Genomic DNA, 57671 nt, shown 5'->3' with positions numbered 1-57671 from the left:
AGGACTTTGCCGCCTAACGACTGGACGGCGTATTCAGCCCAGAAATGTTCGGGTTCGTTTTCGCCAATCATCATGACGGATTCGCCAGCCGACAAGCCCAGGTTCTCCAACCCGAGAGCCAGGGCGCGAACCCTGTCAAGAACATCGGCCCAGGTGAATTCACGCCAGATGCCCAGGCGCTTGTGCCGTTCGGCGAGGTTGGTCGGTGTGGATGTCGCTCGCGCGAGCAAAACCTGCGGCAGGGTTTCGCTATGTGTCACTGCTGGGTCCGAAAAGACCATTGCTGTCCGTTGTTTGACCATGCCGCTACCCCAGATATGCCTTTATGACAGCCGGGTCCTTCTGGATTTCTTCCGGGGTGCCTTCGGCGATGACCCGCCCGAAATCCAGCACCACGATCCGGTCGGCAAGGTCCATCACGACGCCCATGTCGTGCTCCACCAGAACTACCGGAATCTTGCGCGCCTCGCGCACATCGAGAATGAAGCGCGCCAGGTCTTCTTTTTCCTCCGAGTTCATGCCGGCCATCGGTTCATCCATCAGCAGGATCGACGGTTCCTGCGCCAATGCACGGCCCAGATCGACACGCTTGCGCAACCCATACCCCAACGTGCCCACGGGCCGGTTGCGGATTGCCTCGATCTCGAGAAAATCGATGATCTCCTCTGCGGCTTCACGATGTTCCGATTCCTCGCGCATCACGGGACCGAACTGGAAAAAGGCCTGGACTACATTCGATTTCATCAGCATGTGGCGGCCGATCATAATGTTTTCCACCACCGTCTGCCCGGCAAAAAGATGGGTGCCCTGAAACGTCCGCGCCAGACCGCGCCGGGCGATCTGGTCAACACGCAGGCCGGTCACGTCCTGCCCGGACAATTCGACACGGCCCTTCTGCGGACGGTAGAAGCCCGCAGTCACGTTCAGAAGTGATGTTTTTCCGGCACCATTCGGACCGATAATTGCAAGCAATTCATCGTCGGCCACGGAGATGCTCACATCGTCGAGCGCGGTCACACCGCCAAATTTCAAAGTTGCGCCACGCACCGCAAGCGGTGACGATACGTGCCCGTTATTCGTGGTCATGTTACAACCCGTGCTTTTCCCCAACACCTCATGGAGGCACGCATAGCCTGACCGCACGGTTTTCCGTTGGTTACGAGTTTTCCTCGCATCGTTCCTCCTCCCACCTCTTAATTCAGAGGTTTGCCTGGTCTATTTTACCAAGTCTCTCCGCGCAGCCTAACAGATGTTAGAAAAATTGGTCAACAACTGAATCCGCTACCAAAGGAAACCGATCAGACAGCCGCGTACTCTGCGGAAAAGCTTCGAAGACCGTTTTGATCCTGACACCAGACTGTCCCGGAGGTGCCGGTCTCTTCATTGTGCAGTTGCAATTCGCAGGGCAGGGTGAGTGGCGCGAGGCCGCGGAACGAAAACCGGTGGGGCGATGTTTTCAACGCATCCGCCGCCAGATTCAGAAGCAGCGTGGCCTGCAATGGGCCATGCACAACAAGCCCGGAATAGGCTTCGGTTTCGGTGGCGTAGACGTAATCATAGTGAATGCGATGGGCATTGAACGTCAGCGCCGAATAGCGAAACAGAAGAACAGGATCCGGTGTCAGCGTCGATCTAAGCGTGGTGGGGTCACCCGCGTCAGCTGCGCTCTCGCCCGTGCGGGGGGTGGAAATCTCACGATAAACGATCGTTTGCTGCTCCCGGATACAAAGCCGGTTGCCACTCAGATACTCATGTTCGACGGTCACAAACACCAATGGTCCACTACGGCCCTGCTTGGCCACAATATCCCTGATCGAAGAGCGCCGGGTGATGGTTTCGCCGATTTTCAGCGGCGCGATATGTTTAACATCGCCGCCGGCCCACATCCGGGCGGGCAGCGGGACAGGGGGTAGGAATCCACCCCTTGCGGCATGGCCGTCTTCTGACAGGGCGGTCGCTGGCACGGTATCAAGGGAAATGCACCAATGAATTCCCAGCGGGACATCGCCTGATCCGTCCCAAAGATGCGGACCGAGCGTGGCGCGGAATTTGTCGATCAGCCCCTCCGTCAGAACGTCTTCTTTAGTCTCGGTGCGTCCCAGCCAGGGCGCCAGCGCGTCAAGGTCGATCTCACCCATAATCCTGGCCTTCAGAACGATCTTGGCATGCCGAGGATATGTTCTCCGACATATGACAGGATCAGGTTGGTCGAGATCGGGGCGACCTGATAGAGGCGCGCCTCGCGGAACTTGCGCTCGACATCGTATTCCCGTGCGAAACCGAAGCCGCCATGGGTCTGGATGCAGGCATTGGCCGCTTCCCAGCTGGCCTCCGAAGCCAGCAGCTTGGCCATATTCGCCTGTGCTCCGCAATCCAGCCCAGCATCGAACCGCCTGCAGGCTTCAAAGCGCATCAGATTGGCGGCCTCGATGTTCACATAGGACCTGGCGATAGGGAATTGCACGCCCTGGTTCTGGCCGATGGGGCGGTCAAAGACCATGCGGTCGCCGGCATAGGTGCGGGCCTTGTCGACGAACCAGTATCCATCACCGATACATTCCGCCGCAATCAGGGTACGTTCGGCGTTCAGCCCGTCAAGAATATGGTAAAATCCGCGCCCCTCGGTCCCGATCAGGTTCTCGGCGGGGATTTCCAGGTTGTCGAAAAACACTTCATTGGTTTCGTGGCCGGGCATATTGGCGATGGGGCGGACCTCCATGCCGTTGCCGATCGCCTCTTTCAGATCGACCATGAAGATCGACAGGCCCTGCGATTTCTTCTTGACCTCGGCCAGCGGCGTGGTGCGTGCCAGCAGGATCATCAGGTCGGAATGCTGGATACGGCTGATCCAGACCTTCTGGCCATTGATCTCATACCGGTCGCCCTTTTTCACCGCCGTGGTCTTCAGTTTGGTGGTGTCGGTGCCGGTGGTCGGTTCGGTCACGGCCATGGATTGCAGGCGCAATTCGCCGCTGGCGATGCCGGGCAGATATTTCTGTTTCTGCTCCTCCGAACCATGCCGCAGCAGCGTGCCCATATTGTACATCTGCCCGTGGCAATGGCCCGCGTTGCCGCCGCAGCGGTTCACCTCCTCCATGATGATCGAGGCTTCCGTCAGGCCCAGACCCGAGCCGCCGTATTCTTCTGGGATCATCGCGGCGAGCCAGCCCTCGCGGGTCAGCGCATCGACGAATTCCTCGGGGTAGGTTTCATCCTCGCCGAACTTGCGATGATATTCTGGCGGAAACTGCGCGCAAAGTGCGCGCAAGGCGTCGCGCAGATCGGTGTGAGTGTCTGGGGCTGACGTCTGCATCGGTTACTTCGCTCCTGAACCCGACGTTTCAAGAATTTCCTGCTCGGCACGCTGCCAAAGCTCATAGGAAATCGGGTTTTCGCTCTCTTCGAGGATATGACCGACCAGACCGATGGCGCGTGCCATGACGCCAAAGCCCCGCACGATCTTCCAGGGGAAGCCAAATTCACAGCAGATTGCTCCGATCGCCCCGGTGGCGTTAATCGGCAGCATCTTACCCGATTTTTCTTCGGCAACGGCCTGAATTTTCTGGATCAACTCGATGTATTCACCGGACTTGCCGTTCTCGGCAGCGATCTGGAACAGGCGAGGTGTGCGCGGATCGACCGGCTTGTGCACCGGATGTCCGAGCCCCGGCACGATCATCTTGCGGGCGCGGAATTTTTCCACCGTCTCGACGGCCAGCGCATCCAGATCGACACCGGTGCCCAACTTGTCCTGTGGCAGTGCCTCGTAAAGCATTTTCGAGGCACCTTCCATAGAACCGACAAAGACGGTGCCCAGCCCACACAAGCCAGCCGCCACAGCCGCCTGAAGCGATTCCGGCGCCCCCATATAGGTCATCCGCGCCGCCAGGGCCGATGGCGTGATGCCATGTTCGACAAGGGTGATGATGATGGCGTTGAAGACGCGGCTTTCCTCGAGCGTGGCCTTGCGGCCCGTCAATTGCAGAAAGGCCAGATCGCCCAGGTTCATGTGGCCGAGGATTTCGTTCGGCAAGTCGAGCCCGCGCACGCAGATCTTGTCGGGGGTGCTCCAGGCAATGTCGGAGCTGATTTTTTCTTTGCGTTTTCCCATTAGACCGGATCCCACGAAAAGACATCCGCCGAAACTTCGAGCGGTGTGAATTGCGATTTGAGCGCGGGAATGGCGCGCTCGGCGATTTCATCGGCGGTCCAGCCGTCACCGGAGTGGACGGACCGGAGCGGGCGGGGCTGGTTGAACAGGAATATCTCGTTCATCCGCACTGCAAAGATTTGCCCCGACACATCCGCCGCGCGGTCGCTCATCAGGTAACAGGCCATCGGCGCGACCTTGGCGGGGGTCATCTTCTTGACCTTCTCGACCCGCGCCTTCTGTTCCTCCGTGTCGGTCTTGATCGACGATATCATCCGGCTCCAGGCGAAGGGCGCGATGCAGTTTGACCGCACGTTCCAGCGTTTCAGGTCGAGCGCTACCGATTTCGAGAAGGCCGCGATGCCCAGCTTTGCCGCCGAATAATTCGCCTGCGCCAGATTGCCGATCAGCCCCGAGGTCGAGGTCATGTGCACGAGCGCGCCGCTTTCCTGTTCGCGGAAATAGTCGGCGGCCGCGCGGCTGGTATTGAAGGCACCATAAAGATGGACCTTCACCACCGCGTCGAAATCCTCATAGGTCATCTTGTGGAAGTAACCGTCGCGCAGAATGCCGGCGTTGTTTACCACCGCGTCGATGCGACCGAATTCCTTGACCCCGGCTTCGATCATCGCGCGCGCGGCATCGGGATCGGTGACAGAGCCGCCATCGGCAATGGCATCGCCCCCAGCGGCCCTGATCTCTTCGACGACTTTCTGCGCCGCAGTTTCTGTCTGACCGGTGCCTTTCAGGGATGCGCCCAGATCATTGACCACCACGGCGGCGCCTTCGGTAGCTGCCATCAAGGCGATATCACGCCCGATCCCACCGCCGGCCCCGGTGACCAGAACGACCTTTCCGTCAAGTGCTTTTGTCATCTTCTTGCTCCCTCAGCGTGACTTGCGGTATTTGTCCAACCCGCCGGTGTGCATGACCCGGCCCATGAGCGGCACACCGATGATCTCTTCTGCTTTGACCGCCGCTGCGATCAGCTTGTCCAGATCAATGCCGGTTTCGATGCCGAGCTCGTGACACAGGAACACTGCATCCTCGGTGCAGACATTTCCTGCGGCGCGCGCGTGGCCGTGGCCCGCGAAAGGACAGCCGCCAAGACCGGCGACGGAGCTTTCGAACATGTCCACGCCCATCGACAGGGCCGCATAAACGTTGGCGATCCCCAGCCCACGTGTGTCATGGATGTGCATACCGATGCGCGCCTCGGGCGCCAATTCGCGCAGGGCGCCGATCATCCGTTTGACCGCCTCGGGGTTTCCCCAACCCATGGTGTCGGCGACCACGAGGATCGGCACGGGGATGTTCTCTTCTTCGCATAGCTGAAGGATAAAGCGGAAATCGTCCAAGATGCGTTCTTGGGGGATGGGGCCCTCGAGGTTGCAGCCGAAAGCGGTCATCACATAGGCCGCGTCGACGGTATATCCCTCTTCCTTGTAAAGACGGACCCAGTCACGTTGTTTTTCCCGCATCTCGGCCGAGGAACAATTGTTGTTCGATTGGGCGAATGCTTCGGAAGGATAGAACAGCAGACGCGGGTCGATATCGACCTCATGCGCGGTCAGGGCCTTGCGAAACCCTTTGTCGTTCAGCCACAGCGATGTGTAGTTCACGCCCGGTTTGCGCTTGATACGCTGGAACAACTCGCCGGTGTCCGCCATCTGAGGAACGTATTTCGGGCTGACAAAGCTGCCGACCTGAATGCGTTTCAAGCCGGTTTCGCTGAGCATGTCGATCAGTTCGATCCGCTCTTCGATCGGGTAAATCTTCTTTTCGATCTGAAAACCCTCACGCGGGCCTTCTTCACGAAATTCTACGAATTTGGGAAAGTCGCTCATTTCATCACTCCTCGGATGGCAGGATCTCGGCGATGACCTGGCCGCGATCGACCATGTCCCCATTCGAGACGGATATATTGCTGGCGATCCCGGCCGCGGCCGCCCGGATCGAGATTTCGAGTTTCATGGATTCCATGACCGCGACCACGTCGCCTTCGGCCACGCTCTGACCGTCGGAGACCTTGATTTCGACAATCATGCCGGTCAGCGGAGAGGTCACGGCGCGATCCGCCGCGGCATCGCCGCCGGCAAAGGCAAGGGGCGCGGCGGGCCGAAAGACCAGGCGGCCTTCGGGCGTATCCAGTTCGATCACGCCCGCGTGCAGGCGCGCGTCGATCAGATGGACGGTGTCGCCTTCGCCGACACGCCAACGGCCCGGGGTCAGTTCACGTGCCGACAGTATCAGCGCCTCGCCTTTCTCCGAACGGATGGTGTACTTGGCACCCGGTTTGACAGGACTGACGCGCAGTTCTTCGGATACCTCGTCAGAATCGGTAAGCGTCACGCGCTGCCCCGCTTCAATCGCATCGCCGCCCAGTCCAAGCCGCCAGCCGGTAAAGGCATCACGGTTGGTCCAGGGATTGGCGTCTGTGTCGCTGCGCGACTGGGTCACGAAGAGAATGGCAGCGGTCGCCTTCCACAGATCTGGGCGGGTCAGGCCGGGTGCCTGTGTCAGCTCATCCAGCCTGCCGTCGATCCAGCGGGTATGCACCTGCATCCGTTCGAATTCATGGTTTCGCGCCAGCGCCGTCAGAAAGGCGCGATTGGTTTCGACACCTTCGACCGCGACATGATCAAGCGCCGTGGCTAGACGTGCCAATGCGGTTTCCCGGTCGGGCGCGTGCACGATCAGCTTGGCGATCATCGGGTCGTAGTAGGGCGTGACGGCATCGCCTTCTTCGACGCCGCTGTCGATGCGCAGGCCCGATGGCAGGCTGAGCGTGGAGAGCGTGCCCGTCGACGGGGCGAATTGCATCGCCGGATCTTCGGCGTAAAGCCGCGCCTCGACCGCGTGGCCGTTGATCGTCAGATCGTCCTGCACCAGTCCAAGGCCCGCGCCTTCGGCAATCCGCAGGTGAAGCGCGACAAGGTCCAGCCCGGTGATCGCTTCGGTGACGGGATGTTCCACCTGAATGCGCGGGTTCACCTCAAGGAAGAAATACTCGCCACCCGCGACCAGAAATTCGACCGTGCCCAGCCCGCGATAGTCCAGCGTTTCGCCCAAGCGCACCGCGTCGCGTGCGATGTCGTCCAGAAGCGTTCGGGGCAGACCCCAGGCCGGGGCTTCCTCGATGACCTTCTGGTGGCGGCGCTGAAGCGTGCAATCGCGTTCGAACAGATGCACCACATGGCCCTTGCCGTCACCTGCGATCTGCACTTCAACATGGCGCGCCTCGGGCAGGAAACGCTCCAACAGCAGCCCTTCGGAGCCGAAGGTGGATTTTGCTTCGCGCAGCGCGCCTTCGATGTCCTCGACCAGCGTGGTCTCGTCAGTGACGAGCCGTTGTCCGCGCCCACCACCGCCGCCGACCGCCTTGAGCAGCACCGGCAGGCCCATTTGGCGCACCTCCTCGGCAATCTGCTCGGGATCGGACCGCGCACCTTCGGCGCCCGAAATCACCGGGACGCTGGCCGCCACGGCGGCCTCTTTGGCGCTGGCCTTGTCGCCGAAACGTTCAAGCGTTTCCGGCGTCGGCCCCATGAAGATCATGCCGGCGGCTTCGACCGAACGAGCAAAATCGGGGTTTTCGGCCAGAAAGCCATAACCGGGATGGATCGCATCCGCGCCCACTGATTGCGCAGCGGCAATCACCGCGTCGATTTTCAGATAGCTCTGGGATGCAGGTCCGGCGCCGATACAGACAGATTTGCCAATCTCGCGGACATGCAGGGCATTGACGTCGGCCTGCGAATGCACGCCGACGGGAATGATACCGCTTGCCCGCGCAGTGCGCGCGATCCGGCAGGCAATTTCGCCGCGGTTGGCGATCAGAAGCGTCTTGATTTTCACGGTTCGCTCCTCACATCCTGAACACGCCGAAGTTGGTTTCGACCTTGGGTCTGCGCGATGTTACATCCAGCATCAGCGCCATGACGTCACGGGTCTCACAGGGCTCGATCACGCTGTCGATCCAAAGGTTGGAAGCAAAATTATAGGCCCCCTGAAAATCTTCGTATTCCTTGCGGATCGGTGCCTTGAAGGCTTCCTCCTCCTCGGGGGTCCAGCTTTTGCCTTCGCGTTCGTTGATCTGCGCGCGGACCTGAGCCAGCACGCTGGCGGCCTGTTCCGGCCCCATGATTGCCGACCGTCCCGTCGGCCAGGCGAACATTGCGTCCGGCTGGAACGGGCGGCCCAGCATCGCCAGGTATCCCGCGCCGTAAGAGCCACCGGTGATGATTGTGAATTTCGGCACCCGGGCCGAAGACATGGCCGTGATCATTTTAGCACCGGCCTTGGCAATGCCCATCTGCTCGACCTCGCGGCCCACCATGAAGCCGTTCACATCGGCCAGGAACAGCAGCGGAATATCACGCTGGACGCAGAGATTGATGAAATGCGTCGCCTTCAGCGCGGCTTCGACGAAAAGCACGCCTGTATTGGCGATGATCCCGACCTCGTGGCCGTGGATGCGCCCCCAGCCGGTCATGATCGTGTCGCCATAAAGCGGCTTGAATTCGTGAAAATCGCTGTCATCCACCAGCCGGGCGACGATCTCGCGGTTGTCGGTCGGCACCTTGGGGTCGCGGCTGACGAGACCATATATTTCCTCGACCGGATAGGCAGGTTCACGCGGCGTTTCCGGCGTCTTGCGGGGCAGGGGCTTTTCGCCCAGGTGTCGGACGATATCGCGGGTGATGGCCAAAGCATGGGCATCGTCCTCGGCCAGATGGTCGGTCACGCCGGAGACAGAACAATGCATCTTGCCGCCGCCCAATGTTTCGGCATCCACTTTTTCGCCGGTCGCGGCAAAGGTCAGCTCTGGTCCGCCCAGGTACATGAAGCCCTGGCCGCGCACGATGACCACCTCGTCGCAGAGCGCGGGGATATAGGCACCACCCGCGGTGCAGGGCCCCATGACCACGGCGATTTGCGGCACACCGTCACCCGACATGCCGATCTGTTGGTGAAAGATGGACCCGAACTGGCCTTCGTCGGGGAAAAGGTTGGCTTGGTCGGGCAGGAAGGCCCCGCCGGAATCCACGAGCGTGATAACAGGCAGGCGGTTTTTCCAGGCGATCTTTTGTGCCCGGACATGTTTGCGGCAGGTGATCCCGAAATAGGTGCCGCCTTTCACTGTAGCATCGTTGGCGATGATCATGCACTGGCGGCCTTCGATCACTCCGATACCGGTGATGATGCCGGCGCCGGGCGGAACACCCTTGTGCATGTTCAGTCCGGCCAGCTCGCCGAGTTCCAGAAAGGGGGTGCCCGGATCGATCAGCCGTTCGATCCGTTCGCGGGGCAGGATCTTGCCTTTTTCCACATGACGTTCGCGCGCCATTTCGGGGCCGCCGACGCGCTGTGAGAGCCGGAGGGCATGCAGTTCATCGACCTTTTCGCGGTAAGACGCGTCGTTGGCGCGGAAGTCGTCCGACGCAGTGTCGAGAAGGGATTTCATTCTAGTCATGGCAGGTCTGGATATTTCCTGAGAACGAAGGCGACCTTCGCGGCGCCGGGTTTTTCAAAAGTGTCGGCCGCAACCAGGTGAACGTCGGCCTTGAAGACCAAGGAGTCGCGCAGCCGCTGCTCGATTTTCTTTTTGAGGGTGACGTCATCGGCCGGATCGCGATCGGGGCCGCGTTCGACAATCACCGTCAGCGCGCCCTGCGTGGTGTGGCCCTCGAAATCGGCCACGATTCGCATGACGCCGTTGGTGTCCGGCACCATTTCGGTAATGATGCTGTTGATCGCCGACGGGAAGACATTGGCCCCGCGCACGATCAGCATGTCGTCGGTGCGGCCGGTGCAGCGGATCTTCGGTCCGGTGCGGCCGCAGGAGCATTCGGTATCGATCACTTCGATATAATCGCCTGACCGGAACCGCACGAGCGGGCTCGCCTGGCGGCCGAGCGCGGTATAGACCATCTCGCCTTCTGCGCCTTTTTTCCAGGGAATGATCCTGCCGCTCTCCGGGTCGAGCAGCTCGGTCAGGACATAATCCATGTTGACCATGTGCATACCCGACTGGGCGTCGCACTCGGCCCAGTATGTCACGCCCAGATCGGTGCCGCCCAGCATCTCGGTGCATTTCGCACCCCAGGCCTTTTCGATCTTTGCCCGAATTGCGGGAATGCCGCCGCCGGGTTCGCCGCCGACGATCACGCGCTCGATACCCAGTTCGCTGGCCTTGCAGCCAAGCACCTCGGGAGCCTTTTCGGCCAGGTGCAGCACAAAGTTCGGGGCGCCGACCACGCAACGCGGGCGGGTGTCGGCGCAGGCGCGCAGCAGCCGTTCCGCACCGCCATCGGCGCCCACCGGCACATCGATCGTGCCCATGTACTGCAATCCCTGCATCACGGGGATGCCGCCGACAAAGCCCTTGGCGAGCGAAAATGCGTGCAGCACCATATCGCCGGGACGCACACCATTGGCAAAGAAACAGCGCGCTGTCATCTCGTGCCACATTTCGGCGTCGGATTCTGTCAGGGCCACATATGAGGGGCTGCCGGTCGTGCCCGACGAGGCCTGCATCTGGATGATGTCCGACATGGGCGCGGTACGGTGCTTGCCAAAGGGCGGCTCGGCGGCGAGGCTTTCGCGGATCTCGGTCTTGTAGGTATAGGGAAGTTTTTGCAGGTCTTCGATAGTGCGGATATCGTCGAATTCCACACCGGCCTCGGCGAACTTTTCCTGATAGAAGGTCGAGTTTGCCTTGAGATAGGCCATCTGGTCACGCAGCCGCTCTTCCTGAATACGGCGCACCTCGTCGAGCGGCGTGCCCTCGATCGCGTGCCAGAAGCGATCATTTACCTTGTCGGCGGCATCCTCCCGCCGGAAGCGCATTCCAAATTGCATGTCGTTCTCCGTTCCAAGCCGTGGCGATCAATAGGATCGTGGCAGGCCCATGACCTTTTCGCCGATAAAGCTCAGGCACAGTTCGCGGTTCACCGGCGCTGTGCGCAGCAGGCGGACCAGCGGGTACATTTCGTAAAGTCCCGTATCTTCGGTAAAGCCCGATCCACCATGCGCCTGAAGCGCCGCGTCGACCGCTTCGATCCCGGCTTCGGCGGCGGCATATTTCGCCATGTTCGACGACGCACCGGCAGGCAGCTTGTTGTCGAACTCCCATGCCGCGCGCCGGGTCATCAGGCTGGCCATCTCGACCGCTGTGTGCGCCTTGGCCATCGGGTGCTGCACGCCCTGGTGCGCACCGATGGGTTGGCCGAACACATTGCGCTCGGAGGCATAGGCCACGCCCTTGTTCAGGGCGAACCGGCCGATGCCGCAGCACAAGGCGGCCAGGATGATACGCTCGGGGTTGAGGCTGTCGAACAGGATCGAGAACCCTTCGTCCACCTCGCCGACCACATCCTCGGGGCCGAGATCCACATCGTCGAAGAACAGTGTCCACTGCTCCTCGGGCAGGGGGATCGAGATCTTCACCCGCTGCTTGTCGACGCCTTTTTTCTTCAGATCCACGGCGAACAGGGTAAAGCCGTCGGTCTTGCGGCTGACCTCGGTATGCGGTTTGGTCCGCGCCACCACGAGGCAGTAGTCGGCCACTTCGGCCCCGGTGATGAAGGTCTTTTCGCCCGACAGGCTGAACCGGTTGCCTCGACGCTTGGCCAGCGTAGTGGCCTTCATCGTGTTCGACCCGGCCCCCGGTTCAGTGATCGCGAAACAGAACTGGATATCACCGCGGCAGGCAGCCGGCAGCAGTTCTTTCTTGTGGAACTCGCTTCCGTGGCTGGCGATATGGGCCAGCGACATGGTCGGCCCGACCACCATCATCAAAAGCGGAATGCCGTGATTGGCGGTGCCCTCCATGAACAGGGCCATTTCGGTCATACCAAGGCCCGCGCCGCCATATTCCTCGGGCACCATGATGCCGAGGAAGCCGTCATCGGCGATCTGGCGGAACATTTCGTGCGGAAACTCGTGCTTGCGTGCGTGTCTCAGCCAGTAATCGTTGTCGAACTTCTGCGCCAGCTGGCCGCCATAGTCGTAAATCTGGCGTTGTTCGTCGTTCAAAATGAAATCCATGTTTCGTCCTCAAGCCTTGAATTCGGGGGCGCGCCGGTTCTCGAATGCATCGAGGCCCTCCGCCACGTCATCGCTGGGCAGTGCGCGCACGGCGGCATCGCGCTCAAGCCGCATCTGCTGGTCGATACCAAGGTCCGCGCCTTCGCGCGCCAACCGCTTCATCTCGGCGATGCCGGGACGTGAACGGGTGGCGATTTTCTCGCAGTATTCCAGCGCAGACTTGTGCAGGTCCGCATCCGGCACGATGTAGTTGACCAATCCGGCCTCTTTGGCCTCGTCCGACTTGAGCCAGCGGGCCGAGAACATCAGGTCGAGCGCCCTGCGCTGCCCCATCAACCGTGTCAACCGCTGCGAGCCACCCCAACCGGGAATCAGCCCGAATTGCGCGTGCTGATCGCCAAACTGGGCGCTTTCGGCCGCGAAACACACATCGCATGCCAGCATCAGTTCGATCCCGCCGGCCAGACACAACCCCTGCACTGCCACCACGACAGGGAGGGAGGAGGTTTCAAGCGCACGCAGGTTGTTCATGCCAAAGGCGATGAAATGGTCCAGCGCGGCGGGATCGTTCAATTTACCTTTCACTTCCACCAGATCGGCACCGGTGCAAAAGTGCTTGCCCTGCGCCCGGATGAGGATCGCCCGAATAGCGGGGTTCGCCTCGAATTCCGCACGCGCGACAGAAATACGCTCATGCACCTCAAGTGATAGGCAATTGAATTTCTCGGGGCGGGCCAGTTCGATGATGCCGGTGTTGCCCTCGGAAGTGACGAGGATGGGGTCGCTCATTTCGAGGCTCCCTTCGCCTTCTTGTCATACTGCAGCGCCATGCGACCGACCTTCTCGCGGGCGATCACCAGCTTCTGAATCTGCGCGGTGCCGTCGCCGATCTGAAGGCCGAGAACGTCGTTGTAACGCTGGTGGTGGGGCAGGTCGGTGGTGTAGCCGTAATGTCCGTGCAGGATCAGGCACTGGTGCAGGATCTCGCAGGCGGTTTTGGGCAGGTACCATTTGCACATGGCAGCCTGAGAGGTGTGGGGCAGGCCACAGTCGCGCAGGTCCAGCGTGTAATAGCAAAGCTGGCGCATCATGGTCAGTTGGGTCTCGGCCTCGGCCAAGGGAAAGCTGACACCCTGATACTGCACGATCGGGGCTCCGAATGCCTCGCGCTCCTGAACGTAGGCCCAGGTTTCATCCACCGACGCTTGCGCGGCCCCCAGGCACTCCAGCCCGATCAGTGCGCGGGAATAGTCGAAGCCCGCCATGATCGTGCCAAAAGCACGGTCCTGTTCCGCCATCATGTTTTCAGCCGGCACGAAAACATCGTCAAAGAAAACCGAGCCGCGCCCGACAGGCTTGGTGCCGATGTCGTCAAAATGGGTGCGCTTGATGCCTTCCTGGTTCAGATCGACGAAAAAGGCGCTGACCCCGCGTGAGCCGCCGTCAGGATCGCCGGTACGGGCAAAGACGACCGCCGCATCCGCCTGACTGGCAAAACTCATGGATGTCTTTTCACCGTTCAGCCGCCAGCCGTTGCCGGATTTCTCGGCCCTCAGAATCAGGTTCGCCGCATCCGAACCGCCACGCGGCTCTGTCAGGCCCAGACCAATGACGGCATCACCCGAAACAACCTTGGGCACCCATTCCGACGCGATGTTCTTGGAGGCATGTTTGGCAACCATTCCGCCCATGAGAGAGCCCAGAAGCTGCACGTAACTTGCGTTGAAATCGGCATAGGCGATCTCTTCGACGATCAGCCCTGACGTGACAGAGCTTTCGCCGAGTCCCCCGAATTCCTCGGGCAGATCGGCCCCGATCAGCCCCAGTGCGCCCATCTCCTTGATCAGCGCACGGTCGAATGTATGGCCGCTGGCGCGTTCTTGATATGTGGGCGCAAGCCTTTCAGTTGCGAAGCGCTTTGCGGTCTCGCGAAACGCCTTCTGATCGTCTGTAGGCTGGAATTGCATCGGTGCTCCTCCCCATGAGCGAAAATCTTCTTTCCAAAAAAATCTAACAAATGTTAGAATGTAGATCAAGTGCAGTTTTGAGGAGGAGAACCAAAGTGAAAAATAGACCAGATGGAAGCTTTGAAACCATGCTCTCGCCCATCCGCGCAGGCCAGCATACATTGCGAAATCGTGTCATCATGGGGTCGATGCACACGCGGTTGGAAACCGAGCCTGACGGCATAGCCAAACAGATCGCGTTTTACGCCGAGCGTGCGCGGGGGGAGGCGGCGATTCTGATCACCGGCGGGTTTTCGCCCAATGCCGAGGGCATATTCGATCCAGAAGGTCCGCGAATCGATGATCCGGAAGAAGCGCTTAGCCTGCGCCCGATCTGCGAGGCGGTGCAGGCCGAAGGCAGCCTGATCTGCGCGCAACTCCTCCACGCCGGGCGCTATGCCAAGATCGAAGGGTGTGTGGCCCCGTCACCGATCCGCGCCCCGATCAACCGTTTCATCCCGCGTGAAATGACCGACGCCGACATTCTCCGTACCATCGAGGATTTTGCCGTGGCGGCCGCCAATGCGCAGGCCGCAGGCTTTGATGGCGTCGAGATCATGGGGTCCGAGGGATACCTGATCAACGAATTCACCGTCACCCATACCAACAAGCGCCAAGACGACTGGGGCGGCAGCGCCGCGAACCGCCACCGATTCCCGGTCGAGATCGTGCGCGCGGTGCGCGAACGTTGCGGCCCCGAGTTTCTGGTCATCTACCGGATTTCGGCGGCCGATCTGGTCGAGGGCGGCGCGCCCGCCGATGAAATTGCCGCACTGGCCCGCAAGATCGAGGCTGCGGGTGCGGATATCCTGAACACCGGCATCGGCTGGCATGAGGCCCGCGTGCCGACGATCGCCTACCCGGTGCCGCGCGGTGCCTGGCGCAAGGCGGCAGCCAACGTCAAAGCGGCGGTGTCGATCCCGGTAGTCGCCTCGAACCGGATCAACACACCCCAGCTTGCAGAAGACATACTTGCCTCTGGCGATGCGGACATGATCTCGATGGCGCGCCCGTTTCTGGCCGATCCGCATTTCGTGAAAAAGACGCGCGAGGGCCGCGCAGACGAGATCAACACCTGCATTGCCTGCAACCAGGCCTGCCTGGATTTCATTTTTTCGGACCGGCCGGTCGGATGTCTGGTCAATCCAAGGGCCGGGCGTGAAACGGAATTCCGGGATACGCCAACCGACACGCCAAAGAAAGTGGCCGTCGTTGGCGGTGGTGCCGCGGGCATGGCCACAGCCGCCGAGGCGGCGCGGCTGGGCCACGATGTCACCCTGTTCGAAGCGCAGGACAAATTGGGCGGTCAGCTGAATCTGGCCCGCGCCGCACCAGGCAAGGACGAATTCGACGAAACCCTGCGGTATTATGCCGGTCAGATGCAGAAACACGGGGTCACGCAGCGTCTGGGACAGCGGGCAGAGGCGAGCGATCTTGAGGGATTTGACCATGTGGTCATCGCCACCGGGGTCACGCCGCGCATTCCCGACCTGCCGGGTATCGACCATCCCAGCGTCGCGACCTACGCCGAAATTCTGTCCGGTGACCGCGAGGCGGGCGACCGTGTCGTGGTGATGGGGGCGGGGGGCATCGGTCATGATGTGGCCGAGTTCCTAGTGACCAAACCCGCCGAGACCGCGAATTCCGACGTCTTTTGCGAAACCTGGGGTGTGGACCCCGAATTTGTCTCCTCGGGTGCCCTGGCGGGCGACCCTCTGGCACCGAAGCCGTCGCGCCGCAAGGTCGTCATGCTGCAGCGCAAGACCGCTAAACCGGGCGCGGGGCTTGGTGTTTCGACAGGGTGGATCCTGCGCAACGCGCTGCGCAAACATGGGGTCGAGGCAATGGGCGGGGTGACCTATGAACATATCGACGATGCGGGGCTGCACATCGTCGCGGACGGAAACCCGACGGTCATCGCAGCCGATACAATTGTGCTGTGCACCGGTCAGGAACCGGAACGAGCCCTGGCCAAAGAGGTTGTAGCGCGCGGCGTCCCGGTTACGATGATCGGCGGGGCAAAGGAGGCCGCCGAACTGGATGCGCTGCGCGCCATTGATGAGGGCGTGCGCCTGGCGCAGGATCTCTGAACCGAGGCTCGGGCAAGGGGGAAACTATGCTGACCGACGTCATCCGCGCGGGGCGCGCTGATCTGTATTCGATCTTTCGAACCCGCGCACATGACTGCGCCCGCGCCCTCGCCATCGAGGACGGCAGCAGGAAACTGACCTATGCAGAACTGCTGGAGCGGGTCGATCGTCTGGCGGCTGTCTTTCTGGCACGAGGCGTGGCGCCCGGAGACAGGATCGCGATCCTGTCGCATAACCGCTCAGAATACCTGGAGGTCGAACTTGCAGCAGCGGGAATCGGCGCGATCGTCGCCTGTCTGAACTGGCGGCTTGCCCCCGATGAACTGCGGCACTGCATCGATCTGGTCGAGCCGGTTCTCGCGGTTGTCGAACCGGAACTTTCAGAAGCTTACCGCGCCGTCGCGTCGACACCCTGTCTAACCGTCGGGCCAGACCTGGAAACGGCCATTGCCGGGGTCGAGCCGGACCCGCGCACCGGAACCATGGTTGACGACCCCGAGGCCGGTCTGACGATCCTCTATACCTCGGGGACCACGGGCCTGCCCAAGGGGGCGCATATCAGCCACCGCGCGCATATCGCCCGATCCATGGTTTTTGCGGCCCAGCTGGCGCTGGATCCCGGCGACGGGTTCATCGCCTGGGCGCCGATGTTCCACATGGCCTCCACCGATCATGCGCTGGCAACGATCCTGCGGGGCGGGACCGTGGTGATGGTGGACGGGCTGCAGCCCGCCGTCATCAACGAGGCGCTGTCACGCCACAGGATCGGCTGGTTCGTGATGATGCCCGGGGCACTGGAGGCTTTTATTAACGAACGGCACGCCAACCCTTTGCCGCTGAAGGGGATCAAGGTTTGCGGCGCAATGGCTGATCTGGTGCCGCCGCATCAGATCGCGGAACTGACCGGTCTTCTGGACACGCCCTATCTGAATTCCTTCGGGGCGACCGAAACCGGCCTGCCGCCGGGAACCGCCGATCTGATCGCGCCGGGTGTGACCCCGGACCGGCTGTCCAAGCGCATCAGCGCCTTTTGCGAGGTGCGGCTGGTCGATCCCGACGACCGCGAAGTCCCCGATGGAACGCCGGGCGAAATGGCGCTTCGGGGTTCGACGCTGTTTTCCGGGTACTGGAACGCCGACGACACCAATGCCCGTGACTTTCGCAACGGCTTTTTCCACATGGGCGATCTGTTCCGGCGCAATGCGGACGGCACCGTCGACTTTGTGGATCGGGCGAAATACCTGATCAAGACCGGAGGTGAAAACGTCTATCCGGCGGAAATCGAACGTGTGCTTCTTTCCCATCCCGATGTGATCGATGCTGCCGTGGTCAGGGCCTTCGACGCGAAATGGGGGGAAAGCCCGGTGGCCTTTGTCGCCTGTGACGATGACGGGCCGGATGCCGAGGCGCTGCTGAACTTGTGCCGCGAAAGCCTGGCTGGCTATAAGCGACCGCGCGAAATTCGCTTCATCGCGTTCGAGGACTTTCCCAGATCGACCAGCGGAAAGGTCCAGCGGCATATCCTCGAAGCCCGGCTCGCAGATTAATTTTCGCTCTGACCCGATCGTCACCCCGCCACGCCCGTTCGCCCCACTAGCGATATAAGCGTTCCTTTCATCGTTGCGATGAGCTTCTCATCCCCGCCCTTTGGAGTAGCCCCCTGAAAGAGGTCCACCAACTGGGATAGATTGACCCGCGATTGATGTGCTGCCCTCTGTCGGACCACAGGGCTGCGGGTATTCCGGGGGATTGAGCTCAGGAGGATTCTTCGATCCCTAAGCCATTAATCAGCGCGATCGGTGGTTTGTTCCAGGTTGCGCTGTGGGAGCAGCAGGTAACCCGGCGCTTCGCACGGACGGGCATGGAATGCCGGCAAGTGCCGGTTGACGCTGCTGCGGGCCTTCAAGGGAAAGTCGGCGACTATCCGATGTGCGGGACAAAGCGGACATTCGCCAAGCGACCTCAAACGTCCGGTTCTGTACTGCGGCCCGACAAAACGATATCAAGTGATCAGCGGTCAGCCGATCGCACCTGTGTAACTGTCTTCTTCGGCCCTCCTGTCTGCATGATCTGGGACAGGTAAGAATTGCGCCGTCTGATGAAGTCACGCAGAAGGGTCGGGTAATCTTCACTGACGGCATTCTTCACAGAAACCCGACGCTCCAGTTCATGTCGCCAGGCCCTTACACGGGCAAGCCCTGTGAAGACGCCAAACTCTCCGATGGTGTCAAAAACGTCGAAATAGCGGAAGACCGGGCCGAATACGACATCGACGAGGCTGAACCGGTGGCCATCGAACCATGGTCCCTCCCCAAGCTCCGCGTCCAGCCGAAGGAACTTTGAGCGGAGCGCCGCCACTTTTTCTTCCAACGCTTTCTCGTTCGGCGCCGAGTAGAACCCCGCAATGTCGTTCAAGACAGCAGATCCAAATTCAATCCAGGCACGGTGGCGGGCGCGATCGAGAGCGTCGTGCGGATGGAGCGCGTGGGGTTGTGTATCCTCAAGATATTCGAGGATAACCGCAGATTCGAAAATCGGCGTCCCGTCCACAACCAGGACAGGCGTCTTGCCCAGCGGAGATATGGCAAGAAACCAGTCGGGCTTGTTCGAAAGATCGATGTCAGTTCTCTCGAACGTGACACCTTTCTCAGTGAGCGAGATCGCCGCGCGCTGCACATATGGGCAGAGCGCATGGCTAATGAGGTGGAGGCTCATGTTGTCTCTCCCGCCATCTGCACGTTACCGGGCGCGAAGGAAGGGCTGAGGGCGAAACGGCCGTCGCCCAGAAGCCCTTGCACGATGGCAAGCAGCGTCAGATAGGCCGGGTATTCCCACCCGCCGTTCTCGTATCCGAACATCCAGCCGTTTCCGGAGTGAGCCCAGGTCGCACCGGCCAGGATGGGCACGGTCGCCGATGCGACCCACCGAGCCTGTACGCCGAGGACCAAAAGGGCACCGGCAATCGCCTCGACTGCAAAGACCATATAAGCAAACCAGCCGGGCAGCCCGATCGAAATGAAGAACTGCGCCGTTCCGGGAAGTGTGAAAATGAAGAGCTTGAGAAACAGGCTGTGCGCCAGGAACATGATCCCGAGTGCTATACGGAGCAGGAATATCCCAAATTCTGTGAGGTGCGATTGTGACATGATATGATCCCATATGTCGATGCATTGGCATCTATATATGCCGCGTCATATGCCGCGTCAAGGTTGATGCACTTACATGTACATGATAGGTGCTGGGTATGAACGAGATTGACCATGCTACTGAGGCCGCCTGGACAGCCCTCATGACTAAAAGCCGCGTTTTGCTTGAGGCTGTCGAAACGTCTCTGAAATCGGCAGGATACCCGCCACTTGCATGGTATGACGCGCTTCTGGAACTCGAGAAGGCAGGCCCAGACGGACTCCGGCCATTCGAACTCAAAGACCGGATTTTGTTACCCCAATACGGTACATCGCGGTTGCTGAACCGTATGGTGAAAGCAGGGCTGGTGGACCGACAGGACTGCTTGGAAGATGGGCGAGGTCAAAACATTTCTATCTCTGAAAAGGGTAAATCTGTCAGGAGGGCGATGTGGCCGATCTATGAACGGGTTCTGTCGGAAAGGATCGGCGCAAAGCTGAAACCCAAAGACGCCGCTCAATTGGCCACGCTACTCTCAAGGCTCTGAAGTCTCGGTCGACTGACGCGAAACCTGTCTGTGACTTTCCACGCTAAGTGGCCCTGAATTTTTTTTCACGTTAATTGGCCGACAGTTGCCTATGTCGGTGTGCGAAGGGTGTTTCGGGCTGTTTCGACGTCCTTTCGCATCCAACAGACTTCTGCGTGATCGTTGATAAATCCCATGGCCTGCATGAATGCATATACGGTGGTCGGTCCCACGAATTTGAAGCCAAGCTTTCGTAGGTCTTTGGAAAGGGTCTCGGACGCTGGTGATTTGGACCGCATTTGTGGCAGTGCGTCGTCCTTGGCAGGTTCATATAGCCAGATGAATGGGTCACGTCCCTTGGAGAGGTGTAACTCTGGGTCGCGCCCTTGATGGCGTCCGCGTTCCGCATGAGGCGCTGTAGGACGGCATCAAGGGCGCGGTGGTCATCGGAAAATTTTCGGTAGGGTCGGGTTGCTGAACCAACCTGAACCGAAGGAAGACCCCGATGACCAAACCCATGATGGACCTGCGAGAGCTTGTGGAGAAGAGCGCAGACGCCGATCTTCTTCGAGATATGATCGGTTTTGCCGCCGAGCGGCTGATGGAACTCGAGGTTGGCGCGAAGACAGGCGCCGACTATGGCGAGAAGAATCCGGCACGGCTTGTGCAGCGGAACGGTTACCGAGATCGGGACTGGCAGACGCGGGCCGGGAACGTGGAGTTGCGCATCCCAAAGCTGCGCAGCGGCAGCTATTTCCCGTCCTTTCTCGAGCCGCGCCGGGCCACCGAGAAGGCCCTGACGGCGGTCATTCAGGAGGCCTATGTCCACGGCGTCTCGACCCGATCCATGGACGATCTGGTCCAGGCGATGGGCGGGACCGGCATCTCGAAGAGCCAGGTCAGCCGCCTGTGCGAGGAAATCGACGAACGCGTCGATACTTTTCTCACCCGCCCGATCGAGGGCGAATGGCCCTACCTCTGGATCGACGCCACCTATCTCAAGGTCCGACAGGGCGGTCGTATCGTCTCCGTCGCCGTGACCATTGCCGTCGGCGTCAACACGGACGGGCGCCGCGAGGTGCTGGGCATGTCCATCGGGCCGTCCGAGGCCGAGACGTTCTGGACCGATTTCCTGCGCGACCTGGTGCGCCGCGGACTGAACGGGGTGAAGCTGGTGATCAGCGACGCACACGAGGGGATCAAGGCTGCCACGGCGCGTGTCCTGTCCACCACCTGGCAGCGCTGCCGCGTGCATTTCCAGCGAAATGCGCTCGCCCATGCCGGCAAGAGCAGCCGTCGCGTCATATCAGCCTTCATCGCCACCGCCTTCGCCCAGCCGGACCATGCGGCGGCCAAGACCCAATGGCGAAACGTCGCCGACCAGATGCGGGGCAAGCTGCCCAAGCTCGCGACCCTCATGGATGGCGCCGAGGAGGACGTGCTGGCCTACATGACCTTCCCCCAGCAACACCGGGCGAAGTTACACTCGACCAATCCGATCGAACGTCTGAACGGCGAGATCAAGCGGCGCACCGATGTCGTCGGGATCTTTCCCAATGAAGCCTCGATCCGGCGTCTCGTCGGCGCGATCCTGATGGAGCAGACTGAGGAATGGGCCGTCCAGCGCTCTCGCTACATGACACTGGAAACCTTGGGCCCGTCTGCGATGATCCCATCGTCAGCCTGCCTGCCGCGCAGACGGACTGACCAGCTCGGCGCGCCGAAAACCAGCTGGCCAGCCTTGAGCTACACCACCAATTGGGACGTGATCGATGAATGCGGCGAAGGAGCCTTCCTCTTGGACGACCTCGAAAGTACGGCGAGCGTTGTTGATCACGGCTTCGATCTTGCCTCGATAGCGAACAATTCCTTCATCGGCAAGTAGGCGCTCAATGTCGTTGTCGTCAAAGTTCGCAACTCCCCGAAAGTCGAACCCGGCGAAGGCAGCACGAAAGTTCTCGCGCTTGGCCAGAATGGTGCGCCAGCTCAGCCCTGACTGGAAACTCCGGCGTGACGGCAGCCCATCGGCACCGTGGGCGTCCATCCGTTCCAATTACGGTTGCAGCATCAGGCCGCTGCCGCATAAACTTGAACAGAAACCGAACCAGATCCTCCGTTACGATACAGTCTCAGCTCTCCGAAAAACCCTGACGACGGACAATCGGCGACCGCACTGCTAAAAGCTAACATTACCGCTTGACAGGTCTGAACCTGCTGGCGGCGATCTGGATACCGCGCGCGCCTACGGGAAACGGTTGGCCGAGGTCGCGAGCCGCTGGAACAGCTGATCCAGCTGTCTGAATAATCGGCCCGACCGCCCGGATCGGATGTGCTGCGGCCGGGTTGCGCTCAGTCCGCGACCCCCGCCCGCCCGATCAGCGCCATGAGCGTTCCGGTCATCGTTGCGACGAGCTTTTCATCCTGGCCCTTCACGGCATAGGCACGCGCCTCGCATATGGTCAGCGTCCTGCCTGGTTTCACCACGTCAGCGACGAAGCGAAACCGTTCGCCGTCCGCCGGGTTGAGTAGGTTGATCTTGAATTCGGCCGTCAACACTGCCGCGTCCGCTGGCATCAGCGAAAAGGCCGCGTATCCGCAGGCGCTGTCCAGCGCTGTCGACACGATTCCGGCATGCAAAAACCCATGCTGCTGGGTCAGTGCAACCTGATGTGCCATTTCCAGAACGATGCGGCCGGGTAACAACTCGGCAATGCTGATCCCCAACGTGTTCATCACCTTCTGGCGATCGAAACTGTTGCGCACGCGTGCGTCATAGTCGGGGTTTTTCGGTTTGAATTGTGTCATGGCGGGTCTTCCTCTTCGATTTCATTCGTCAATGACCAATCTTAGGCGGTCTTTGAGGCGCGTATCTTGTAGCGAAAGGTCAAAACGACGCGGAATAGACAGAGCGCGCAACGCGCCGGGCGGTTTGCCGGCGAAGATCCGGCAAGCGGCGGACAAGTGAGATTGATCGTAATATCCGGCGTCCAGCGCCAGATCGCTCAGCGGCAGGGTCTTTGACGCAAGCTGCCCGAGAGCCCGGCGAAAGCGTCGCAAGGTCGCAAGCCGCCGCCGCGACACGCCGGTTTCCGCCCGCACCTTTCGACGTTTGGTCCGGTCGCTGTAAGCTCCGGTTGGTGCGGCAAAGCTCAGGTCTCTCGCAAGGCCGTCAAGCACCGCGATGAGCGCAGGCAGGTCATCGTCCCCGGTCTGAATCCGGGCCAGTTCTGAGGCCAGCATGTCCAGCCCTTTGGAGTCGGGAAATCGCTGCGGTCGTGACGACAGTCGCAGCCCGGCCACGACACCCTGGAATGGCCTTGGGCGGGGCGAAAAATAGGGGCGCGGTTCTGCCAGCGATACGCGCCCGCCGCCGCTGTCGTCGCGCGTTACCGAAAGGGTAAAGAGGTCGGTTGCGAACCGCCCGCGTCCACCACCGCTCAGCACACCGGTATCGCGGAACACGAACAAATGGTCGATCTGTTTGGCCGCTTCCTCAGGCGGCGCCAGTTCGAGATAAAGCGGCGCCGCCATCAGGTTACTTGACGAAAGCATCCCGGTTCTCGGCGACGAAATCGGCAAATCGGCGCGCCGGGCGTCCCATCACATCGCTGACCGTGGTCTCGATGCCGGCAAGGTAGCCCTTGGGCGCGATGGAAGCCAATTCGACCATGGCTCTGGCGACCTCGTCCTGCATTCCGCCAGCCACCATGCCCGCCTTGGCATTTTCGGCCGACAGGGGTGCGCAGGTGACAGTGCGCCCGGTCACCCTGGACAGGAGGGCGGCGATATCTTCTCCGGTAAGAGCTTCGGGCCCGGTCAGACCAAGAGCCTTGCCTTCGTAACCCGGAGCGGTCAGCGCCTCGGCGGCGACATCCGCGATGTCGCGGGCGTCGATCCAGGCCACGGGGCCGCCCAGATCGTCATAGTACACGGCGTCCTTTGCAATGTTACCGGCCTGCCACAGCAGGTTCTGCATGAAATAGGTCGGCTGGACAAAGGTCCAGTCAAGGCCGCTTTGCTTCAGCAGCTCCTGGGTTTCGGAATGCCACTTTCCAAAGGTCAGCCCCGCCTTGGGCGACGCGCCAAGCCCCGTGGCCACAACGATATGGCGCACGCCCGCGGCCTTGGCCGCCTCGATCACGTTCGCCTTCCACTGGCGCATGTTCAGATGGGCAGGCGTGACCAGGTATATCTTTTCTGCCCCGTCACAGGCCCGCGCCAGCGCGGCAGGGTCCGTGAAATCCGCGACGACCGCCTCGCATCCTTTGGCCTTTAGCGCGTCTAACTTTGAGAGGTCGCTGGTGACAGCGCGCACGGTCGCGCCTTTTGCCAGAAGCGTGTCGACGAGGGGCGCACCAGTCGTGCCCGTGGCTCCGAAAACAGTGATCATGACTTTTCCTTTTGCAGGTCTGCGATGGGCTGAATGGTTTCCGGGTTGCTGATCGACGACAGATCGCCTGGATCTTCACCGAGAAAGGCGGCGCGCACGACACGGCGCATGGTTTTCATGCTGCGGGTCTTGGGCAGCGCTTCGACAAAGTGGATCTCGCGCGGGCGGAAGGGTTTCGAGACGATCTCCCCGACACGATCCTTGAGCCGGTTCACGAGCTCCGCGTCCGGCGACACATTTGGTGCCGCCACGCAGACGCAGACGACAGCCACGCCCTTGATGTCATCAGGTGCCGCGATGGCCGCGGCGTCCACCACCTCTCCGGTTTCGGTCAGGGCCGCCTCGATCTCGGGCGGGCCGATGCGTTTGCCGGCGATGTTCAGCGTGTCGTCCGACCGGCCCAGGATATACCATGTCCCGTCCGGATCGCAGCGCACCCAGTCGCCGTGCCGCCAGAGGCCGGGGAAGGTGGACCAGTAGGTGTCAAGGTAGCGATCGCGGTCCCCCCTGATGGCCGGGGTCAGACCCAGAGGCGGCTGGGTCACGACCAGTTCGCCGACCTCGCCCGGTGCGGCTTCGCTGCCGTCCTGGCGCAGAACCTTGGCCCCGACACCCAGGGCCTGGGCCGAAAATCCGCCGGGCTTGAGCTCGTGCAGCACGGTCGAGGTCAGGATCGCGCCAAAAAGCTCGGTCCCGCCCGAGATGTTCAGCGGCACGGCGCGGCGGCGACAGATATGATCGAGCTGCCAGAGCCAGGCATCCTCGGTCCAGGGCTCGCCGGTCGAGGCGACGATGCGCAGGGACGACAAGTCGTAGCCCGACAAAGATTCAGTATCCTGCGTCATGAACTGCCGTACCAGGGTCGGGGCCACGCCGAGATGCGTGACCTCCATCTCGGACGCAAGACGCAGCAGCCTGAAGGGATCGCCGGGCATTGATGGTGCGCCCTCGGCCAGCACCAGAGTCGAACCGGACAAGAGCACCGATAAAAGGGTGAGCGGTCCCATGACCCACCCCATGTCGGTCATCCAGAGGTGCCGGTCATCCCGTTTCATGTCGAGGCAAAGCAGGAAATCGGCCGTGGCCTTGGCCTGCACGCCCAAATGGGTATGCACGACACCCTTGGGCCGCCCGGTGGTGCCCGATGTATAGGCGATGAGAAAGGTGTCATCGGCACTGACGGGAACGGCGGCAAACTCCGGACTGGCGCGGCCCACTGTTTCGGTCCAGTCCAGATCGCGGGCCGGATCGGCCACCGCATCGCCGAACCGTCGCAGGCTGATCACGGTATGAACCGATGGTACGTCGGTCAAAGCCTGGGCAAGGGTCGCTTCCATCCAGACCGGCTTGCCTCGCCGGGGTGTGGCATCCGCCGTCAACACCGCCACGGCATCCGCGTCGTTCAGGCGCGATACGATGGCATGGGGCGCAAAACCGGAAAACAGCGGCACCGCAACCGCGCCCAGCCGGGCAATACCCAGAAGCGCGGCCTCGATTTCGGGGATCATCGGCATATAGATGCCCACCGCCTGACCGGGCCTTACACCGCGCGTGGCAAGGGCCGAGGCGACGCGGGAGGCTTCGGCGGTAAGGTCGGAATAGGTCCAGCGGCGGCGGCTTCCGTCTTCGCCGACCCAGTCGATTGCGACCTTGTCGCCCAAGCCATCGGCAATTCGGGCGTCAAGACAGGTTTCCGTCAGATTCAAAGTACTCCCGACGGCCCACCGGATCGATTCGGGCCCTTCGGAGATATCTCGCAACCGGCTGTAGGGCCGCGCGAACCGTATCCCGGCATGGTCAATGATCTGGCCCCAGAACCAGTCTGGGTCTTCATTCGAACGGCGGACGAGTTCCTCGTAACTGTCAATGCCGCAGCCCTTCAGAAATGAGGTCAGCGTGCTTGTCCGCTGGATGTCAGAGCCTGGCTGAAACATTCGCAACCTTTCTAGAATGAAAAAGGGCCGCACATAAGGCGCGGCCAGTCGGGGAGGTAACTCTTGGCACGGTATGGCAGCAGCGCCTTGAGTCCGGCGCTGCTGCCAGCGTTTTAACCGTGCATGGACAGGCCGCCCGAAACCGAAATCACCTGGCCGGTAATGAACCCTGCGTCGTCCGACGACAGGAAGCAGATGATGCCAGGGTAATCCGTCGGCTGCGCAAGACGCTTCATCGGAATCGCCCGCTTGAGACCTTCGGCGATCTTTTGACCGGCCTCGCCCTCGGCAACCTGAGCGAACAGCGGCGTATCGGTCGGGCCGGGGGCGACCGCATTCAATTGAATACCTTTACGCGCCAGTTCGCGCGCTACGGTTTTGGTGAACGAGATGATGCCACCCTTGCAGGCCGAATACACGGCTTCGCCGGATGATCCGACGCGTCCGGCGTCGGACGCGATGTTGACCACACGGCCGCCGCCGTTCTTGACCATGCCCGGAAGCACCGCGTGATGCATATTCAGCGGACCGTAAAGATTTATGTCGATGACCTTTTTCCAAAGGTCGGGATCGGTGTCGAGGAACGGTTTGATCACGTCCCAGCCGGCATTGTTCACCAGCACATCGACCGGACCCCCGGCCTCGAACTCGGCTACAGCCTTGTCGACCTGGGCACGGTCGGTGATGTCCACCTTGAAGGCCTGCGCCTTGCCGCCGGCCTCGGTGATCAGGCGAACCGTTTCCTTCGCCCCGTCTTCGCTCATGTCAAAGATCGCAATCTCGGCACCTTCTTCGCCGAACCGTTCGCACACCGCGCGCCCGATGCCGCTGCCGCCGCCGGTCACGATCACGCGTTTTCCACTCAACCCTCGCATATGGAGGTCCTCCTCTTCCGCTATCATCTTGGCAAAGAACTTGATTCGGAACGTTCCTTGCGTTATTCTAACATTTGTTAGATTTAATGCAATGGACAGTCTCGTGTCCCGCAAGTATCGAAATGGAATGGTACACAAGACTGACCCACCCAGGACACTGAGCGAAGACTTGAGCAAGTCTGAGAGGACACGTGAGGGTATCCTTTCGGCGGCTGCGCGACTTTTTCGGTATGAAGGCTATCACGCAACGACTATGCGCGACATCGCGCAGGAAGCTGGCATTGAGGCCGGCAGCATTTATTATCATTTTCAATCCAAAGACCAGATTCTGAGCGAAGTTCTCGATCTTGGCGTCCGTCAACTATATCAGGCGGTCAGTGAAATCGTTCGGTCGGCACCGACAAGTTCGGAGGGTTTTCGCAAGACCTTCGAATTGCTGATTGAAACACATCTGAACTATCTCTTGACCGACAGCGACTTCACGTCAGCCAATATTCGGAACTATCCGATGTTGTCGGACGAAACACGCGCCCCGCATCGCGAATTGCGTGCATCATATGCAGGGGCCTGGGGCAAATTCCTGAATGACGCCAAACGCGCCGGCCACCTTCGAAGCGACATATCCACTGCTGTGATCCGCCAGTTCATCCTGAGTGCCATGAACTGGACCGTAGAATGGTACGATGTCGACAAGTATCCGGTGCGCATCCTCGCGGTACGAATGAGTAAGCTGATACTTGACGGAATGTGTCCACATCGCAAGGCGGGTACCGAAGGCTTGAAGCTGTGCCCCGCCACTCCCGCCAAGATCCCGGATCCCGACGGCAAGGCGGCTAAGACCCGTGCAGAAATTCTAAAGGCCGCAGCGCGCGTTCTGAGGGACAATGGCTACAAGGCGACCACGCTGAGAAAGATCGCGGAAGAAGCGGACATGAAAGCGGGAAGCGTCTATTACCATTTCAACTCCAAGGAAGCGATCGTTGACGAAGTTCTAAACGCCGGACTGAGGGACTTGCTAGCAGGTGTCGAAGCCGCCGTTCGGAAATTCGATGCCCCGTACGATCATTACGCCAGGATAGCGACTGCAATCTGGGCGCACCTGGATTTCCTCTTCAAGGCAAGCGAATTCACCTCGGCGAATATCAGAAGCTATGGAATGCTCCCCAATCATTTCAGGGAGAGGCACAGGGGTATTCGCCGTGAGTATGGAAAACTCTGGGATCGGATACTCCGTGAAGCTCAGGACGACGGTGCCATACGGTCGGATATCAAGATCGTCCCCTTGCGCCAGGTGATGTTGGGTGCCTTAAACTGGACGGTGGAATGGTTCGACCCGAACAAGGCAGGAGTGGAAGGATATCTATCACTGCCTGAATTCTCCAGCATGCTCATCAATCTGTTATTGGAAGGCATTTGTAACCGGGAAGCGACCCCGTCCACAGGACAAGGTAGCCCTGAAAGCGGTTGCCCCGGTCAGACCAGAAGGAAGTGATACAGCCCTTCGGCAACCGCCTTTTCCCGATCCGTCTGCCAGCTGAGCACGCTGACGCTTGCCATCCGTTTGCCTTTGCGCGTGACGTTAGCGCGCGCAAAAAGCGGTCCCTTCACACCGGGTCTGAGGTAATCGACGGTCAGGTTGATCGGCTTGGCCGGAACGTCGGCGAAATCGGGCTGTACCGCGATGGCGGCAGTGGCCTCCATAAAACTCGCGATTATGCCGCCATGGTAGTACTCCATGATCGGGTTACCGACATGGCGGTCATCAAAGGTCATTTCCGCCTCAGCATGGAGACTGTCTAGACTTCTGACCTCAAAGTTGAGAAATCGGAAGAACGGCACCCGGGATACATTGGCATTGACAGTTTGCACGTCCATCACGAAGTTTTTCCTTTTGTCATTGCGTCAAACAGGCTGGTTTCGCCGCGCGTCAATGCAAACGAGGCGGTTCCCCTGGCTATTTCAGCATCCTCATGGCCCGCGAACCAGACGCTGCCGGAATTGAAGGCGATGTGGCGGGTCTTGCGAAAACAATGCGCTTGAACGATGACATCCGCGCGTGAACGGGCCGGGCGCAGGTAATCAACTCTGAGGTCAAGAGTGGCCATGGTACTGACGCCTTCGATGGCAACAAAGTTCGCCAGTCCAAAGACACTGTCCAGAAGTGCCGTCAGGATACCACCGTGGAGCAGCGATTGTTCCGCATCGACGCAAAAGTCCGGATTGAACGGCATCCGAACCCGAACACCTTCCGTCGAGACCTCTTCGATCTCAAGCGCCATATGCGTTATCAGACCCTTGCCGCGCGCATTCCACATCTGCGCGATTTGCTCCATCTTCTTTTGGGTGATGTCTGACATGCGATCTTTCCTTTAACGCCCCGTGAAATTGGGTTTTCGTTTTTCGACGAACGCAGCAACCGCCTCGTGGTGGTCTTCGGTCTGATGCATGAGCGCCTGATAGGCCGCCGCGGAATTCAGGAAATCCGGCAGGTCCATCCGTTCGGCATTGCGCATCAGACGCTTGGCGACCCGCACCGCACGCGGCGGTTTCGCGGCGATGACAGCGGCCCGTTCGCGGGCACGTTCCATCAATTTTTCATGAGGCACAAGTTCAAGCACCATACCAAGCTCCAGCGCTTCCTTGGCCTCGACCATGCGCCCTGAGAAGGTCAGATCGGCGGCCTTCTGGTGGCCCAGACGACGCAACAGGAACCAGCTGCCCGCATCGCCCGGAATGATTCCGAGATTCAGAAACACCTCGCCGAACCTTGCTTTTTCCGACGCGATGCGCATGTCGCACATCATGGTCAGGTCGCACCCCGCGCCCACCGCCGGGCCGTTGACTGCGGCGATGGTCGGAATATCCATGTTGTAGAGCGCAAGCGGCAGCCGCTGCACCCCATCAACATAGCTCTGCGCCGCCGCCAGCGGCTCCTTGCGGAACACGCTGTCGGGATCGTTCATTTCCTTGATGTCGCCGCCGGCACAAAAGGCCGGGTCGGCGCCGGTCAGGATCATCACGCTGACCTGAGGATCGGCCTGCACCTTGGCGAAGGTCTTCAGAAGGGCAGCGATCATGTCGTTTCCGGTGACCGGGTTGCGCCGCTCGGGATCGTTCAGCGTAACCGTGGCGATCCTGTCGGAAATCTCCAGAAGGACGGGCTGTTTATTCATTCTTGCCATCTCCCCGTTCGCGTTTTTCGAACATCGCGGGGTTGATCATGTCCCGCGCGTCATGACCCATATGCAAGGTCTCACCGCCGTCTACATAAATGTCTTCTCCGGTGATGAAACCGCCAAGTTTCGAGGCCAGGAAAATGATCGTGCCTGCGATGTCCTCGGCCGCCCCCATCCGGTTTAGCACCGAGCGGTTCAGCTTTTTCCACTGTTCCGGCGGAATCGGATAGCGGCCAAGCGCATCGGTCTTGATCGTGCCCGGCGCGACACAGTTCAGCCGGATGCCGTACTCGCCCCATTCGGCGGCCAGCGTTTTCATCATGCCCGTCACACCGGCGCGGGCGGCGACGGTGTGTGTAAAGCCGGTAAGCGCGGTGCGCGCAGAGATGGCGGTGACAAACACAACCGATCCACCATTGTCGTACATGAAGTGATCCGCCGCTGCCCGGGTCATCTGCCAAGATCCGATCAGGTTGTTGCGGATCACGGCTTCGAAGCCCTTGTTGGTGATATCGCGGGCGGCCGCGATATACTGGCCGCCGGCATTGTTCACCAAGACATCCAACTGCCCATAGTGGTCCTTGATCCGCCCCATCGCAGTTTCAATACTGTCTTCGTCGCGGGTGTCTCCGGGCACGACGAAGGCCTCGCCCCCCGCCGCGCGGATCATTTCGGCGGTCTCTTCCAGCGGCTCTTCCCGGCGCGCGAACAGCGCAAGCCTGGCTCCGCAAGCGGCCATTTCGATCGCCGTCGCCCGGCCCATTCCAGATCCAGACCCCGTGACCAGGGCAACCTGGCCCGCCATGAGATCCGACGCGTAACGCCTTGATTTCGCTTCGCTCATGTTCCGCCCCCTTAGTTCTTCAGCAATTCGCCGGAGATGATGAGTTTGCGAACCTCCTGGGTGCCCGCGCCGACCTCAAGCACGCGACCGGTCCGGTACAGCCGGTTCACTTCGGTATCACGCATGTAGCCTGAGCCGCCGTGAATCTGGACAGCTTTGTCCAGCACGAAGGATGTCGCCTCAGCGGCCTTGTAGATCGCCGCAGCGGTGAGCTTGTGGATTTCGCCGCGCCCGCCTTCGCCCTCTTCGAGGCCTTCACACATGGCAGCGGTGCGCAAGGACAGGCTGCGCGCGGCCTCGATCTGCGTATACATGTCGGCCAGCATCGCCTGAACCATCTGGAAACTGGCGATCGGTTTGCCGAATTGCTGGCGTGTCTTGGCGTAATCGATGGAAATATCCAGCGCCCGCTGCGCAATGCCCAGAGCGTTGAAACAGACGATGGCACGTTCCAGATCAAGTCCGGACATGGTAACGGCAACCCCGCCATCCAGCTTGCCGACCATGTTTCTGGCCGGAACACGGCAATCTTCGAATACCAGTTCGCCCGTCGGCGAGCCGCGGAATCCCATCTTGTTGAGCTTCTGCGCCACCTTGAAACCGGGCGTGTCGGTTTCCACGATAAAGGCGGAAATGCCCTTGGCCCCTTTTTCGGGCGATGTCTTGGCATAGACCAGCACCAGATCGGCAATCGGCCCATTGGTGATGTAGATCTTGGCGCCGTTCAGGATGTAGTCGTCGCCATCCTTTTTGGCCGTGGTCCGCATCGAGCCAAGCGCATCGGACCCCGCGCCGGGTTCGGTCAGGCCCAGAGCACCCACCAGCGTGCCGTTGCACAGGCCCGGCAGGTATTTTCGGCGCAACTCGTCATTGGCGTTGCGATAGATGTTGTTGACGCACAAATTGTCATGGGCCACATGGGTCAGTCCGATGGCCGCCGAGGCCCTAGACATTTCCTCGGTGATGATACAGGCCGAGGTAAAGTCGAGCCCGGCCCCGCCGAATTCCGGCGGCACGTTCAGGCCGAGATATCCCATCTCGCCCAGCTTGGGGAAAACCGAAGGCGGCAGGTCATCAGTATCGTCCATTTCCGCGTTCAGATGGTGGAATTCGGACATGAAGAACTTGCCGGCCTGATCGGCCAGGGCCTGCTGTTCGTCCGTCATGAAATGTGTTGGCAGAGCGGTGTCGTTGCGCAGTTGCTTGTTCATTGTCTCGTCCCCCTCAGGCGCGCAAAAGTTCTTCGGCAATGATGATCTTGCGGACTTCGCTTGTACCCGCGCCGATTTCCAGCAGCTTGTTGGCGCGGAACAGCCGGTTGATCTCGGTGTCCTGCATGTAGCCAGAGCCACCATGAATATGGCAGGCTTCGGTCACCGCCTTGTTGAATGCCTCGCCGGCGTAAAGACAGGCCGCCGCCGTCAGTTTGTGGATTTCGCCGCGGCCCCCGGCCCCTTTCGGCAACCCGGTACAGGCGGCCAGCGCGCGATAACCGAAGGCGCGCGCGGTTTCGACCTCGGTGTAGATCTCGGCCAGTTTCGACTGCATCATCTGGAAACTTGCAATCGGCTTGCCGAACTGTTCGCGAATCTTGGCGTATTCCAGCCCCAGTTCCAGGGCGCGTTCGGCCATGCCAACGCAGACTGAGGCAACCATAGCACGCTCCAGATCCAACCCGCTCATTACCACCGAAACGCCGGTGTTTTCCGGTCCAACCATGGCGGATGCGGGTACGCGGCAATCCTCAAACACCAGTTCTCCGGTTGGCGAGCCGCGAAAGCCCATTTTGTCAAGCTTTTGCGCCACCTTGAAACCGGGATTGTCCGTCTCGATGATGAAAGCAGAAATGCCCTTGGCGCCCTTCGACTTGTCGGTTTTGGCATAAAGCAGGATCACATCGGCAATGGGGCCGTTGGTGATGTAAATCTTCGAGCCGTTGATGACATAATCATCACCGTCGCGGCGGGCAGTTGTGGCCATGGATCCGAGCGCATCGGATCCCGCACCCGGTTCGGTCAGGCCCAAAGCACCAACCAGCTCGCCCGAGCAAAGGCCCGGCACGTATTTCTTCACATGCTCTTCGGATCCATTGCGCAGCAGGTTATTCAGGCACAGGTTGTCATGCGCCCCGTGTGAGAGGCCCACAGCCGGATTCCACTTCGAAATCACCTCGGACACCAGCGCCTGGGTGAACTCGTTCTGTCCCGATCCGCCAAGCTCTTCGGGTGCGGTAATCCCCAGCAGGCCCAGCTCGCCCATCTGCTTGAACAGATCATCGGGCCACCATTCCTCGTCATCCATACGCGCTTGCAGTGGGTGTAGCACCTCGCGCGACACCCGATCCACGTGATCGACGATCTGCCGTTGCTCATCAGTCAAAGAATAGTTCGCCCTGATGGCTTCCAGATCAGCCGAGATGGCCTCACTTTGAGCGGTCATATCGTCCTCCCGAAAAATGTTGTTTGCGTTGTTGACCAAAATCAAACACATGTTAGAAAATAGATCAAGCCAAGCTTTTGACGACCTGACGTAAGAAAGCGCGGCGTCCTGAATGCAGGGGGGAACTTCGGAAATGACTGAGAGCGTTGTTCAATCGCAGGTGCTCGGCAAAGAAGTGCGTATCACGATTCGACGTCCTGATAATCGAAATGCCCTCAACCGTGAGGTCGCAGACGGGATCATGGCCGCCATATGTGCTGCCGAGAGGGACAGCGATTGCCGCGTGATCGTTCTGACCGGCGAGGGCGAGCGCGCCTTCTGTGCCGGGGGCGACATCAAGGCGGGGGCGGATGGCGGCCCGTTTGTTCAGGATCCGGCGGACCCGGATCATTTTGCCGGAAGGTTGTTCGAGACGATACAGGCGTGCCGAAAGCCAACGATCGCGCGCATCAATGGCGTCGCGATGGGGGCGGGAGCGGGCATCATCTGTGCCTGCGATCTGGCTGTGATGGCGGATCATGCCCGCGTCGGAACGCCGGAAGTGAAGGTGGGTCTGTTTCCCATGACGATCGTGCCACCCATGATGCGCGTGCTGCCCCGGCGGAGGCTGATGGAGATGTTCATCACCGGCGTTCCTCTGACGGCCGAGGAAGCCCTGCAGTTCAATCTGGTCAACTATGTGACCGATGCCGCGGGGCTGGACGACAAGGTTGCAGAACTGGTTGCCCAGATCGCCGCGCAGTCGCCGAGCGCGATCCGGCTGGGAAAATACGCCTGTCACGCGATGGAGGATATGACCTATCCGCAGCAGATGCGGTTTGCAGAAACACTTTTACCGCGTGTGGCGCAGACCGAAGACGCGCGCGAAGGCTTTGATGCCTTCATCTCGAAGCGCAAACCTGAATGGACGGGCCGCTGATCAAACGGGGAGGAGAGGAATATGTCGGAACGCAAGCTGCGCATCGGATGCGCGTCGGGCTTCTGGGGCGATACGCCGGAAGCGATCGGTCAACTGGTCTCAAAGGGCGAGATCGACTATCTGGTGTTTGACTATCTGGCAGAGGTGACAATGTCGCTGATGGCGCGGGCCCGCGCCAAAGCGCCCGAGACGGGCTATGCGCCGGACTTCGTCAAGGCGCTGGCACCCTGGTTGCCGGATATCAAGGCAAAAGGGATCAAGGTCGTTGCCAATGCAGGGGGCGTGAACCCGCGTGGCTGCAGCGATGCGCTTGCCAAAGCCGCCGCCCAGGCCGGGATCGATCTGTCCATCGGAGTCGTGCTAGGCGATGACCTGTTGCCCAGGGCCGATGAAATTCGCAAAAACGGTCAGACGGAAATGTTCTCGGGTGTCGCATTTCCAGATGATATCTGGAGCATGAATGCCTATCTGGGTGCCCGCCCCATCGCTGCCGCGCTGGATGCCGGGGCCGACATCGTGATCACCGGACGCTGCGCCGACAGCGCGGTCGCGCTTGGTCCCCTGATGCATGAATACGGCTGGGGCGACGATGACTGGGACAAGCTCAGCCAGGGATCGCTGGCCGGCCACCTGATCGAATGCGGCCCCCAGGGAACCGGCGGCAACTTCACCGACTGGCAGGACGTGCCGGGTTGGGACAATATGGGCATGCCCATCGTCGAGGCGTCCGAAGACGGCAGTTTCATCATGACCAAGACGCCTGACACCGGCGGGCTGGTCGTGCCCGGGTCAGTCGGAGAGCAGATGCTCTATGAAATCGGGGATCCGCGCGCCTACCTGTTGCCCGACGTGATCTGCGACTGGTCCGGGGTCACCCTGGAGCAGGTCGGACCCGATCAGGTGCTGGTCAAGGGCGGCAGGGGGCTTGGGCGCACCGACAGCTACAAGGTGTCGGCGACCCATGCCGATGGCTGGCGCGCGGTCTCTACCCTGACACTGGCCGCGATTGATGCACCCGCCAAGGCCGAACGTGTGGCCGAGGCGATCCTGACCCGCTGTCGCCGGATTTTCCGCGACCGCAACATGGGCGATTTTCGGCAGGTCAGCGTCGAGGTGCTGGGGGCCGAGGCGGCCTATGGCGCAAATGCGCGCGCCCGAACCCGCGAGGTGGTGCTCAAGATCGGCGCGGTCCATGACGATCGCGCCGCGCTGAACATCTTTGCCGGCGAAATAGCACCGATGGCGATTTCGACCGCGCAGGGTCTGACCGGGTTCTTCGCCGGACGGCCCAAGGTGCAACCGGTGGTCCGCCTGTTCTCCTTCCTTCAGAGCAAGGCCGAGACCCCCGTCGCGGTCGAGGTCGACGGCAAGGATGTGCCCGTGAGCGTGGCCACTACGCCAGTCCACCTTGATCCACCTGCCGCACCGCCCGCAGATAGCCGCGAGCCCGGCCCGGACGCTGTCAAGGTCCGCCTCGTCGATCTGGCCTGGGGCCGCTCGGGCGACAAGGGGGACATCGCCAATATCGGCATCCTCGCGCGCAAGCCGGACTACCTGCCATATATCCGCTCGGCTCTCAGCGAAGAGGTGGTGAAGGACTATTTCGCCCATGTCTGCGACGGCAGGGTAGAACGGTTCGACTTGCCTGGAAGCCATTCGCTGAATTTCCTGTTGCATGAATCGCTTGGCGGTGGCGGCATCGCCTCGGTTCGCATAGACCCGCAGGGCAAAGGGTTCGCGCAGATGCTGCTTGATATCGAAATTCCCGTGCCAGCCGATCTGGCTGCACGTGACGGACTGAATGCCGCGGCCCGGAACTAAGAGGACGACACCATGACCATTTCGAAACTCCTGGTCGCCAATCGGGGCGAGATCGCGGCGCGCGTGTTGCGCACCGCCAAGGCCCGCGGGCTTGCGACGGCCGTGTTGCGTCATGTCGCCGAGCAAGAGGGGCCGGCGCATCTGATCGCAGATGAGGTCGTGATGATCGACGGCCCGACGCCCGTGGCCGCCTATCTCGATATTCCGCAGATCGTCGCGGCGGCAACAAAGATCGGCGCGGATGCGGTGCATCCCGGCTATGGCTTTCTGTCAGAGAATGCCGGTTTTGTCGCGGCGCTGGAAAAAGCCGGAGTGACCTTTGTCGGCCCGACGTCCGAGGTCATCGACCTGATGGGGGACAAGGTCCGCGCCCGCGCCTTTGTCGAGGAACACGGGTTTCCCGTCGCCCCCTCGGCGATCGAGGATGATGATCCGGCGAGCTTTGTCGAACGCGCCCGCGCCGTGGGCTATCCGCTGCTGATCAAACCCTCGGCCGGCGGTGGCGGCAAGGGCATGCGCGTTGTGCGCGAGGACAGCACGCTGGAAACCGAAATCGAAACCGCGCGCCGCGAAGGCGAACGATATTTCGGCGACGGGCGGCTTTTCGTCGAACGCTATATCGAACGCCCGCGCCATATCGAGGTGCAGGTGATGGGCGACGGACAGGGCAACGTGGTCCATTTCTGGGAACGTGAATGTTCGATCCAGCGCCGGTTCCAGAAGATTATCGAGGAAACGCCGTCACCGGCGCTGACCCCCGAGCAACGGGATGAGATCTGCGAGACCGCTGCCGGAATTGCCCGTGCCGTCAAATACCGCGGGGCAGGGACCGTTGAATTCATCTATGCGCAGGACGGGGCCTTTTATTTCCTGGAAATGAACACCCGCCTTCAGGTCGAACATCCGGTGACCGAACTGGTGACCGGCTTCGATCTGGTTGCCGAGCAGCTGCGTGTCGCGGCGGGCGACGGGCTGAGCGCCGTGCAGGCGGATATTCCCCAAACCGGACACTCGATCGAACTGCGCATCTGCGCCGAGGACGCGACGGCCGATTTCCGGCCCGCGATCGGCGATATCCTGCTGCTGGACGAACCCCAGGGCGAGGGGATCCGCGTGGACAGCGGCATTCTGGATGGCGGCAAGGTGACAACCGACTTCGACCCGATGTTGTCCAAGCTGATCGTACATGGCCCGGATCGCGCGCAGGCCATCGCCCGTGCCCGGAGCGCGGTGCAAAGCTATGTGATTCTCGGGGTAACGACCAACACTGGTTACCTGGATGCAATCCTTGCACATCCGGATTTCGCCTCTGGTGACGTTTCAACTGGCTTCCTGGCTGAACAATCCGAAACGCTGACCGCGCCGGGCGAAGATGTCTCTGACTTGCTGATAGCGGCGGCGGCCCTATCGGACGAGCGCCTGGTGAGTGACGTAATGCAGATACCGGAAATGTACCGCAAGATGGGCGGGTGGAGAAACTGATGCAACGGATTTTTCAGATCGACGGAGAAGAGACTGATTGCTGGTTGGGTCATGATGGCAGCCGGTTCGTGCTCAATACCCCCACTGGCGCTGTTACCTGCCAATTGGACCCGACGGGTCTGCCGGGCGGTTACAAGCTGCGGGCCAAGGGTGTTGTGCGCGAATTGCGACTGGCCGTGGGGCCGGAAGCAACTTTTGTGCACATGGACGGGCGAACCTACGAAGTCGGGCGGGTTGATCCCGCCGAACGCCTGGCCGGAAGCGACGGTGGCGCGAGCGACGACCGATTGGTGGCGCCCATGCCGGGTGTCGTGGTGTCGGTTGCGGTTAAACCCGGCGATGCGGTTGAAGAAGGCCAGCCGCTTCTGGTGATCGAAAGCATGAAGTTGGAAACCACACTGACGGCGCCGCGCGGCGGGGTCGTTGCCGAAATGCCATTCGCCGAAGGCGACAGTTTTGGTCTGAAAGACATCCTGGCCCAATTGGCCCCGGAGGAGGAGTGACAATGCGCAGGATTGAAAGTCAGATCGACACCAATGCCGCCGACTACAAGGCAAATTTCGCCGCCATGTCTGAACGGCTGAAGGAATTCCACGCCCGCCAGCACGCGGCGCGTTTCGAACGTCCGCAACGCGATATCGACCGCCTTGCCCGCCAGAACAAACTGGGCGTGCGCGAGCGGTTGAAACTGCTGCTGGACCCCGGCACTCCGTTTTTGGAGTTTTCCACACTTGCCGCCTGTCGCGAATACGATGGCACCGTGCCTGGCGCCGCTGTGGTGACGGGCATCGGTATTGTGCAGGGTCGCGAGGTCGCCATCCACGCCAACGACGCTAGCGTCAAGGGCGGGGCTTGGTATCCACATACGGTCAAAAAGGTCGTGCGTCTTCTGGATGTCGCGCTGGAAAACCGCCTGCCGGTCATCCATATCTGCGACAGCGCGGGCGGTTTCCTGCCGCTGCAGCACGGGGTGTTTCCCGACCGGTATCTGGGCGGGCGGGTGTTCCGCAACCAGGTCAAGCTGAGCCAGGCCAATATCCCGCAGATTGCCGTGGTCGGCGGACACTGCACGGCTGGCGGTGCCTATGTGCCGACGCTGAGCGACTACAACATCATCATCGAAGGCACAGGCGCGATTTTCCTTGGCGGTCCCCCGCTGGTCAAGGCGGCCACCGGCGAAGAGGTCGGTGTTCAGGAACTTGGTGGGGCGGTTATGCATACCTCGGTTTCGGGAACCGGCGACTACCGAGCCGCCACTGAACAGCACGCCTTTTCACTGGCGCGCGAGATTGTCAGCCAATGGAAGCGCACCCCGAAAACGATCATCGAAACCGCCGCTTTTGAAGAGCCATACTACGACCCCAAGGAGCTTTATGGGATCATCCCCAAGGACCGGAAAACCCAGTTTGATATGCGCGAGGTTCTGGCGCGGATCGTCGATGGCTCGCGCTTTCACGAATACCAGCCCGACTATGGCACCACGATGGTTTGCGGCTTTGCCCATATCTGGGGTTACAAGGTTGGCATCCTTGCCAACAACGGGGTGTTGTTCAACGACAGCTCGCTGAAGGCGGCGCATTTCATGCAGCTTTGCAATCAGAACCGCACACCTCTGGTCTTCTTTCAGAACATCACTGGCTATATGGTGGGCCGCGAATACGAAGAACGCGGCATCGCCAAGGACGGTGCCAAGATGCTGATGGCGCAGGGCGGTTCGGTCGTGCCGAAGTTCACAGTGATCGCCAATGCCTCGTACGGGGCAGGCAATTACGGCATGTGCGGGCGGGCCTGGGATGCGCGCACGCTGTTTATGTGGCCGCAAGCCGAGATCGGCGTGATGGGGGCGGATCAGGCCGCTAATACCATGGCGGACGTCAAGATTCGGCAGCTTCAGCGCGAAGGCAAAGAGCTGACCGAAGAAGAAATCGCCGCGATCCGCGAACCGGTGCTGGAAAAATACAAGCGCGATGTCGAAGCCTATACCTCCACCTCGGAACTGTGGGATGACGGCATCCTCGATCCGGCGGACACACGCAACGCGCTTGGCATGTCGATTTCTGCCTCGCTCAATGCACCGATCGACGATCCGCACTACGGGATCTTCCGTCTGTAAAGGCTTGAGGGACGGCACACCGGGTCGGGGAGTGCCGTTCCGCGTCAAGGCGCTTCCATCTGGCGCTTTCGGAATCTGAAGTAGTCCTGACCGGTCCGGTTCCCGGACAGGTCAGGACGATGTCCGCCGCGCCTCCTGAATGGAGACGACGTCAGAGGCCGCCATGCCGGGCCGGTCTGCCTCGACCGCCTTCAGCGGTTCGACCGGCGTCAATCCGGCCAGACAGTCGCGCGCAAGTTGCTGGTATTCCGCGGTGCCGCGCGTTTTCCACGCGACTTCTTTCTCGCTGACCTCGCGGATCACCTTTGCCGGCGATCCCACCACCATCGAACGCGGCGGAATCACGGTTTCGCCACGCACAAACGCCTGCGCGCCGACAATCGATTCCGCCCCAAGCTCTACACCATCCATAATGACGGAATTCATTCCGACCAGAGCGTTCCGGCCCACTGTGCAACCGTGCAGGATCGCGCCATGGCCGATGTGGCCGTCGCTTTCCACCACGGCGTCGCGGCCGGGAAAGGAATGGATGATGCAATTGTCCTGAACATTGGCTCCATCCCCGATCACGATCCTGCCGAAATCGCCCCGCAAGCTTGCTCCGGGGCCGATGTAGCATCCATGACCCAAGATGACATTTCCGATCAGAACGGCCTGGGGGTGGACATATGTATCCTCGGGCACGACGGGTATAAAACCCTTGAACTCATAACAGTATGCCATTCCGACCACCTTTCGTAAGCTGAGTGCTAAACGCTTGTCAGCGGTTGCGCCGGGACCAGAATCCCTCAATTGTGCCGCCGATCAGGGCGTGTGGCCCGAAAACAAACACAAGTTAGAAAATAGCGCAAGCTCCCTACGTCACAGCTTGGCAATATTGACACTTCCCAAGGTTGGGATTTAAAATCTAACAAATGGTAGAAAATAGGCTGGCGGACCGATTAGGGTGGCCTGACCGAACTTGGGAGAGAGAGAAATGACAGACAAAGCCTATGTTGCAGGCGTTGGGATGGTCCCGTTCCAGAAGCCGGGAAAATCCGAAAGCTACGATGTGATGGCGACCGCTGCGACCCGGTCCGCTCTGGCAGACGCAGGGTTGGATTATGATAAAGTCCAACAGGCCTATGTTGGCTATGTCTATGGCGACAGCACCTGCGGTCAGCGCGCCCTGTACCATGTCGGAATGACAGGCATCCCGGTTCTGAATGTGAACAACAACTGCTCGACCGGATCGTCCGCCCTGTTCCTGGCCAGGCAGGCAGTTGAAAGCGGCGCGGTCGAATGTGCTCTGGCACTTGGGTTCGAACAGATGCAGCCCGGCGCAATCGGTGCGATGTTCCATGACCGGGTCAGCCCGTTTGCGGCATTCGACAGAGAAACCGACGAACTGGTTGGCAGTGCCGAGATCCCGCTGGCGCTGCGGTACTTCGGCGGTGCGGGCAAGGCGCATATGGACGAGTTCGGCACCCCCCTGGAAACCTTCGCAAAAATCCGCGCCAAGGCCAGCCGACATGCTGCGAAGAATCCGGTTGCCCTGTTCCGGCAGGAGGTGACGGCGGAAGACGTCATGGCCGCCCAGGTCGTCTGGCCCGGCGTCATGACCAAGCTCATGGCCTGTCCGCCAACCTGTGGCGCGGCCGCCGCGATCATTTGTTCCAAGGAATTCGCCGACAAGCACGGACTGGACAGTTCGGTTCGGATCGCGGCGCAGGCCATGACGACGGACGGCCCGGAAACTTTCGAAGCCCATGACATGCGCGAAGTGGTCGGCTTTTCGATGGCCAAGCGCGCCGCCGATCAGGTTTACGAGGACGCGGGCATCGGGCCCGAGGACGTGGATGTGGTCGAACTGCACGACTGTTTCGCCCACAACGAGCTTATCACCTATGAGGCGCTTGGCCTTTGCAGTCGCGGCGAAGCGGCGAAATTCGTTGATGATGGCGACAACACCTACGGCGGAAAATACGTGACCAACCCGTCGGGCGGTCTTTTGTCCAAAGGCCATCCGCTTGGGGCGACCGGCCTAGCGCAATGTACCGAGCTCGTTCAGCAGCTTCGCGGCCAGGCAGATGCGCGCCAGGTTGATGGCGCACGTCTGGCGCTTCAGCACAATCTGGGCCTCGGCGGGGCCTGCGTCACCACGCTTTATGAAAAAGCCTGATAGCGCCTTTCGGGAGGAATCAATATGACTGGAAAACTCGACGGGCGCGTGGCGCTGGTCTCGGGCTCGGGCCGGGGCATTGGCCGCGAAATCGCTCTCAAACTGGCCTCGGAAGGGGCCCGGCTGGTGATCAACGATCTGGACGCCGATCCGGCCAATGAAACCGCCGAGGCGGTGCGCGCAATGGGTGCTGAGGCCGTGGTCTGTGCCGGCAGCGTTACCGAAGACGGTTTTGCCGAACGGTTCATCAAGACCGGCGTGGACAGCTTTGGCGGGTTAGACATCATCGTGAACAACGCAGGCTACACTTGGGATAGCGTCGTTCAGAAGATGTCCGACGAACAGTGGCAGGCGATCATCGACGTCCACCTGACGGCACCTTTCAAGATCCTGCGCGCTGCCCAGCCGGTGATCAGCGCCAAGGCCAAGGAAGAGGCCGCCGCCGGGCAAGAGGTGTTCCGCAAGGTAGTCAACATCTCGTCCATCGCAGGGACCGGCGGCAATGCTGGCCAGATCAACTATTCCGCCGCCAAGGCCGGTATCCTAGGGGTCACCCGGACGATGGCCAAGGAATGGGGCCGCTACAAGGTCAACGTCAACGCCGTCGCCTTCGGCCCGATCCGCACCCGCCTGACCGAAGGCAGCGCGGATGGCGACAGCACGATCAAGGTCGAAGAAAAAGAGATCAAGGTCGGCGTGAACCCCGATCTCCTGTCCCAGATGGAGCGCATGATCCCGCTGGGCCGGGTCGGCACTCCGGAAGAAGCTGCCGGTGCCGTCTATCTGTTCTGTGCGCCGGAATCGAACTTCATTTCAGGCCAGCACGTCATCTGCGGTGGCGGTTTCGTGATCTAAGGCATTTGCCCGGACCCGATGACGGGGTCCGGGCAAGCACATTAATGTCTGGACGGCCTCTTGGCGGTCGCCAATGCGGAATTTTCCGCAAACTCTAGTCTGGCACGATCACGACGATTGACTCACTTGCGTTGTTAACCTAACAGGCGTTAGTTAGGCGTTGGAGCGATACGAAGGTCTATGGCACAGAACACGGCAATCAAAGCCAACGAGACATCGCGCAGCGCGGTTGGACGGGACGGGGTGCTGGACATTGCCGCGCGGCTTTTCCGCGAACAAGGCTACGGGTCCGTTTCGCTCCGAAAAATTGCCGAGGCCGCCGGGATCAAGGCGGGTAGCATATACTATCATTTCGGTTCCAAGGACGAGATCGTCGCGGCCGTTCTTGATGCAGGGATTCGAGTCGTTCACGCGAGCATGAGAGACGCCATCACCGACCTGCGGGCCGATACCGACGGCGAAACGGTACTGCGCGCCGCGATCCGGGCGCATCTGCGCGCGCTTCTTGATGTGAGCGATTATACATCGGCGAATGTGCGTATTTTCGGGCAGGTGCCGCAATCCGTCCGGGATGCCAACTTGCCCACGCGAAGGGCCTATGAGGCAGAGTGGGACAGTCTTCTGTCCCAGCTTAAGAAAGATGGCACGCTGAAGCAAGACGTCGATATCCGTCGCCTGCGCCTGATGCTGATCGGTACATTGAACGCCACGCTCGATTGGTTCGACCCGGACCGCGGTAGCGCCGATGCGTTGTCACGCACCTATGCCGATGTGTTCCTCAACGGGATACTCCAAAGACAGGATACCTGACTACATGGCACGTCTTGAAACAGCGGTGCTGACCGCATCAGAGACCTACACCCGCAACCACGCCGCACAAAGCGAGCGCGTCGAAACGCTGCGTGCGCGGATCGCCGAAGCAACGGCTGGCGGCCGCCCCGACATGGTCGCGCGGCATCGCAAGCGCGGCAAGCTGCTGGTCCGCGAACGGATCGACCTGCTGGTGGATCCGGGCACTGCATTTCTTGAGTTGTCGTCGCTTGCCGCCTACGGTCAATATGGAGGCGAGGTGCCCGGTGCGGGGATCGTGACCGGTATCGGGATCGTCCACGGGCTGCCCTGCGTTGTGATCGCCAACGATGCGACAGTGAAGGGTGGTTCCTTCTATCACGAAACCGTGCAGAAACACATCCGCGCCCAGGAAATCGCAGCCGAGAACCGGCTGCCCTGCCTCTATCTGGTGGATTGCGGCGGTGCCTATCTGCCAGAGCAGGACAGGGTCTTCCCCGATGCCCGGCATTTCGGCAATTCCTTTTATCGCCAGACCAACATGTCGGCGAGCGGTCTGCCGCAGATCTCGGCGGTCTTTGGAGGCTGCACGGCCGGTGGGGCCTATATCCCGGCCCTGTCGGACGAGGTCATCATGGTGCGCGGCAACGCGCGCATCCATCTGGGCGGGCCGTCGATCGTCAAGGTGGCGATCAACGAAGAGGTCGATGGCGAAACGCTGGGCGGGGCCGAGATGCATTCGCGTGTTTCGGGGGTGTCCGACCATCTGGCCGAGGACGAGTACCACGCATTGGCACTCATGCGCGACATCGTGGCCGAGCTGGGCCAGTCGCGCGCGATGCAGCCCGACAAGGTACCACAGCCGCCCGCGCATGATCCCCAGGAACTGCTTGGCGTCATCAGCGCCGATCGCAAACAGCCCTATGACATGCGCGAGGTTCTGCTGCGCATGATCGACGCCGGCGAATTCCGCGAATTCAAGCCCGGATGGGGTGAGACGCTGGTCTGTGGCACAGCGTGCATCCATGGATACCGGGTTGGCATTCTGGCCAACAACGGTGCGCTTTTGTCCGCAAGTTCGCTGAAGGGCGCGCAATTCGTGTCGATGTGCGATCAACGCAACATCCCGCTTTTGTTCCTGCACAACATCTCGGGCTTCATGGTTGGCACCGACGCTGAACGCGGCGGCATAGCCAAGGACAGCGCCAAGCTGGTCTATGCCATGTCGGTGGCCAAGGTGCCGCGCCTGTCGGTGCTGCTGGGTGGCTCTTACGGGGCGGGCAACTACGGCATGTGCGGACGTGGCTTCGCCCCGAATTTTCTCTTTGCCTGGCCCACTGCGGAACTGGCCACCATGTCTGCCGACATCGCCACAAATGTGATGCTGGAACTGCGCCGCCAGAAAGGGGGCGACCCGGGCAAGATGGAGGCCGACATGAAGCTGATCGAGGAGCAGGTTCGGGCCCAGTACGGTGAACAGTCCGATCCCTATTATGCCACCTCGCGGCTTTGGGATGACGGGCTGATCGAACCCGCGCAAACCCGCGATATCCTTGGCCTGTGCCTGGCCATCGTGACATCGGTGCCCGAAGCCGGTCGCCATACGCCTGTATTCAGAATGTGAGGCTTCAAGTTGACCAATACCTACAACACGATCCTTGTCGAAACCGATGCGCGCGGCGTCGCCACGCTGACGCTCAACCGCCCCGACAAACACAATGCGCTGAATGGCGAATTGATCGCAGAGCTATACGATGCCGCCGAAAAGCTGGCTGCAGATGACGATGTGCGTATTGTGGTCCTGACCGGCGCGGGCAAGAGCTTCTGCGCGGGCGGCGATTTCAACTGGTTCGCCTCTAATGTCGAGAAAACCCGTAGTGAAAGGGTCGCACAAAGCGCCACGCTGGCGCGGCTGTTGCGCCGTCTTGACACGCTGCCCAAACCCTTGATCGGGAGGATCAACGGCCCGGCTTACGGTGGCGGTGTCGGCATGATCTCCGTCTGCGACTACACCATCGGCGCCGAAGGCGCGCGCTTCGGTCTGACCGAGGTCAAACTGGGCCTTCTGCCCGCGAATATATCGCCTTACGTGGTGGCCCGCATCGGCAAGGTGCATTCGCGTGAGACCATGCTGTCGGGGGCGTTGTTCGACACCGCCCGCGCCGAGCGGATCGGTCTGTTGACCGAGGTTGTCGCGCCGGGCGACCTGGACGCCACGGTGAACCGGGTGGTGCATGATCACCTTCAGGCCGCGCCGGGTGCGGTGGCCGATACCAAGGCGCTGATCGCCTATGTCGCGTCCCACGATCTGGAGACCAACATGATCTACACCGCCGACCGGCTGGCCGATGCGTGGGAGACGGAGGAAGGTATCGAAGGCATCAACAGTTTCATCAACAAGGGCGTTCCGTCATGGCGGGTGAAATGAGCTTCACCCGCGTTCTGATCGCCAACCGGGGCGAGATTGCCCGGCGCATCCAGCGCGGGTGCCGCAAACTGGGGCTGGAAAGCGTAGCGGTGTTTTCGGACGCGGACCGCGACGCGCCCTTCGTGGCCGAGGCCGATCATGCCGTCTGCATCGGCGGGGCCGCCCCGTCGGACAGCTATTTGAACGTCGCGGCCATCCTTGAGGCCGCGCGGGCGACGGGCGCGGATGCGGTACACCCGGGCTATGGTTTTCTGTCTGAGAATGCCGGTTTCGCGGCGGCGGTCGAGGCGGCGGGCCTTGTGTTCATCGGGCCGGAACCCGACGCTATCGCGCGGATGGGCTCCAAGATCGAGGCCAAGGCTGCCGCCGAAGCCGCAGGCGTGCCCGTCCTGCCCGGCTATCGCGGCGAGGATCAGTCCGACGCGCGCCTGCTGCAAGAGGCCGAGGCGCTTGGCACCCCCTTTCTGGTCAAGGCCAGCGCCGGCGGCGGCGGACGCGGGATGCGGCTGGTCTCCGATCTGGGCGACGCACCCGACGCGATTGCATCTGCCCGGGCCGAAGCGCAGAGCGCCTTCGACGATCCGGCGGTGTTCCTCGAACGCTATGCACCCCGTGCCCGCCACGTCGAAGTGCAGGTTCTGGGCGACACTCACGGCACCGTGCTGCATCTGGGCGACCGCGATTGTTCGCTGCAACGCAACCACCAAAAGCTGATCGAAGAAGCCCCCGCCGCCGATCTTCCCGAGGCTGTGCGCGACCGCATGCGTGCGGCAGCGGTGCGGTTGGCGCAGGCGATCGGCTATCGCTCCGCCGGGACGGTGGAATACCTCTATGACCCCGGGCGCGGTGAATACTACTTTCTGGAAATGAATACCCGGTTGCAGGTGGAACACCCCGTGACCGAGGCGATCACCGGCATCGATCTGGTCGAATGGCAGTTGCGCATCGCGCGGGGCGAGCCGCTGGCGCTGACGCAAGGCGATGTGCAGTTTGACGGGCACGCCATTGAAATCCGCATCGCCGCCGAAAACCCGGCCGAGAATTTCCGCCCCGAAACGGGCGAGATCAGCCTTTGGGCTCCGCCCGCCGGCGTGCGGCTCGATACCGGGGTCGAGGCAGGCTCGGTCGTCAGCCACCATTACGATTCGATGATTGCCAAGCTGATCGTCCACGCGCCGGACCGGGCCGGTGCGATCCGTCAGGCGGTTGTCGCAATGGATGCCTTTGCAGTCGGTGGCGTCGGTCTGAACCTGGCCTATCAGCGCGCGTTGCTGACACACCCGGATTTTGCGGCGTTCCGGCACCATACCTCGGGCCTGCCCGAGATGTTCCCAGGCGGCTGGAGTGAACCGTCCGCTGATCCCCGGGACATGGCCCTTGCCGCGATGGCGCTGTATCTGCATCTCGCCCCGGCGGGCGCGTCGCCCTGGGAAAGCCTGGGGTCATGGCGGCTCACGGCACCTGCGGGGTGGCCCGGTGCAGCATCCTATTGGGAGACGACCAAAGACGACCCGATCCGCGTAAACGGCTCCGGGTCTGTGTTGACAGCCGTACAGCCGGACGGCCAGACCATCACGGTCGAGAGTGCCGCTTTAACCGAATGCCGTCTGAGCGGACGCATCGACGGGGTTCCGTTTTCGCGCATCACTTACGTCGTGCGCGCGCCGGGTCACTGGCGAGTGCACCTGCAAACCCCTGCCGGAATGACCGCGACAGACCTGCGCACGCTGGAAGACCAGCATCTGCAACGTGCCACCGGTGGATCTGGCGGCGCTGACCTGTTGTCCGCACCCATGCCCGGCGCCGTTGCCGAGGTGCGCGTCGCACTCGGCGACCGCGTCAAAGCCGGTGACACGCTGGTGGTGCTTGAGGCCATGAAGCTGTTGCAAAGCCTGCCCGCGCCGGTCGCGGGCGTGGTGACGGAAATCTATTGTGCACCGGCCGACACGGTTGCCGGGCACGCCCCACTTATCAAACTCGATCCAGAGGAAAACACATGACCAAACAAGACAACATCACCGCGGCCTCCGGCCTGTTCAACGAAGACCTCCAGATGATCCGCAACCAGCTGCGCCGGTTCATCGAAACCGAGGTGACCGCCAAGGCCGAGCCCTGGGAAGAGGAGGGCAAGGTACCCCGCGACGTGCTGCGCCGGATGGGTGATCTCGGCGTGCTGGGGATGCGCTATGACGAACAGTATGGCGGCGCGGGGCTGGACGTGATGTCCAGCGTGGTTTTGGCCGAAGAGGTCGGGCGATCCACTTTCGGCGGGTTCTCGGCCACGGTTCTGGTCCACACCGACATGGCCTCGCCGCATCTGGAAAACGCCGGCACGCCCGAACAGAAGGCGCGCTGGATGCCGTCGATCGTCTCGGGCGAAATGATCACCGCCGTTGCTGTGACCGAACCGGGCGCGGGCTCGGACGTGGCGGGCATGCGCTCCCGCGCGGTGCGGGACGGGTCGGATTGGGTGCTGAACGGCACCAAGATGTTCATCACCAACGGCGTGCATGGCGATCTCTACATTGTCGGTGCCAAGACCGATCCCGATGCCAAGGGGTCGCGCGGGATCACCATATTTGCGGTCGAAAAAGGCACGCCGGGCTTTTCGGTCGGACGGGCGTTGAACAAGACCGGCTGGCTGTGCTCGGACACTGCCGAACTGATCTTCGAAGATGTCCGCATCCCGGCCGAAAACGTCTTGGGCGAGGTCAACCGCGGTTTCTATTCGGTAATGAAGAACTTCCAGAACGAACGCATTGTGCTGGGTGCGATGGCCTGTGCCGAAGCGCAAACCGCGCTGGACATGACCGTGGATTATGTCAAGCAGCGCAGGGCCTTTGGCGGCGTTCTGTGGGACAAGCAGGCCGTGCGCCAACGGCTGGCCGACTGTCAGACGCGGATCGCTGCAGGACGTCAGCTGGTCTATCACGCCGCCGGTCTGGATGCCGCGGGCGGTGACTGCGTTAAAGAGGTCTCGATGGTCAAAGCCTATTGCGGCGAACTGGTGAACAGCGTGCTTTATGACTGCGTCCAGTTTCACGGCGGCATGGGTTATATGCGCGAAACACCGGTGGAACGCATGTCACGCGATGCCCGTGTGCAGGCCATCGGCGGCGGGGCGAGCGAAGTCATGTTGGAAGAAGTCGCCAAGCGCATGTGAGCTTACTATCCCAAAAAGTAACAATCTACAGAAACAAGGACGAAAAAGATGAATCTGGAAACCAGTCAAAGCCAAACACTCGCAAAACTTATCCAAGAGATCTCGATAATACTCGTCGGCACAATTCTTCTGACACTATCCGCCAAAATCGTGGTGCCGTTCTACCCCGTACCTATGTCTACACAGACCCTGGTTGTCTTGGGTCTGGGTCTTTTCCTGGGGCCGGTGCGTAGTAGTCTTGTTGTTGTGACATACCTTTTCGAAGGTCTGCTTGGCCTGCCGGTCTTCGCAGGCACGCCTCCGGCGCCGGCCGGACTGGCGTATATTGCGGGTCCCACAGGCGGATACCTGGTAGGCTTCGCACTTGCAGCGGCGGCTGCTGGATGGATTGTTCAAGCACTGGAAGGACTTCGGCCTGCCTTCAGGGCATCTGTCGCGGTCCTTTTTGGGTCGATACTGATGTATTGCGCCGGGCTAGTCTGGTTGGGTAGCTTTATCGGCTATGGCGAAAATTTGCTGAGCGCAGGACTTTACCCGTTCCTTCTTGGGGATCTGACAAAAGCGGCGATCGCTGTGGCTCTGTATACAGGCTTCCAAAATTGGGGCCGTGATTGACTGCCGGGCTTCTCTGCATTGTTCCAGCGCCGGTGAAACACGGCGCTGGACGCCAGACCCAGCCTTTTATCGCTATACAAAAGCAAAAGACGGCGTCGCGTCTTCCGGGTTTTGCACTGTCAAAAGGTTTTTGAATTCAATGACACAAAAGCATGTTTTTCACAGAGCCGGAACCGCCTCGCGCGCAATGTATACAGGTGGCAGAGGGCATCCAGAGGATTGTCGCGAACAATCCGGTAGTGTCCGCGCACGTGGTGTAATTTCAGCGCCGTCGACGGTGTAATCCCGGGTGGTCACCGAGGTGTATGATCGAGGTGGAGTTTGGCGACTTCAACCACGGTTCACACGGAGACCCCGATGACCAAGACCAACATGGACATGTCCGAGCTTCTGGCCAAGCATGACCAGGGCGATTTCCTTCGCACCATCGCCGAGGCGGTGCTGCAACTGATCATGGAGGCCGATGTTGACGGCCCGATCGGCGCAGGGCGACACGAACGCAGCGGTGAACGCACGACATGGAGAAACGGGTATCGAGAGCGCGCGCTCGATACCCGTTTGGGCACACTGAACTTGCGGGTGCCGAAGCTGCGGCAGGGCAGCTATTTCCCGGGCTTCCTCGAGGCCCGCAAGACCTCGGAGCAAGCGCTGGTGGCCGTCATCCAAGAGGCGTGGATCGGGGGCGTCTCGACCCGCCGCGTGGACGAGCTGGTGCAGGCCATGGGCCTCTCCGGCATCTCGAAGAGCACGGTGTCGAAGCTCTGCAAGGACATCGACGAGCGCGTTGGCGAGTTACTGAACCGGCCGCTCGCCGGCGACTGGCCCTACGTCTGGCTCGACGCGACTTACCTGAAGGTCCGCCAAGGCGGGCGCATCGTGCCGGTCGCGGCCATAATCTCCGTCGCCGCGAACACTGAAGGCCGCCGCGAGATCATCGGCCTGGGTATCGGTCCCTCTGAGGCCGAGACCTTCTGGACCGAGTTCCTGAGGTCCCTGAAGGCCCGGGGCCTCGGCGGAGTCAGGCTGGTGATCAGCGATGCGCACACTGGCTTGAGGACTGCGATCTCGCGGGTGTTCGAAGCCACCTGGCAGAGGTACCGCGTTCACTGGATGCGCAATGCTCTCGCCCATGTGTCGAAGGGTCAGCATACCGTCGTCGCCGCCGTGATCCGCCAGGCATTCGATCAACCCGACCGCACCCATGCTGGCGAGATCTGGCACAAGGTCGCGGAACAGCTGCGCACCCGCTGGCCCAAGCTCGCCGACCTCATGGACGCCAGCGAGCATGACGTGCTCGCCTACATGTCCTTCCCCCGGCAGCATCGGACGAAGCTTCACAGCACGAACCCGATCGAGCGCCTGAACAAGGAAGTGAAGCGCCGTGCCGATGTCGTCGGGATCTTTCCGAACGAGGCCTCCATCATGCGCCTGATCGGAGCCGTCCTGTTCGAAGCCAACGACGACTGGCAGACCTCGAGCCGCTACATGATGGTCGAGGCTTTCGCCCAAATCGACAAGGAGGAGATGGACCCCATTCTCAGCATAACCACGAAAGCCGCCTGATCATGCCCTCAGGCCATCCGGGAAATTACACCATTTAGCGTAATCGCCAGACCGGTCTACCTCATATCGTATCGAGAGAAACACCGGACGCTTTGGCAGCTGCTGAAGCCAGGAAACGGAGGATTTGGAATGGGTGTATTTGCAGCGTTGGATGTGTCGCAGGACGAGACAGCGATTTGCGTGGTTGACGGGGACGGCATGATCCTGGGCGAAGCGAAGGTGCCGACGTGCCCCGACGCCATCGTCCGTTGGCTGCGTGACCGGTTCGACAACCTTGAACGGATCGGGATGGAAACCGGTCCGCTTGCTGTCTGGCTCTGGAACGCCTTGACTGAACGGGACCTCCCGATCGTTTGCCTGGATGCACGGCGTGCTGAAGATGATGCCGAACAAGACGGACCGGCATGATGCCCGAGGGCTTGCCCAGATTGTACGAACGGGCTGGTTCAAGGCCGTGCAGATCAAGAGCCACGATGCCTATGTCAACCGGGCCATGTTAACGGCGCGCGAAGCGCTCGTCGGCATGCGCGTTCGGCTGGAGAACGAGATTCGCGGGCTCCTGAGGACGTTCGGCGTGATGTTCGGCAAACGGGTGGGCGGGTTCAAGCGTCGCGCCGAGGAAATTCTCGACAAGGAATTGTCGGTCGCGCCCGAACTCGTTCCTGTCTTCGCGGCCCTCATGCAGGCAAGGCGAGACATCATTGCCCAGATCGCGGCTTTGGACAGCCGCATCCGGGCCGTTGCCAAGACCCACGAGACCGTTCGTCTCTTGATGACGGCTCCGGGTGTCGGGGCCATCACGGCAATGGCGGTGGTCGCGGCCTTCGATGATGCCTCACGCTTCCGAAAATCCTCTAGCGTAGGGGCCTATCTGGGACTGACACCGAGGCGATACGAATCCGGTGAAATCAGCCGGAACGGCTGCGTTTCGAAGTGGGGAGACACATTTACGCGAAAATGCCTGTACGAGGCAGCAAACGCGATCTTCTGCCGTGCCATAGGAGGCCACCGTCTCCGTGACTGGGCCAAGGCGATTGCCGGGAGAACTGGCCCGCGGAAAGCCAAGGTGGCGCTCGCGAGGAAGCTCGCAGTCATCCTGCATGTCATGTGGACCACCAACACGCCCTACCAGGAGGCAATACCCTCGTGACAGAGCCGCTGAAACCGGCGCTGTTCCATCGCGTGTAGACATGCGTCCAGCCGGGACGCGCGGCGAGGAAGAGATCGCTCCATCAACTGCGGTGCCGACCGCGCACACCATTTCGATCCTTCCAACCCTGAACGCAAATATGCGGCCCCACGCGGTGACCGCGGAGAGAATCTCAGAGCCCGGCGCGCAGGACTAAACGCAGACCGATCAGCACTTGACCAAGGCGATTAGAGAAACTTGACGGACGTGACCAACAATCCCGGAGAGATGACCTATCATGGTACGAATACCTATATCGTCGATACATCCGAGGGCCGGTTCATTATCGACTCCGGTCGGGTGGAAGACAGCCTTCATCTCGACGCGATTATCGACAGTTTGGGACCCAATCCAGCCGGTATTCTCGTCACTCATCACCATTCTGATCACTTCGGCGCAGCCCCGATATTGCGCGAGCGAACCGGTCTGCCCGTTTATGTGTCGCAGGCATTTCCGGACGACGCCTTTCAACCTGACGCGTTCCTAGAGGACGGCGAGGTAATCGCTGGTCTTACCGTCCTGCACACACCGGGCCATGTCAGCGATCACCTTTGCTTTGCGCGACCGGACAGGGTTTTGTTTACAGGCGATCATATCATGAGTTGGAACAGCTCAATCGTGAGCCCGCCCGACGGCAACATGCATGATTACTGTGCTCACCTTAAGCGTCTGATAGAACGTGATGACAAGATTTGCCTGCCGGGACACGGTCCGGTTCTCCCGCATCCGCAACCCTATGCAAAAAAGCTGCTCGCCAACCGGATGCGTCGGGAAGCGGAGATCCTTGAACACCTGGCGGACACCCCTGATACAGTCAAAAACACTGCCGCTTTGTTTACAAGAAATCCGATCCGCATATTGCGATGGCCGCCGAACGAAATGTTGCGGCACATCTTGAAAAGCTTCTCTCAGAATCGCGAGTGGCACAGGATGGAAATATCTTGAAAGTTACTTAACATAACTACTATTACCGGATGAATGTGTTTAGCCGCAAAGCTAAAATGTAACCCATGAGCAATTCAGGAATGTCACTCTCCGTTCATATACTGAGGGAGAATGGGCATGGGATGGGTGATGATGAGCGAGCGCGAGTTGAACCGCGTTGAGGTTTTGGCACAGGTCGATGACTGTCGGTTGAGCGTCGACAATGCGGCGAACATGCTGGCACTGACGCGTCGGCAGATCTTCCGGCTGTTGAAGCTGTATCGTCAGGATGGCGCGGCGGCGATCCGTCACAAGGCACGTGGCAAACCCCCGAACAATCGCATCCACAAAGCCAAACGGGATTACGCGCTGTCGCTGATCAAAGAGAACTATCCCGACTTTGGGCCGACCCTGGCAGCGGAGATGCTGGCCGAGCATCATGGGTTCAAGGTGTCGCGCGAGACGGTTCGCAAGTGGATGCAGGAAGACGGTCTTTGGCTTTCGCGCAAACAGCGTCGTACATTTCATCAGCCGAGATTGCGCAGAGAATGCTTTGGCGAGCTCATACAAATTGACGGCTCCGATCACCGCTGGTTCGAGGATCGGGGCGGTCCCTGCACCCTGCTCGTGTTCATCGACGATGCCACCAGCACGTTGATGGACCTGCGGTTTGTCAAATCCGAGAGCACCTTCAGTTACTTCGAAGCGCTTGAGAGCTACCTGCATACCCATGGGAGGCCGGTTGCATTTTACAGTGGCAAGCACACGGTGTTTCGCGTGGCCAAGGAAGACGCCAAGGGCGGCGCGCGGATCACCCAGTTCGGGCGCGCTTTGAGTGAGCTGAACATTGAGATTTTGTGCGCCAACTCAAGCCAGGCGAAGGGCCGCGTGGAACGCGCCAACCGCACGCTTCAGGACCGGCTTGTCAAAGAGCTGAGACTGGCAGGTGTTTCGAATATGGAGGCCGGAAACGCCTTTCGGGAAGGCTTCAAGGCCCGCTTCAACGCCAAGTTTGCCAAGGCCCCGGCCAAACCGGACAACCTGCACCGGGCGCTGAATGTGGAACCGGATCGTTTGGCGGAAGTGCTGTGCTGGCGTGAGAACCGATACGTCGGAAAGCAGCTTACATTTTCCTATGACCGCAAGCGGATCATGCTCGAGGAAAGCGAGATCACACGCGGCCTGGTCGGCAAGTATGTAGACACCTACGCCTTCGTGGATGGCCGGTTTGAGGTGCGCTGGAAAGGCCGTTCCCTGCCCTACAAAATCTTCGACATGGATCAGCGCGTGACCCATGCGGCTATCACCAGCAACAAACGCCTGAGCGCTGTCCTCGAACACATCAAAGAGATGCAGGAGGCCGCCCCACCCAAGCCCAAGGTGCGGACCAATTCAGAGAAGATGGGTTATAAACCGAATGGCCGGAGACCAGGTCGACCGTCAGGGTCGCGGGCCAAGAAGAAGATTGTGCACGTGGCTGAATAGGCCCAAGAATGCAGGCATGACTGCCGACGACGATCCAGAAATCATCTTCTCCGATTACACGCAATCCGTCGTCATCGACGGGCATCATTTCGATGTTGAGATCTACCGGACCAGCATCGATCCCGGCTGGATCCTGTCCGTGGAGAACCAGTTCGGCACGTTGACGGTTTCCGATAACCCGCCCTTTTTCGGTGATGGCCTCGCCTGGCGCGCCTTTGAAGAGATCCTGCGCGAAGACGGCATCAAAGCATTCTACAATAAGAAAGAGCGGCGAAAGCTCGGTTTATGACCTGAGCCCCGCAAGGCTTTTCTGCCCTCCGATATTTGGGGTCTACGGGCTGCTAAGCCTTGCTTACGTCACGCCTCTTGGTGACGTTTCTGTTTTGCGCAGCCGGTGACATTTCTGGATGGTTGCAACAAGCTCTGTGTAGCGGGGCACATTCTAAACTGGGTTGCGAAATTTCCCCTATCTTGCTGGAAAGCAAGGAGAATGAAAGATGGTCCATACAGAGCTAAACCTGCGTGAACGGCGCACGATTGAAGATATGTTGAATGCTAAGATACCTGTACGAGAGATAGCAGCGCAGATCGGCAGGCATGTTTCGACGATTCATCGTGACATCAAGCGCAACGGCTATGCCGACGAAGACCTGCCGGAATTGAACGGATACTATGGTGTTGTTGCTCAACGCGCTGCGGTTCAAAGGCGTGCGCGCCGTCGCAAATTGGTGCGCCTTGTCGGCCTGCGAAAGGCTGTGATCAAACAGCTCAAAGGTAACCACCTGATTGACACCGTCTGCCTGACGGCGGGGTTCTGAGCTAAGACACGTGCATAACGACGTCCTTAACGACGTGTCTTATTCGGAGGAGCCATGCTGGGCGAGGTTCTGGGCGTTGAGCGGCGCCGGCGGTGGAGCGAAGACGAGAAGCTCGAGATCCTGTCGGAGGTCGGCGTCGGCGGTGCGTCGGTGACGCAGATCGCGCAGCGCCACGAGATCACGCGCTCCCAGATCTACGGCTGGCGGCGCGATATGAAGAAGAAGGGCCTATGGTCGCGGGATCGCGGGGCCGTTTTCTTGCCGGTGGATTTCAGCGGGGCTCAGGCGCCGGGAAGCGCATCCGCGCCGTCACGGTCTGGCCCTGTCGAACTGCGGCTGAGCAACGGCCGCTGCCTGAGGTTCGACAGCGGCATGGATGGAGAGGTGCTGACCCGATTGATCCGGGCGGTGGAAGCGGCATGATCGGACCGGGAACGGGGGTTCGGGTCTACTTGGCCTGCGCGCCCACCGACATGCGCAAGGGGATCGCCGGTTTGGCCGCGCTCGCCCAGGACGTTCTGCGCCAAAACCCGGCGAGCGGCGCGGTCTTCGCGTTCCGTGGGCGCCGGGGAGACCGGCTGAAGCTTCTCTACTGGGATGGTCAGGGGTTCTGCCTCTACTACAAGGTCCTGGAGCGAGGCCGCTTCCCGTGGCCCGCCGCCGGAGACGGCGCCGTGAGGCTGACCTCGGCGCAGCTGGCGATGCTCTGGGAAGGCATCGACTGGCGCCGTCCGGACTGGGGTGCGCCTCCGGCCCGGGTGAGCTGATACTTCTCTCAACCCCCTTGTTTTACTGGTTATGGACCGCACGGGATGGTAAGGTCCCGCATGTCCGAAGCCGCCTCCCTTCCGCCTGACGATCCTGCCAAGTTGCGCGCAATGATCGCCGCGCTCGAGGCCGAGAACGCGGCCATGCGGGCGGAGACGACACGGCTTACGGCCGTCCTGAAGGCGCACGAAGCCCTCGTCCAGGCGCTCCAGATCCGGATCGCCAAGCTCCAGCGCCAGAAGTTCGGTGCAAGCTCGGAGAAGATCGAACGCGAGATCGAACAACTCGAGCTGGCCCTCGAGGCGCTGGAGGTCGCGGCTTCCGCCGCCCGGGAGCCCGAGGAGGAGCCGAAGGCAGAGCCCGCAGTCGCGGAACCTTCTTCCATGCGGCGAAAACCGAAGGTCTCGGAGGCAACGCCCCGCGAGCGCATCGTGCTCGACCCCGGTGATGCCTGCCCCGACTGCGGGGGCGAACTGCGGCTCGTCGGTGAAGACATGAGCGAGATCCTCGAGCTGATCAGCGCGCGGCTGAAGGTGATCGAGACGGCGCGCCCGAAGAAGTCCTGCCGACGATGCGAGAAGATCACCCAGACCCCGGCGCCTTCGCGGCCGATCCCGCGCAGCATGGCGGGACCCGGTCTACTGGCGCACATCCTCGTCTCCAAGTTCGACGACCATCTGCCCCTGTATCGACAGAACGAGATCTTCGCTCGCATGGGGGCGGAGATCCCGGCCTCGACGCTCGTCGACTGGTGCGGCCAGGGCGTGCGGGTGCTCGATCGGGCCAGGCGGCTCGAAGGCCTGGGCAAGGGCGTGAAGGAGGGCCGGATCTGGACCTACCTCCGGGATGACCGGCCCTGGGGCGGGACTGCGCCGCCCGGCATCGCCTACTTCGTCGCCCCTGAACATCACGCAGCTGCGGCTCTGATGCCGCATTTCGGCCGCGGTAGAGCGATGATCGCACCGATCGC

Annotated in this window: 54 protein-coding genes and 4 pseudogenes (1 of these 58 running past the window's edge); 29 read left to right on the top strand and 29 right to left on the bottom strand. The window is 60.9% G+C overall.

Annotated elements, in window-relative coordinates; genetic code table 11:
- The 13 genes from MF270_RS17275 to MF270_RS17215 form a co-directional block, all read right to left on the bottom strand.
- On the bottom strand, positions 1-302 hold the beginning of the coding sequence (locus MF270_RS17275) for an AMP-binding protein (protein WP_223228100.1). 1696 nt of this gene lie to the left of the window's left edge; only the first 302 of its 1998 coding nucleotides appear in the window; the start codon lies at positions 300-302; its stop codon lies beyond the left edge, outside the window.
- 4 nt (positions 303-306) lie between these two features.
- Positions 307-1086, bottom strand: coding sequence for an ABC transporter ATP-binding protein (locus tag MF270_RS17270; protein WP_028288584.1), 780 nt, complete (start codon positions 1084-1086; stop codon positions 307-309).
- Positions 1087-1298: 212 nt separating this feature from the next.
- The gene (locus tag MF270_RS17265; RefSeq protein WP_027264394.1) at positions 1299-2138 is read right to left on the bottom strand and encodes an HTD2 family dehydratase; all 840 of its coding nucleotides are present in this window, start codon (positions 2136-2138) and stop codon (positions 1299-1301) included.
- Positions 2139-2149: 11 nt separating this feature from the next.
- Positions 2150-3313, bottom strand: a complete 1164-nt coding sequence (locus tag MF270_RS17260; protein ID WP_027264395.1) for an acyl-CoA dehydrogenase family protein — start codon at positions 3311-3313, stop codon at positions 2150-2152.
- Positions 3314-3316: 3 nt separating this feature from the next.
- Positions 3317-4111 carry a citryl-CoA lyase gene (locus tag MF270_RS17255; protein ID WP_027264396.1) on the bottom strand — a complete coding sequence of 265 codons (795 nt, stop codon included), beginning with the start codon at positions 4109-4111 and terminating at the stop codon, positions 3317-3319.
- On the bottom strand, positions 4111-5025 hold the full coding sequence (locus MF270_RS17250) for an SDR family NAD(P)-dependent oxidoreductase (RefSeq protein WP_027264397.1): 915 nt from the start codon (positions 5023-5025) through the stop codon (positions 4111-4113). The genes MF270_RS17255 and MF270_RS17250 overlap by 1 nt, the downstream gene beginning before the upstream one ends.
- Before the next feature lie 12 nt (positions 5026-5037).
- The gene (locus MF270_RS17245; protein ID WP_027264398.1) at positions 5038-5997 is read right to left on the bottom strand and encodes a hydroxymethylglutaryl-CoA lyase; all 960 of its coding nucleotides are present in this window, start codon (positions 5995-5997) and stop codon (positions 5038-5040) included.
- 4 nt (positions 5998-6001) lie between these two features.
- Positions 6002-8008 (bottom strand): acetyl/propionyl/methylcrotonyl-CoA carboxylase subunit alpha, encoded by a 2007-nt coding sequence (locus tag MF270_RS17240; RefSeq protein ID WP_027264399.1) that lies wholly within the window; start codon positions 8006-8008, stop codon positions 6002-6004.
- A gap of 10 nt (positions 8009-8018) precedes the next feature.
- A complete protein-coding gene (locus MF270_RS17235; protein ID WP_238367121.1) occupies positions 8019-9626 on the bottom strand; it encodes an acyl-CoA carboxylase subunit beta in 1608 nt (535 codons plus the stop codon).
- Entirely contained in the window at positions 9623-11014 is a 1392-nt protein-coding gene (locus tag MF270_RS17230) for a phenylacetate--CoA ligase family protein (protein WP_238367120.1), read from the bottom strand. Before MF270_RS17230 ends, MF270_RS17235 begins: the two co-directional genes overlap by 4 nt.
- A 27-nt stretch (positions 11015-11041) precedes the next feature.
- Positions 11042-12202, bottom strand: a complete 1161-nt coding sequence (locus tag MF270_RS17225) for an acyl-CoA dehydrogenase family protein (RefSeq protein ID WP_027264402.1) — start codon at positions 12200-12202, stop codon at positions 11042-11044.
- 9 nt (positions 12203-12211) lie between these two features.
- Positions 12212-12991 carry an enoyl-CoA hydratase/isomerase family protein gene (locus MF270_RS17220; RefSeq protein WP_027264403.1) on the bottom strand — a complete coding sequence of 260 codons (780 nt, stop codon included), beginning with the start codon at positions 12989-12991 and terminating at the stop codon, positions 12212-12214.
- Complete coding sequence (locus tag MF270_RS17215) at positions 12988-14169, bottom strand: acyl-CoA dehydrogenase family protein (RefSeq protein ID WP_027264404.1); 1182 nt, start codon at positions 14167-14169, stop codon at positions 12988-12990. The genes MF270_RS17220 and MF270_RS17215 overlap by 4 nt, the downstream gene beginning before the upstream one ends.
- Before the next feature lie 128 nt (positions 14170-14297).
- On the opposite strand from MF270_RS17215, the gene MF270_RS17210 reads away from it, so the two are divergent.
- Together MF270_RS17210 and MF270_RS17205 are read left to right on the top strand one after the other, a co-directional pair.
- A complete protein-coding gene (locus MF270_RS17210; RefSeq protein WP_238367119.1) occupies positions 14298-16298 on the top strand; it encodes an NADPH-dependent 2,4-dienoyl-CoA reductase in 2001 nt (666 codons plus the stop codon).
- A gap of 26 nt (positions 16299-16324) precedes the next feature.
- Positions 16325-17845 (top strand): class I adenylate-forming enzyme family protein, encoded by a 1521-nt coding sequence (locus MF270_RS17205; RefSeq protein ID WP_027264406.1) that lies wholly within the window; start codon positions 16325-16327, stop codon positions 17843-17845.
- Positions 17846-18308: 463 nt separating this feature from the next.
- On the opposite strand, the gene MF270_RS17200 is transcribed toward MF270_RS17205, so the two are convergent.
- Complete coding sequence (locus MF270_RS17200; protein WP_027264407.1) at positions 18309-19013, bottom strand: glutathione S-transferase family protein; 705 nt, start codon at positions 19011-19013, stop codon at positions 18309-18311.
- Positions 19010-19444: a DoxX family protein gene (locus tag MF270_RS17195; protein ID WP_036051600.1), complete on the bottom strand. Its 435-nt coding sequence runs from the start codon at positions 19442-19444 to the stop codon at positions 19010-19012. Before MF270_RS17195 ends, MF270_RS17200 begins: the two co-directional genes overlap by 4 nt.
- 98 nt (positions 19445-19542) lie before the next feature.
- On the opposite strand from MF270_RS17195, the gene MF270_RS17190 reads away from it, so the two are divergent.
- Positions 19543-19971 (top strand): MarR family winged helix-turn-helix transcriptional regulator, encoded by a 429-nt coding sequence (locus MF270_RS17190; RefSeq protein WP_036051603.1) that lies wholly within the window; start codon positions 19543-19545, stop codon positions 19969-19971.
- 89 nt (positions 19972-20060) lie between these two features.
- Here the strand turns inward: MF270_RS17190 and MF270_RS17185 are convergent, their stop codons facing one another.
- Positions 20061-20258 (bottom strand): DNA-3-methyladenine glycosylase I, encoded by a 198-nt coding sequence (locus MF270_RS17185; protein WP_258095275.1) that lies wholly within the window; start codon positions 20256-20258, stop codon positions 20061-20063.
- A 197-nt stretch (positions 20259-20455) separates the two neighbouring features.
- On the opposite strand from MF270_RS17185, the pseudogene MF270_RS17180 reads away from it, so the two are divergent.
- Positions 20456-21657, top strand: a pseudogene (locus MF270_RS17180) (IS256 family transposase).
- A 67-nt stretch (positions 21658-21724) separates the two neighbouring features.
- Here MF270_RS17180 and MF270_RS17175 read toward each other — a convergent pair.
- The 6 genes and pseudogenes from MF270_RS17175 to MF270_RS17150 all read right to left on the bottom strand — a co-directional run.
- Positions 21725-21994, bottom strand: a pseudogene (locus tag MF270_RS17175) (DNA-3-methyladenine glycosylase I); the annotation flags it as partial.
- Between the two features lie 305 nt (positions 21995-22299).
- A complete protein-coding gene (locus MF270_RS17170) occupies positions 22300-22755 on the bottom strand; it encodes a PaaI family thioesterase (RefSeq protein WP_027264411.1) in 456 nt (151 codons plus the stop codon).
- A 21-nt stretch (positions 22756-22776) separates the two neighbouring features.
- Positions 22777-23481, bottom strand: coding sequence for a helix-turn-helix domain-containing protein (locus MF270_RS17165; protein ID WP_223228098.1), 705 nt, complete (start codon positions 23479-23481; stop codon positions 22777-22779).
- 4 nt (positions 23482-23485) lie between these two features.
- Entirely contained in the window at positions 23486-24340 is an 855-nt protein-coding gene (locus MF270_RS17160) for an SDR family oxidoreductase (RefSeq protein WP_027264413.1), read from the bottom strand.
- Positions 24337-26274 carry an AMP-binding protein gene (locus MF270_RS17155; protein WP_027264414.1) on the bottom strand — a complete coding sequence of 646 codons (1938 nt, stop codon included), beginning with the start codon at positions 26272-26274 and terminating at the stop codon, positions 24337-24339. The genes MF270_RS17160 and MF270_RS17155 overlap by 4 nt, the downstream gene beginning before the upstream one ends.
- Before the next feature lie 113 nt (positions 26275-26387).
- On the bottom strand, positions 26388-27176 hold the full coding sequence (locus tag MF270_RS17150) for a glucose 1-dehydrogenase (RefSeq protein WP_235889206.1): 789 nt from the start codon (positions 27174-27176) through the stop codon (positions 26388-26390).
- A 64-nt stretch (positions 27177-27240) separates the two neighbouring features.
- On the opposite strand from MF270_RS17150, the gene MF270_RS17145 reads away from it, so the two are divergent.
- Positions 27241-28641 carry a TetR/AcrR family transcriptional regulator gene (locus MF270_RS17145; protein WP_272490802.1) on the top strand — a complete coding sequence of 467 codons (1401 nt, stop codon included), beginning with the start codon at positions 27241-27243 and terminating at the stop codon, positions 28639-28641.
- Here MF270_RS17145 and MF270_RS17140 read toward each other — a convergent pair.
- From MF270_RS17140 to MF270_RS17115, 6 genes are read right to left on the bottom strand one after another with little or no spacing between them, the layout of a single operon-like run.
- On the bottom strand, positions 28623-29024 hold the full coding sequence (locus tag MF270_RS17140) for a PaaI family thioesterase (protein WP_027264416.1): 402 nt from the start codon (positions 29022-29024) through the stop codon (positions 28623-28625). The two genes, MF270_RS17145 and MF270_RS17140, sit on opposite strands and share 19 nt — an antisense overlap.
- Entirely contained in the window at positions 29024-29506 is a 483-nt protein-coding gene (locus MF270_RS17135; protein ID WP_027264417.1) for a PaaI family thioesterase, read from the bottom strand. Before MF270_RS17135 ends, MF270_RS17140 begins: the two co-directional genes overlap by 1 nt.
- A gap of 12 nt (positions 29507-29518) precedes the next feature.
- Positions 29519-30322, bottom strand: coding sequence for an enoyl-CoA hydratase-related protein (locus tag MF270_RS17130; protein ID WP_027264418.1), 804 nt, complete (start codon positions 30320-30322; stop codon positions 29519-29521).
- Positions 30315-31169 carry an SDR family NAD(P)-dependent oxidoreductase gene (locus tag MF270_RS17125; RefSeq protein WP_027264419.1) on the bottom strand — a complete coding sequence of 285 codons (855 nt, stop codon included), beginning with the start codon at positions 31167-31169 and terminating at the stop codon, positions 30315-30317. The genes MF270_RS17130 and MF270_RS17125 overlap by 8 nt, the downstream gene beginning before the upstream one ends.
- An 11-nt stretch (positions 31170-31180) precedes the next feature.
- Positions 31181-32335, bottom strand: a complete 1155-nt coding sequence (locus tag MF270_RS17120) for an acyl-CoA dehydrogenase family protein (protein ID WP_272490804.1) — start codon at positions 32333-32335, stop codon at positions 31181-31183.
- Between the two features lie 58 nt (positions 32336-32393).
- The gene (locus MF270_RS17115; protein WP_238367118.1) at positions 32394-33608 is read right to left on the bottom strand and encodes an acyl-CoA dehydrogenase family protein; all 1215 of its coding nucleotides are present in this window, start codon (positions 33606-33608) and stop codon (positions 32394-32396) included.
- A gap of 133 nt (positions 33609-33741) precedes the next feature.
- Here MF270_RS17115 and MF270_RS17110 point away from each other — a divergent pair, with 133 nt between their 5' ends.
- Genes MF270_RS17110 through MF270_RS17090 form a run of 5 tightly spaced genes read left to right on the top strand, consistent with a single transcriptional unit; the run spans position 33742 to position 39943 of the window.
- On the top strand, positions 33742-34527 hold the full coding sequence (locus MF270_RS17110; RefSeq protein ID WP_027264422.1) for an enoyl-CoA hydratase-related protein: 786 nt from the start codon (positions 33742-33744) through the stop codon (positions 34525-34527).
- A 21-nt stretch (positions 34528-34548) separates the two neighbouring features.
- Positions 34549-36348 carry an acyclic terpene utilization AtuA family protein gene (locus tag MF270_RS17105; RefSeq protein ID WP_027264423.1) on the top strand — a complete coding sequence of 600 codons (1800 nt, stop codon included), beginning with the start codon at positions 34549-34551 and terminating at the stop codon, positions 36346-36348.
- 12 nt (positions 36349-36360) lie between these two features.
- Complete coding sequence (locus MF270_RS17100) at positions 36361-37830, top strand: acetyl-CoA carboxylase biotin carboxylase subunit (protein WP_027264424.1); 1470 nt, start codon at positions 36361-36363, stop codon at positions 37828-37830.
- On the top strand, positions 37818-38333 hold the full coding sequence (locus MF270_RS17095) for an acyl-CoA carboxylase biotin carboxyl carrier protein subunit (RefSeq protein ID WP_027264425.1): 516 nt from the start codon (positions 37818-37820) through the stop codon (positions 38331-38333). Before MF270_RS17100 ends, MF270_RS17095 begins: the two co-directional genes overlap by 13 nt.
- A gap of 2 nt (positions 38334-38335) precedes the next feature.
- Positions 38336-39943 (top strand): acyl-CoA carboxylase subunit beta, encoded by a 1608-nt coding sequence (locus tag MF270_RS17090; RefSeq protein ID WP_027264426.1) that lies wholly within the window; start codon positions 38336-38338, stop codon positions 39941-39943.
- 111 nt (positions 39944-40054) lie between these two features.
- On the opposite strand, the gene MF270_RS17085 is transcribed toward MF270_RS17090, so the two are convergent.
- Complete coding sequence (locus MF270_RS17085; RefSeq protein ID WP_027264427.1) at positions 40055-40666, bottom strand: acyltransferase; 612 nt, start codon at positions 40664-40666, stop codon at positions 40055-40057.
- 253 nt (positions 40667-40919) lie between these two features.
- On the opposite strand from MF270_RS17085, the gene MF270_RS17080 reads away from it, so the two are divergent.
- The 19 genes and pseudogenes from MF270_RS17080 to MF270_RS16995 form a co-directional block, all read left to right on the top strand.
- On the top strand, positions 40920-42104 hold the full coding sequence (locus MF270_RS17080) for a lipid-transfer protein (RefSeq protein WP_027264428.1): 1185 nt from the start codon (positions 40920-40922) through the stop codon (positions 42102-42104).
- 24 nt (positions 42105-42128) lie between these two features.
- Positions 42129-42959: an SDR family NAD(P)-dependent oxidoreductase gene (locus MF270_RS17075; RefSeq protein ID WP_027264429.1), complete on the top strand. Its 831-nt coding sequence runs from the start codon at positions 42129-42131 to the stop codon at positions 42957-42959.
- A gap of 180 nt (positions 42960-43139) precedes the next feature.
- Positions 43140-43769 carry a TetR/AcrR family transcriptional regulator gene (locus MF270_RS17070; RefSeq protein ID WP_036051609.1) on the top strand — a complete coding sequence of 210 codons (630 nt, stop codon included), beginning with the start codon at positions 43140-43142 and terminating at the stop codon, positions 43767-43769.
- 4 nt (positions 43770-43773) lie between these two features.
- Positions 43774-45372 (top strand): acyl-CoA carboxylase subunit beta, encoded by a 1599-nt coding sequence (locus tag MF270_RS17065; protein ID WP_027264431.1) that lies wholly within the window; start codon positions 43774-43776, stop codon positions 45370-45372.
- Between the two features lie 9 nt (positions 45373-45381).
- Entirely contained in the window at positions 45382-46176 is a 795-nt protein-coding gene (locus MF270_RS17060) for a crotonase/enoyl-CoA hydratase family protein (protein ID WP_009803479.1), read from the top strand.
- A complete protein-coding gene (locus tag MF270_RS17055; protein WP_223228096.1) occupies positions 46173-48176 on the top strand; it encodes an acetyl/propionyl/methylcrotonyl-CoA carboxylase subunit alpha in 2004 nt (667 codons plus the stop codon). The genes MF270_RS17060 and MF270_RS17055 overlap by 4 nt, the downstream gene beginning before the upstream one ends.
- Positions 48173-49339: an acyl-CoA dehydrogenase family protein gene (locus MF270_RS17050; protein ID WP_027238786.1), complete on the top strand. Its 1167-nt coding sequence runs from the start codon at positions 48173-48175 to the stop codon at positions 49337-49339. Before MF270_RS17055 ends, MF270_RS17050 begins: the two co-directional genes overlap by 4 nt.
- A 48-nt stretch (positions 49340-49387) precedes the next feature.
- A complete protein-coding gene (locus MF270_RS17045) occupies positions 49388-49954 on the top strand; it encodes a biotin transporter BioY (protein WP_027238787.1) in 567 nt (188 codons plus the stop codon).
- Between the two features lie 357 nt (positions 49955-50311).
- Entirely contained in the window at positions 50312-51517 is a 1206-nt protein-coding gene (locus MF270_RS17040) for an IS256 family transposase (protein ID WP_027238788.1), read from the top strand.
- 129 nt (positions 51518-51646) lie between these two features.
- Positions 51647-51925 carry a hypothetical protein gene (locus MF270_RS17035; RefSeq protein ID WP_238367117.1) on the top strand — a complete coding sequence of 93 codons (279 nt, stop codon included), beginning with the start codon at positions 51647-51649 and terminating at the stop codon, positions 51923-51925.
- A complete protein-coding gene (locus tag MF270_RS17030) occupies positions 51897-52667 on the top strand; it encodes an IS110 family RNA-guided transposase (protein ID WP_238367131.1) in 771 nt (256 codons plus the stop codon). Before MF270_RS17035 ends, MF270_RS17030 begins: the two co-directional genes overlap by 29 nt.
- A 267-nt stretch (positions 52668-52934) precedes the next feature.
- Positions 52935-53354, top strand: a pseudogene (locus MF270_RS28435) (MBL fold metallo-hydrolase); the annotation flags it as partial.
- 215 nt (positions 53355-53569) lie between these two features.
- Positions 53570-53662 (top strand): hypothetical protein, encoded by a 93-nt coding sequence (locus MF270_RS28430; protein WP_240476214.1) that lies wholly within the window; start codon positions 53570-53572, stop codon positions 53660-53662.
- A 106-nt stretch (positions 53663-53768) separates the two neighbouring features.
- The gene (locus MF270_RS17020; protein WP_027238789.1) at positions 53769-55115 is read left to right on the top strand and encodes an ISNCY family transposase; all 1347 of its coding nucleotides are present in this window, start codon (positions 53769-53771) and stop codon (positions 55113-55115) included.
- A gap of 16 nt (positions 55116-55131) precedes the next feature.
- Entirely contained in the window at positions 55132-55404 is a 273-nt protein-coding gene (locus MF270_RS17015) for a hypothetical protein (protein WP_027238790.1), read from the top strand.
- 208 nt (positions 55405-55612) lie between these two features.
- Positions 55613-55888, top strand: a pseudogene (locus MF270_RS17010) (helix-turn-helix domain-containing protein); the annotation flags it as partial.
- A 99-nt stretch (positions 55889-55987) separates the two neighbouring features.
- Positions 55988-56356 (top strand): IS66-like element accessory protein TnpA, encoded by a 369-nt coding sequence (gene tnpA, locus MF270_RS17005; RefSeq protein ID WP_027238791.1) that lies wholly within the window; start codon positions 55988-55990, stop codon positions 56354-56356.
- On the top strand, positions 56353-56700 hold the full coding sequence (gene tnpB, locus MF270_RS17000) for an IS66 family insertion sequence element accessory protein TnpB (protein ID WP_027238792.1): 348 nt from the start codon (positions 56353-56355) through the stop codon (positions 56698-56700). Before tnpA ends, tnpB begins: the two co-directional genes overlap by 4 nt.
- A 60-nt stretch (positions 56701-56760) precedes the next feature.
- Positions 56761-57671, top strand: a 911-nt coding sequence (locus MF270_RS16995; protein WP_238367114.1) for an IS66 family transposase, incomplete at its 3' end; no start/stop codon positions are given.

Source organism: Mesobacterium pallidum, from assembly GCF_019966535.1.
In the GTDB taxonomy this organism is placed as follows: Bacteria; Pseudomonadota; Alphaproteobacteria; order Rhodobacterales; family Rhodobacteraceae; genus Mesobacterium; species Mesobacterium pallidum.
Note: the sequence above shows the minus strand (reverse complement) of the source record. Positions and strands in the feature narration are given on the sequence as shown.

Bases quoted from the DNA above. Each gene is read 5' to 3' on its own strand.
- MF270_RS17015 (WP_027238790.1), top strand. From the start codon at position 55,132: ATGACTGCCGACGACGATCCAGAAATCATCTTCTCCGATTACACGCAA.
- MF270_RS17075 (WP_027264429.1), top strand. From the start codon at position 42,129: ATGACTGGAAAACTCGACGGGCGCGTGGCGCTGGTCTCGGGCTCGGGC.
- MF270_RS17040 (WP_027238788.1), top strand. From the start codon at position 50,312: ATGACCAAGACCAACATGGACATGTCCGAGCTTCTGGCCAAGCATGAC.
- MF270_RS17265 (WP_027264394.1), bottom strand. From the start codon at position 2,138: ATGGGTGAGATCGACCTTGACGCGCTGGCGCCCTGGCTGGGACGCACC.
- MF270_RS17050 (WP_027238786.1), top strand. From the start codon at position 48,173: ATGACCAAACAAGACAACATCACCGCGGCCTCCGGCCTGTTCAACGAA.
- MF270_RS17190 (WP_036051603.1), top strand. From the start codon at position 19,543: ATGAACGAGATTGACCATGCTACTGAGGCCGCCTGGACAGCCCTCATG.
- MF270_RS28430 (WP_240476214.1), top strand. From the start codon at position 53,570: ATGGCCGCCGAACGAAATGTTGCGGCACATCTTGAAAAGCTTCTCTCA.
- MF270_RS17245 (WP_027264398.1), bottom strand. From the start codon at position 5,997: ATGAGCGACTTTCCCAAATTCGTAGAATTTCGTGAAGAAGGCCCGCGT.
- MF270_RS17085 (WP_027264427.1), bottom strand. From the start codon at position 40,666: ATGGCATACTGTTATGAGTTCAAGGGTTTTATACCCGTCGTGCCCGAG.
- MF270_RS17090 (WP_027264426.1), top strand. From the start codon at position 38,336: ATGCGCAGGATTGAAAGTCAGATCGACACCAATGCCGCCGACTACAAG.
- MF270_RS17170 (WP_027264411.1), bottom strand. From the start codon at position 22,755: ATGACACAATTCAAACCGAAAAACCCCGACTATGACGCACGCGTGCGC.
- MF270_RS17020 (WP_027238789.1), top strand. From the start codon at position 53,769: ATGGGATGGGTGATGATGAGCGAGCGCGAGTTGAACCGCGTTGAGGTT.
- MF270_RS17065 (WP_027264431.1), top strand. From the start codon at position 43,774: ATGGCACGTCTTGAAACAGCGGTGCTGACCGCATCAGAGACCTACACC.
- MF270_RS17250 (WP_027264397.1), bottom strand. From the start codon at position 5,025: ATGACAAAAGCACTTGACGGAAAGGTCGTTCTGGTCACCGGGGCCGGC.
- MF270_RS17030 (WP_238367131.1), top strand. From the start codon at position 51,897: ATGATGCCGAACAAGACGGACCGGCATGATGCCCGAGGGCTTGCCCAG.
- MF270_RS17255 (WP_027264396.1), bottom strand. From the start codon at position 4,111: ATGGGAAAACGCAAAGAAAAAATCAGCTCCGACATTGCCTGGAGCACC.
- MF270_RS17230 (WP_238367120.1), bottom strand. From the start codon at position 11,014: ATGCAATTTGGAATGCGCTTCCGGCGGGAGGATGCCGCCGACAAGGTA.
- MF270_RS17100 (WP_027264424.1), top strand. From the start codon at position 36,361: ATGACCATTTCGAAACTCCTGGTCGCCAATCGGGGCGAGATCGCGGCG.
- MF270_RS17165 (WP_223228098.1), bottom strand. From the start codon at position 23,481: ATGGCGGCGCCGCTTTATCTCGAACTGGCGCCGCCTGAGGAAGCGGCC.
- MF270_RS17130 (WP_027264418.1), bottom strand. From the start codon at position 30,322: ATGAATAAACAGCCCGTCCTTCTGGAGATTTCCGACAGGATCGCCACG.
- MF270_RS17035 (WP_238367117.1), top strand. From the start codon at position 51,647: ATGGGTGTATTTGCAGCGTTGGATGTGTCGCAGGACGAGACAGCGATT.
- tnpA (WP_027238791.1), top strand. From the start codon at position 55,988: ATGCTGGGCGAGGTTCTGGGCGTTGAGCGGCGCCGGCGGTGGAGCGAA.
- MF270_RS17140 (WP_027264416.1), bottom strand. From the start codon at position 29,024: ATGGACGTGCAAACTGTCAATGCCAATGTATCCCGGGTGCCGTTCTTC.
- MF270_RS17070 (WP_036051609.1), top strand. From the start codon at position 43,140: ATGGCACAGAACACGGCAATCAAAGCCAACGAGACATCGCGCAGCGCG.
- MF270_RS17145 (WP_272490802.1), top strand. From the start codon at position 27,241: ATGGACAGTCTCGTGTCCCGCAAGTATCGAAATGGAATGGTACACAAG.
- MF270_RS17205 (WP_027264406.1), top strand. From the start codon at position 16,325: ATGCTGACCGACGTCATCCGCGCGGGGCGCGCTGATCTGTATTCGATC.
- MF270_RS17135 (WP_027264417.1), bottom strand. From the start codon at position 29,506: ATGTCAGACATCACCCAAAAGAAGATGGAGCAAATCGCGCAGATGTGG.
- MF270_RS17155 (WP_027264414.1), bottom strand. From the start codon at position 26,274: ATGTTTCAGCCAGGCTCTGACATCCAGCGGACAAGCACGCTGACCTCA.
- MF270_RS17220 (WP_027264403.1), bottom strand. From the start codon at position 12,991: ATGAGCGACCCCATCCTCGTCACTTCCGAGGGCAACACCGGCATCATC.
- MF270_RS17110 (WP_027264422.1), top strand. From the start codon at position 33,742: ATGACTGAGAGCGTTGTTCAATCGCAGGTGCTCGGCAAAGAAGTGCGT.
- tnpB (WP_027238792.1), top strand. From the start codon at position 56,353: ATGATCGGACCGGGAACGGGGGTTCGGGTCTACTTGGCCTGCGCGCCC.
- MF270_RS17270 (WP_028288584.1), bottom strand. From the start codon at position 1,086: ATGACCACGAATAACGGGCACGTATCGTCACCGCTTGCGGTGCGTGGC.
- MF270_RS17045 (WP_027238787.1), top strand. From the start codon at position 49,388: ATGAATCTGGAAACCAGTCAAAGCCAAACACTCGCAAAACTTATCCAA.
- MF270_RS17225 (WP_027264402.1), bottom strand. From the start codon at position 12,202: ATGGATTTCATTTTGAACGACGAACAACGCCAGATTTACGACTATGGC.
- MF270_RS17195 (WP_036051600.1), bottom strand. From the start codon at position 19,444: ATGTCACAATCGCACCTCACAGAATTTGGGATATTCCTGCTCCGTATA.
- MF270_RS17160 (WP_027264413.1), bottom strand. From the start codon at position 24,340: ATGATCACTGTTTTCGGAGCCACGGGCACGACTGGTGCGCCCCTCGTC.
- MF270_RS17115 (WP_238367118.1), bottom strand. From the start codon at position 33,608: ATGACCGCTCAAAGTGAGGCCATCTCGGCTGATCTGGAAGCCATCAGG.
- MF270_RS17105 (WP_027264423.1), top strand. From the start codon at position 34,549: ATGTCGGAACGCAAGCTGCGCATCGGATGCGCGTCGGGCTTCTGGGGC.
- MF270_RS17055 (WP_223228096.1), top strand. From the start codon at position 46,173: ATGAGCTTCACCCGCGTTCTGATCGCCAACCGGGGCGAGATTGCCCGG.
- MF270_RS17210 (WP_238367119.1), top strand. From the start codon at position 14,298: ATGCTCTCGCCCATCCGCGCAGGCCAGCATACATTGCGAAATCGTGTC.
- MF270_RS17150 (WP_235889206.1), bottom strand. From the start codon at position 27,176: ATGATAGCGGAAGAGGAGGACCTCCATATGCGAGGGTTGAGTGGAAAA.
- MF270_RS17080 (WP_027264428.1), top strand. From the start codon at position 40,920: ATGACAGACAAAGCCTATGTTGCAGGCGTTGGGATGGTCCCGTTCCAG.
- MF270_RS17215 (WP_027264404.1), bottom strand. From the start codon at position 14,169: ATGCAATTCCAGCCTACAGACGATCAGAAGGCGTTTCGCGAGACCGCA.
- MF270_RS17200 (WP_027264407.1), bottom strand. From the start codon at position 19,013: ATGAGCCTCCACCTCATTAGCCATGCGCTCTGCCCATATGTGCAGCGC.
- MF270_RS17120 (WP_272490804.1), bottom strand. From the start codon at position 32,335: ATGACGGACGAACAGCAGGCCCTGGCCGATCAGGCCGGCAAGTTCTTC.
- MF270_RS17260 (WP_027264395.1), bottom strand. From the start codon at position 3,313: ATGCAGACGTCAGCCCCAGACACTCACACCGATCTGCGCGACGCCTTG.
- MF270_RS17125 (WP_027264419.1), bottom strand. From the start codon at position 31,169: ATGAGCGAAGCGAAATCAAGGCGTTACGCGTCGGATCTCATGGCGGGC.
- MF270_RS17235 (WP_238367121.1), bottom strand. From the start codon at position 9,626: ATGACTAGAATGAAATCCCTTCTCGACACTGCGTCGGACGACTTCCGC.